Origin of the sequence: Marinobacter mobilis, from assembly GCF_900106945.1 — a bacterium.
GTDB lineage: Bacteria > Pseudomonadota > Gammaproteobacteria > Pseudomonadales > Oleiphilaceae > Marinobacter > Marinobacter mobilis.
Map to the genome: position 1 here is coordinate 223642 of NZ_FNNE01000002.1, position 55794 is coordinate 279435.

At 59.4% G+C, this 55794-nt stretch carries 53 protein-coding genes (1 of these 53 only partly in view); 30 read left to right on the forward strand and 23 right to left on the reverse strand.

Annotation, left to right across the window (positions count from 1 at the left end; translation table 11 throughout):
- Nucleotides 1–4 precede the first annotated feature (4 nt).
- The gene (locus BLV11_RS03590) at nucleotides 5–706 is read right to left on the reverse strand and encodes a pseudouridine synthase (RefSeq protein WP_091811586.1); all 702 of its coding nucleotides are present in this window, start codon (nucleotides 704–706) and stop codon (nucleotides 5–7) included.
- Nucleotides 707–808: 102 nt separating this feature from the next.
- On the opposite strand from BLV11_RS03590, the gene BLV11_RS03595 reads away from it, so the two are divergent.
- The gene (locus BLV11_RS03595; protein WP_091811587.1) at nucleotides 809–2398 is read left to right on the forward strand and encodes an ABC-F family ATPase; all 1590 of its coding nucleotides are present in this window, start codon (nucleotides 809–811) and stop codon (nucleotides 2396–2398) included.
- Nucleotides 2399–2526: 128 nt separating this feature from the next.
- Here the strand turns inward: BLV11_RS03595 and BLV11_RS03600 are convergent, their stop codons facing one another.
- The gene (locus BLV11_RS03600) at nucleotides 2527–2805 is read right to left on the reverse strand and encodes a peptidylprolyl isomerase (protein ID WP_091811588.1); all 279 of its coding nucleotides are present in this window, start codon (nucleotides 2803–2805) and stop codon (nucleotides 2527–2529) included.
- Between the two features lie 328 nt (nucleotides 2806–3133).
- On the opposite strand from BLV11_RS03600, the gene BLV11_RS03605 reads away from it, so the two are divergent.
- The 4 genes from BLV11_RS03605 (at nucleotide 3134) to lpoB (ending at nucleotide 8679) form a co-directional block, all read left to right on the forward strand.
- Nucleotides 3134–6055 carry a fibronectin type III domain-containing protein gene (locus BLV11_RS03605; protein WP_091811589.1) on the forward strand — a complete coding sequence of 974 codons (2922 nt, stop codon included), beginning with the start codon at nucleotides 3134–3136 and terminating at the stop codon, nucleotides 6053–6055.
- A gap of 80 nt (nucleotides 6056–6135) precedes the next feature.
- Nucleotides 6136–7647 carry a COG3014 family protein gene (locus tag BLV11_RS03610; RefSeq protein WP_245725903.1) on the forward strand — a complete coding sequence of 504 codons (1512 nt, stop codon included), beginning with the start codon at nucleotides 6136–6138 and terminating at the stop codon, nucleotides 7645–7647.
- A 22-nt stretch (nucleotides 7648–7669) separates the two neighbouring features.
- On the forward strand, nucleotides 7670–8068 hold the full coding sequence (locus BLV11_RS03615) for a DUF1425 domain-containing protein (RefSeq protein ID WP_245725904.1): 399 nt from the start codon (nucleotides 7670–7672) through the stop codon (nucleotides 8066–8068).
- Between the two features lie 11 nt (nucleotides 8069–8079).
- Nucleotides 8080–8679 (forward strand): penicillin-binding protein activator LpoB, encoded by a 600-nt coding sequence (gene lpoB, locus BLV11_RS03620; RefSeq protein ID WP_091811591.1) that lies wholly within the window; start codon nucleotides 8080–8082, stop codon nucleotides 8677–8679.
- Nucleotides 8680–8700: 21 nt separating this feature from the next.
- On the opposite strand, the gene BLV11_RS18195 is transcribed toward lpoB, so the two are convergent.
- Nucleotides 8701–10671: a Clp1/GlmU family protein gene (locus tag BLV11_RS18195; protein ID WP_175528271.1), complete on the reverse strand. Its 1971-nt coding sequence runs from the start codon at nucleotides 10669–10671 to the stop codon at nucleotides 8701–8703.
- 260 nt (nucleotides 10672–10931) lie between these two features.
- Between BLV11_RS18195 and BLV11_RS03630 the strand changes: the two genes are divergently transcribed.
- The gene (locus BLV11_RS03630; protein ID WP_091811592.1) at nucleotides 10932–11714 is read left to right on the forward strand and encodes a crotonase/enoyl-CoA hydratase family protein; all 783 of its coding nucleotides are present in this window, start codon (nucleotides 10932–10934) and stop codon (nucleotides 11712–11714) included.
- Here the strand turns inward: BLV11_RS03630 and BLV11_RS03635 are convergent.
- Entirely contained in the window at nucleotides 11704–12600 is an 897-nt protein-coding gene (locus BLV11_RS03635) for a haloalkane dehalogenase (protein WP_091811593.1), read from the reverse strand. The two genes, BLV11_RS03630 and BLV11_RS03635, sit on opposite strands and share 11 nt — an antisense overlap.
- An 85-nt stretch (nucleotides 12601–12685) precedes the next feature.
- On the opposite strand from BLV11_RS03635, the gene BLV11_RS03640 reads away from it, so the two are divergent.
- Nucleotides 12686–13234 (forward strand): DUF1415 domain-containing protein, encoded by a 549-nt coding sequence (locus BLV11_RS03640; protein ID WP_091811594.1) that lies wholly within the window; start codon nucleotides 12686–12688, stop codon nucleotides 13232–13234.
- Between the two features lie 22 nt (nucleotides 13235–13256).
- Here the strand turns inward: BLV11_RS03640 and BLV11_RS03645 are convergent, their stop codons facing one another.
- Nucleotides 13257–15344 carry a TerB family tellurite resistance protein gene (locus BLV11_RS03645; RefSeq protein ID WP_091811595.1) on the reverse strand — a complete coding sequence of 696 codons (2088 nt, stop codon included), beginning with the start codon at nucleotides 15342–15344 and terminating at the stop codon, nucleotides 13257–13259.
- Nucleotides 15345–15566: 222 nt separating this feature from the next.
- Between BLV11_RS03645 and BLV11_RS03650 the strand changes: the two genes are divergently transcribed.
- Together BLV11_RS03650 and BLV11_RS03655 are read left to right on the forward strand one after the other, a co-directional pair.
- Nucleotides 15567–16310, forward strand: a complete 744-nt coding sequence (locus tag BLV11_RS03650) for an SGNH/GDSL hydrolase family protein (RefSeq protein ID WP_091811596.1) — start codon at nucleotides 15567–15569, stop codon at nucleotides 16308–16310.
- Between the two features lie 63 nt (nucleotides 16311–16373).
- Nucleotides 16374–17414, forward strand: coding sequence for a hypothetical protein (locus BLV11_RS03655; RefSeq protein WP_139173206.1), 1041 nt, complete (start codon nucleotides 16374–16376; stop codon nucleotides 17412–17414).
- Between the two features lie 8 nt (nucleotides 17415–17422).
- Here BLV11_RS03655 and BLV11_RS03660 read toward each other — a convergent pair whose 3' ends face one another.
- Both BLV11_RS03660 and BLV11_RS03665 read right to left on the reverse strand, forming a co-directional pair.
- Nucleotides 17423–18460: a lipase secretion chaperone gene (locus BLV11_RS03660; protein ID WP_175528272.1), complete on the reverse strand. Its 1038-nt coding sequence runs from the start codon at nucleotides 18458–18460 to the stop codon at nucleotides 17423–17425.
- A 54-nt stretch (nucleotides 18461–18514) separates the two neighbouring features.
- On the reverse strand, nucleotides 18515–19477 hold the full coding sequence (locus tag BLV11_RS03665) for an esterase/lipase family protein (protein WP_091811599.1): 963 nt from the start codon (nucleotides 19475–19477) through the stop codon (nucleotides 18515–18517).
- Nucleotides 19478–19756: 279 nt separating this feature from the next.
- Between BLV11_RS03665 and BLV11_RS03670 the strand changes: the two genes are divergently transcribed.
- Together BLV11_RS03670 and BLV11_RS03675 are read left to right on the forward strand one after the other, a co-directional pair.
- Nucleotides 19757–20542, forward strand: a complete 786-nt coding sequence (locus BLV11_RS03670) for a helix-turn-helix domain-containing protein (protein WP_139173207.1) — start codon at nucleotides 19757–19759, stop codon at nucleotides 20540–20542.
- A 141-nt stretch (nucleotides 20543–20683) separates the two neighbouring features.
- Nucleotides 20684–21484 carry a substrate-binding periplasmic protein gene (locus BLV11_RS03675; RefSeq protein WP_175528273.1) on the forward strand — a complete coding sequence of 267 codons (801 nt, stop codon included), beginning with the start codon at nucleotides 20684–20686 and terminating at the stop codon, nucleotides 21482–21484.
- A 25-nt stretch (nucleotides 21485–21509) separates the two neighbouring features.
- Here BLV11_RS03675 and BLV11_RS18285 read toward each other — a convergent pair whose 3' ends face one another.
- From BLV11_RS18285 to BLV11_RS03700, 6 genes are all read right to left on the reverse strand, one after another.
- Nucleotides 21510–21680, reverse strand: coding sequence for a hypothetical protein (locus BLV11_RS18285; RefSeq protein ID WP_175528274.1), 171 nt, complete (start codon nucleotides 21678–21680; stop codon nucleotides 21510–21512).
- A gap of 167 nt (nucleotides 21681–21847) precedes the next feature.
- Nucleotides 21848–22678: a metal-dependent hydrolase gene (locus BLV11_RS03680; RefSeq protein WP_091811602.1), complete on the reverse strand. Its 831-nt coding sequence runs from the start codon at nucleotides 22676–22678 to the stop codon at nucleotides 21848–21850.
- A gap of 119 nt (nucleotides 22679–22797) precedes the next feature.
- A complete protein-coding gene (locus tag BLV11_RS03685) occupies nucleotides 22798–23685 on the reverse strand; it encodes a VanZ family protein (protein ID WP_245725905.1) in 888 nt (295 codons plus the stop codon).
- A 59-nt stretch (nucleotides 23686–23744) separates the two neighbouring features.
- A complete protein-coding gene (locus tag BLV11_RS03690) occupies nucleotides 23745–25334 on the reverse strand; it encodes a phospholipase D family protein (RefSeq protein WP_175528275.1) in 1590 nt (529 codons plus the stop codon).
- A gap of 134 nt (nucleotides 25335–25468) precedes the next feature.
- The gene (locus tag BLV11_RS03695; protein ID WP_175528276.1) at nucleotides 25469–26200 is read right to left on the reverse strand and encodes a substrate-binding periplasmic protein; all 732 of its coding nucleotides are present in this window, start codon (nucleotides 26198–26200) and stop codon (nucleotides 25469–25471) included.
- A gap of 111 nt (nucleotides 26201–26311) precedes the next feature.
- Complete coding sequence (locus BLV11_RS03700; protein ID WP_091811606.1) at nucleotides 26312–27922, reverse strand: L,D-transpeptidase family protein; 1611 nt, start codon at nucleotides 27920–27922, stop codon at nucleotides 26312–26314.
- 225 nt (nucleotides 27923–28147) lie between these two features.
- Between BLV11_RS03700 and BLV11_RS03705 the strand changes: the two genes are divergently transcribed.
- Nucleotides 28148–28804, forward strand: a complete 657-nt coding sequence (locus BLV11_RS03705) for a murein L,D-transpeptidase catalytic domain family protein (protein ID WP_091811607.1) — start codon at nucleotides 28148–28150, stop codon at nucleotides 28802–28804.
- Nucleotides 28805–28829: 25 nt separating this feature from the next.
- On the opposite strand, the gene BLV11_RS03710 is transcribed toward BLV11_RS03705, so the two are convergent.
- The 5 genes from BLV11_RS03710 to BLV11_RS03735 form a co-directional block, all read right to left on the reverse strand.
- Nucleotides 28830–29306, reverse strand: coding sequence for a pyrimidine dimer DNA glycosylase/endonuclease V (locus BLV11_RS03710; RefSeq protein WP_091811608.1), 477 nt, complete (start codon nucleotides 29304–29306; stop codon nucleotides 28830–28832).
- Between the two features lie 444 nt (nucleotides 29307–29750).
- The gene (locus BLV11_RS03720; RefSeq protein WP_091811610.1) at nucleotides 29751–30056 is read right to left on the reverse strand and encodes a DUF1330 domain-containing protein; all 306 of its coding nucleotides are present in this window, start codon (nucleotides 30054–30056) and stop codon (nucleotides 29751–29753) included.
- A gap of 389 nt (nucleotides 30057–30445) precedes the next feature.
- Nucleotides 30446–31852, reverse strand: coding sequence for a sodium-dependent transporter (locus tag BLV11_RS03725; protein ID WP_091811611.1), 1407 nt, complete (start codon nucleotides 31850–31852; stop codon nucleotides 30446–30448).
- A gap of 134 nt (nucleotides 31853–31986) precedes the next feature.
- On the reverse strand, nucleotides 31987–33087 hold the full coding sequence (locus BLV11_RS03730) for a Glu/Leu/Phe/Val family dehydrogenase (protein WP_091811612.1): 1101 nt from the start codon (nucleotides 33085–33087) through the stop codon (nucleotides 31987–31989).
- A gap of 131 nt (nucleotides 33088–33218) precedes the next feature.
- Entirely contained in the window at nucleotides 33219–36692 is a 3474-nt protein-coding gene (locus tag BLV11_RS03735; RefSeq protein ID WP_091811613.1) for an indolepyruvate ferredoxin oxidoreductase family protein, read from the reverse strand.
- Nucleotides 36693–37344: 652 nt separating this feature from the next.
- On the opposite strand from BLV11_RS03735, the gene BLV11_RS03740 reads away from it, so the two are divergent.
- The 7 genes from BLV11_RS03740 (at nucleotide 37345) to BLV11_RS03770 (ending at nucleotide 42386) form a co-directional block, all read left to right on the forward strand.
- Nucleotides 37345–38136, forward strand: a complete 792-nt coding sequence (locus tag BLV11_RS03740) for a sulfite exporter TauE/SafE family protein (protein ID WP_091811614.1) — start codon at nucleotides 37345–37347, stop codon at nucleotides 38134–38136.
- A gap of 138 nt (nucleotides 38137–38274) precedes the next feature.
- Entirely contained in the window at nucleotides 38275–38814 is a 540-nt protein-coding gene (locus BLV11_RS03745; protein ID WP_091811615.1) for a hypothetical protein, read from the forward strand.
- A gap of 63 nt (nucleotides 38815–38877) precedes the next feature.
- On the forward strand, nucleotides 38878–39558 hold the full coding sequence (locus BLV11_RS03750; protein ID WP_091811616.1) for an NAD(P)H-binding protein: 681 nt from the start codon (nucleotides 38878–38880) through the stop codon (nucleotides 39556–39558).
- 48 nt (nucleotides 39559–39606) lie between these two features.
- Nucleotides 39607–40356 carry an AzlC family ABC transporter permease gene (locus BLV11_RS03755; RefSeq protein ID WP_091811617.1) on the forward strand — a complete coding sequence of 250 codons (750 nt, stop codon included), beginning with the start codon at nucleotides 39607–39609 and terminating at the stop codon, nucleotides 40354–40356.
- Nucleotides 40353–40664 carry an AzlD family protein gene (locus BLV11_RS03760; RefSeq protein WP_091811618.1) on the forward strand — a complete coding sequence of 104 codons (312 nt, stop codon included), beginning with the start codon at nucleotides 40353–40355 and terminating at the stop codon, nucleotides 40662–40664. Before BLV11_RS03755 ends, BLV11_RS03760 begins: the two co-directional genes overlap by 4 nt.
- A gap of 76 nt (nucleotides 40665–40740) precedes the next feature.
- A complete protein-coding gene (locus BLV11_RS03765) occupies nucleotides 40741–42069 on the forward strand; it encodes a hypothetical protein (protein ID WP_091811619.1) in 1329 nt (442 codons plus the stop codon).
- 101 nt (nucleotides 42070–42170) lie between these two features.
- On the forward strand, nucleotides 42171–42386 hold the full coding sequence (locus BLV11_RS03770; RefSeq protein WP_091811620.1) for a dodecin: 216 nt from the start codon (nucleotides 42171–42173) through the stop codon (nucleotides 42384–42386).
- 40 nt (nucleotides 42387–42426) lie between these two features.
- Here the strand turns inward: BLV11_RS03770 and thpR are convergent, their stop codons facing one another.
- Both thpR and BLV11_RS03780 read right to left on the reverse strand, forming a co-directional pair.
- Nucleotides 42427–42969 carry an RNA 2',3'-cyclic phosphodiesterase gene (gene thpR / locus BLV11_RS03775; RefSeq protein WP_091811621.1) on the reverse strand — a complete coding sequence of 181 codons (543 nt, stop codon included), beginning with the start codon at nucleotides 42967–42969 and terminating at the stop codon, nucleotides 42427–42429.
- Nucleotides 42966–43646, reverse strand: a complete 681-nt coding sequence (locus BLV11_RS03780; RefSeq protein WP_091811622.1) for a hypothetical protein — start codon at nucleotides 43644–43646, stop codon at nucleotides 42966–42968. Before BLV11_RS03780 ends, thpR begins: the two co-directional genes overlap by 4 nt.
- 174 nt (nucleotides 43647–43820) lie before the next feature.
- Between BLV11_RS03780 and BLV11_RS03785 the strand changes: the two genes are divergently transcribed.
- Entirely contained in the window at nucleotides 43821–44672 is an 852-nt protein-coding gene (locus tag BLV11_RS03785; protein ID WP_091811623.1) for a CHAD domain-containing protein, read from the forward strand.
- Here BLV11_RS03785 and BLV11_RS03790 read toward each other — a convergent pair.
- Complete coding sequence (locus BLV11_RS03790; protein ID WP_245725906.1) at nucleotides 44669–45820, reverse strand: GNAT family N-acetyltransferase; 1152 nt, start codon at nucleotides 45818–45820, stop codon at nucleotides 44669–44671. The two genes, BLV11_RS03785 and BLV11_RS03790, sit on opposite strands and share 4 nt — an antisense overlap.
- A 206-nt stretch (nucleotides 45821–46026) precedes the next feature.
- Between BLV11_RS03790 and BLV11_RS03795 the strand changes: the two genes are divergently transcribed.
- The 5 genes from BLV11_RS03795 (at nucleotide 46027) to BLV11_RS03815 (ending at nucleotide 51576) form a co-directional block, all read left to right on the forward strand.
- Nucleotides 46027–46893 (forward strand): MBL fold metallo-hydrolase, encoded by an 867-nt coding sequence (locus BLV11_RS03795; RefSeq protein WP_091811625.1) that lies wholly within the window; start codon nucleotides 46027–46029, stop codon nucleotides 46891–46893.
- Between the two features lie 8 nt (nucleotides 46894–46901).
- A complete protein-coding gene (locus BLV11_RS03800) occupies nucleotides 46902–47321 on the forward strand; it encodes a protein tyrosine phosphatase family protein (protein WP_091811626.1) in 420 nt (139 codons plus the stop codon).
- A 58-nt stretch (nucleotides 47322–47379) separates the two neighbouring features.
- Nucleotides 47380–48642 (forward strand): NAD(P)/FAD-dependent oxidoreductase, encoded by a 1263-nt coding sequence (locus BLV11_RS03805; RefSeq protein ID WP_091811627.1) that lies wholly within the window; start codon nucleotides 47380–47382, stop codon nucleotides 48640–48642.
- 18 nt (nucleotides 48643–48660) lie between these two features.
- Nucleotides 48661–50430 (forward strand): SulP family inorganic anion transporter, encoded by a 1770-nt coding sequence (locus BLV11_RS03810; protein ID WP_091811628.1) that lies wholly within the window; start codon nucleotides 48661–48663, stop codon nucleotides 50428–50430.
- A 102-nt stretch (nucleotides 50431–50532) separates the two neighbouring features.
- The gene (locus BLV11_RS03815) at nucleotides 50533–51576 is read left to right on the forward strand and encodes an MBL fold metallo-hydrolase (protein WP_091811629.1); all 1044 of its coding nucleotides are present in this window, start codon (nucleotides 50533–50535) and stop codon (nucleotides 51574–51576) included.
- A 42-nt stretch (nucleotides 51577–51618) separates the two neighbouring features.
- Here BLV11_RS03815 and BLV11_RS03820 read toward each other — a convergent pair whose 3' ends face one another.
- Complete coding sequence (locus tag BLV11_RS03820; RefSeq protein WP_091811630.1) at nucleotides 51619–51969, reverse strand: Spy/CpxP family protein refolding chaperone; 351 nt, start codon at nucleotides 51967–51969, stop codon at nucleotides 51619–51621.
- A gap of 163 nt (nucleotides 51970–52132) precedes the next feature.
- On the opposite strand from BLV11_RS03820, the gene BLV11_RS03825 reads away from it, so the two are divergent.
- The gene (locus BLV11_RS03825; protein ID WP_091811833.1) at nucleotides 52133–52819 is read left to right on the forward strand and encodes a response regulator transcription factor; all 687 of its coding nucleotides are present in this window, start codon (nucleotides 52133–52135) and stop codon (nucleotides 52817–52819) included.
- Nucleotides 52816–54156, forward strand: a complete 1341-nt coding sequence (locus BLV11_RS03830) for a sensor histidine kinase (protein ID WP_091811631.1) — start codon at nucleotides 52816–52818, stop codon at nucleotides 54154–54156. Before BLV11_RS03825 ends, BLV11_RS03830 begins: the two co-directional genes overlap by 4 nt.
- Here the strand turns inward: BLV11_RS03830 and BLV11_RS03835 are convergent.
- Entirely contained in the window at nucleotides 54115–54348 is a 234-nt protein-coding gene (locus BLV11_RS03835; protein WP_091811632.1) for a hypothetical protein, read from the reverse strand. The genes BLV11_RS03830 and BLV11_RS03835 overlap by 42 nt on opposite strands.
- Before the next feature lie 44 nt (nucleotides 54349–54392).
- Between BLV11_RS03835 and BLV11_RS03840 the strand changes: the two genes are divergently transcribed.
- The 3 genes from BLV11_RS03840 to BLV11_RS03850 all read left to right on the forward strand — a co-directional run.
- A complete protein-coding gene (locus BLV11_RS03840; protein ID WP_091811633.1) occupies nucleotides 54393–54998 on the forward strand; it encodes a YigZ family protein in 606 nt (201 codons plus the stop codon).
- A 69-nt stretch (nucleotides 54999–55067) separates the two neighbouring features.
- Entirely contained in the window at nucleotides 55068–55598 is a 531-nt protein-coding gene (locus BLV11_RS03845) for a DUF4136 domain-containing protein (protein ID WP_091811634.1), read from the forward strand.
- Nucleotides 55599–55626: 28 nt separating this feature from the next.
- Nucleotides 55627–55794 carry the beginning of a translation initiation factor Sui1 gene (locus tag BLV11_RS03850; protein ID WP_091811635.1) on the forward strand. The gene runs 198 nt beyond the window's last position, so 168 of the gene's 366 nt are visible here — the first part of the coding sequence; it begins with the start codon at nucleotides 55627–55629; its stop codon lies off the right edge, out of view.

The following is a 55794-nucleotide window of genomic DNA, read 5'->3' on the forward strand; positions in this document are numbered from 1 at the left end:
AGTGTTAGAGCCGGGGGCTGATCGAGGCAATCTCGTGTTGGGTCAACGAGCGGCTACCGCCCGGGGCAAGGGTCGGGTCCAGATTGATGGCCCCCATCTGTTCCCGGTGCAGCCTGATTACCCTGTTCCCTACCGCGGCAAACATGCGCTTGATCTGGTGGTAGCGGCCTTCGTAGATCGTCAGCCTCACCTCATTGGGAGCCAGCAGCTCAAGATCCGCCGGTGAGGTGGTCAGGTTTTCCGGCTTGAGGTCGATACCCCGGGCAAAGCGATCCGGGGTGTCGGGACAGATCGGATAGGCGGTGGTGACCCGGTAGACCTTGGGTGATTTTCGTTGCGGATCCGTCAGCTGTCGTGACCATAGTCCGTCATTGGTGAGAATCAGCAATCCAGAGCTGGCGCGATCCAGGCGGCCACCGATATGCAGGTGAGGGCGGAGTTCGGGGGCAATCAGCTCCATCACGGTTGGATGCACCGGGTCGCTGGTGGCGCTGAGATACCCGGAAGGCTTGTGCAGCATCAGGTAGTGGGCCTGACGATGCTGGAGTACCTGGTCATCTAGGCTAACGGTATGAAACTGGTGAATTTCCTGTTTCAGGTTCCGGCAGACCTCGCCCTCGACACAAACCCGCCCGCTGGCCACCAGCAGGCGTGCGGTCTTATGGCTGTGTTCGGTATGTTTGCTGATAAAGCGTTCCAGTCTCATGGGTAGGGATTATCCGGCCTGTCATGAATTGTGTACACCCTGTACAATCGCGCCCTTTCTTTGCCGGTCTCCGGTTGCAGCTCTCATACGATAGGTTCTCCTTTGATTTCCACCGCCAATATCACCATGCAGTTCGGGGCCAGGCCCCTGTTTGAAAACGTCTCCGTCAAATTCGGCAACGGTCACCGTTACGGTTTGATCGGTGCCAACGGCTGTGGCAAGTCCACCTTCATGAAAATTCTTGGTGGCGATCTCGAGCCCTCGGCCGGCCAGGTGATGCGTGAGCAGAACAGTCGTCTGGGCAAGCTGCGGCAGGACCAGTTCGCCTATGAAGACTGCACCGTCATGGACACGGTGATCATGGGGCATGAAGAGCTCTGGCAGGTCAAGGTTGAGCGGGACAGGATCTATTCTCTGGCGGAAATGAGCGAAGAAGACGGCATGGCCGTGGCTGACCTGGAAGTCCAGTTTGCAGAAATGGACGGCTATACCGCCGAATCCCGTGCCGGTGAACTGTTGCTGGGGCTCGGCATCCCGCTGGAACAGCACAGCGGATTGATGAGTGCGCTGGCGCCGGGCTGGAAGATTCGGGTGCTGCTGGCGCAGGCGCTGTTTTCTGATCCTGATGTACTGTTGCTGGACGAACCGACCAACCACCTGGACATCAATACGATTCGGTGGCTTGAGGATATTCTGGTCGCTCGTAACTCCACCATGGTGATCATTTCCCACGACCGTCATTTCCTCAACAGTGTCTGCACCCATATGGCGGATCTGGATTATGGCGAGCTCCGGCTGTTCCCGGGCAACTACGACGAGTACATGACGGCGGCCACCCAGGCCCGTGAGCGCATGTTGGCAGACAACGCCAAGAAGAAGGCGCAGATTGCCGAATTGCAGACGTTTGTCAGCCGCTTCTCCGCTAACGCTTCCAAGGCCAAGCAGGCCACCTCAAGGGCAAAGCTGATCGACAAGATCCAGTTGGAAGAAGTGAAGCCGTCCAGCCGGGTCAGCCCGTTTATCCGTTTCGAGCAGGTCAAGAAACTGCACCGTCAGGCGGTGACGCTGAAGGATCTTGGCAAGGGCTTCGATGACATGACGCTGTTCAGCAAGCTGAACCTGCAGATTGAGGCCGGTGAGCGGGTAGCCATTATCGGCCCTAACGGTATCGGCAAGACCACGCTGCTCCAGTGCATGGCCGGTAAGCTGGCCCCGGACGAAGGTGAAGTGAAGTGGACCGACAGTGCCGATGTGGGTTATTTCGCCCAGGACCACAAGGACGATTTTGACAGCGATGACACGCTTTCGGAATGGATGGCGCAATGGACCACTGGCGGGGAGCAGCTGGTGCGCGGCACCCTGGGGCGGATGTTGTTCTCCGGCGATGATATCGGCAAATCCGTGCGGGTGATTTCGGGGGGAGAGCAGGGGCGGATGTTGTTCGGCAAGCTGATCCTGCAGAAGCCGAACGTGTTGTTGATGGATGAACCCACCAACCACCTGGACATGGAGTCCATTGAAGCGTTGAACCTGGCGCTTGAGAACTATCCCGGCACGCTGATTTTTGTCAGCCACGACCGGGAGTTTGTGTCATCACTGGCCACCCGGATTGTCGAGCTGAGTGCTGATGGTATTACCGATTTCAGTGGCAGCTATGATGATTACCTGCGCAGCCAGGGCCATATAGCCTGAGGCGGGTGTTCTGAAGAGCCCAAAGAAAAAGCCCGGAAGATACCAATCTGACCGGGCTTTTTCATGCCTGCCGTTAACTGTAACGGCAAGCTCTGGGGGCAAGGATCGTTCGCCGATCCTGCGCCCGATCAGCTACGGCTGGTCACTTCCAGCAGGTGGTAGCCAAACTGGGTCTTGACCGGGCCGAGTACTTTACCGACTTCACCGGTGAAGACCGCCTTGTCGAATTCCGGCACCATCTGGCCCGGGCCAAAGGAGCCCAGATCACCGCCGTTGCGACCGGACGGGCAGGAAGAGTGCTGGCGGGCGACTTCGGCGAAGTCCTGACCGCCTTCGATGGCCTTCTTCAGTTCTTCACATTTGGCTTCACTGTCGACCAGGATGTGGCGTGCGGTTGCCTGTGTCATGGTGTTGTCCTGTTCTGATTGATGTGTTGGCATGGGGGATGAGTTCCCGCTGAACCCAGAATGCTGCCTTCCACGGGGGGCGCTGGCAAGTACTTTATTGCCTGAGCGTGGGGGGATGATCGTGGCGGTTTGGGCAGGGCTGGCCCATACTGGTACAAAAATTAGCCGTTTTTGATTGCGACAGGGTATCGGAACTGGATCGGGCCGGCAGAGCAGCCATGTTTGGTGCTTCGGTCATCCACCAAAGACTCCGGCGATTTCTGAATCGTTAGCGGGCTTTTGCCGGGGGCGTCTCAGCGTCCGTGGCTGCAAAAGCCAGGGAGATTTCATGATGCCAGCCCTCTCGGTTGTTCCTGCCCGTACGTTTATTCATTGTCTGTTTCACCTCATGTTATTGCTGGCTCTGGTTGCCGGAGGAACGGGGTTGTCGGCGGCCCAGTTGCTGGTGTCCACGACGGCTGACCGTAGCAATCCAGTGACGCTGGAGGCGGCACCGGTCGAGGGCGTGATCTATATCTTTGTCGGCGCCGCACCCGATGCTGATCAGGTCCGATTCTATGTCGATGGCTCCCTGGTGCAAACGGAAAACACGATCCCCTGGGATTTTGCCGGAACCACGCCTGAGGACCTTGCCGCACCGTTTGATACCCGCACCATTGCAGATGGCCAGTATCAGGTCAGCGCAACGGTGTTTTCGAGCACCGGCAGCGAGACATTGAGTGCCGCGCTGCACGTCGCGAATGAGCCTCCTCCCGAGTCGGGGGGGGATGCCCGCCAGCTGCACCTGGGCTGGGAGAGTGATCCGGCCACCTCACTTTCAGTCACCTGGTTTGGTGGCGCCTCCCTGTTTACTCCACAGCTCCGCTATCGTCTCAGCGGAGACAGCAACTGGCAGTCACTCTCCGGGGAGGTGAGAACCGAAGCGGATGCTGGCCGCTATCTGATTGCCCACATGACGGGGTTATTGCCGGCGACAGCCTATGAATTTCAGGTCACATTGGGCACGGATGTCTGGAGCCGAACTTACCGCGGCCGAACCCAGCCTGCGAAGGGGCCTGCGAATCTGAGTGCGGTGTATGTCGCCGATACCGGGCTGATTGGCCGCGACGACGGTCTCACCACCGGTACCGCCGCGGTGATTACCGAGATTGCCATGCTGGAGCCGGGGCTGGTGCTGCTGGGGGGTGATTACGTTTACTTCGACACCGACAAGCGGTTCGGGACGTTGGAACGCAGCATCGGCGTGTGGTTCGAGCAAATGGCTCCGGTGGCCGAAACAGCACCAATGATGCCGACCTGGGGCAATCACGAAGTGCGCCTGCAGGAGACTGTTGAAACCTGGCTTCCGTTCTTTGCCACGCCTGACGGCTGGAACAACCGCCGTATGTATAGCTTTGATGTCGGTGACGTCCATTTTGTATCGGTCTACGGCTTTCATGAATCCCAGCAGATGACACAGGATGCGATAGACTGGCTTGCCGCAGACCTGGAGCAGGCAAGCCAGGCCGGGCAGCGTTGGCTCGTTCCGTATTTTCACGCGGCACCGTTCTCAGAGGGTACCAATCATCCGTCGGCGCTGACCTTGCGCCAGCAACTGGGGCCGTTGTTTGAAGCTGCCGGAGTCAAGGTGGTGCTGACCTCCCATGATCAGTCCTATGAACGAACCTTCCCGCTGACCGGGGTGCCCTCCAGTATTTCATCGACCTCATCGAACAATCACTGCTATAGCCAGGCGGATGGTGTCAGTTGGCTCAAGGTCTCACCGGGCGGCAAGCTCAGTAATATCTCCAGGGACTTCTCCCCCTGGCGGTCACCGGAAGCCCCCTACTGGACGGCAGCCCGGGATAATACCCGTCACCATTTCGCTCACCTGATCGTCACCGCAGACGGGGAGCTTACTGTCGATATCTATGGCGTGGCCGGTGACGCCTATGACGCTGGCGTACCGGTTCGGCGCAGTGACCGAGTGCGTTACACCTCGCTTGGCTGCGCTCCGGAATTACGGGCGGAACCGGGCCAGCTCACCTTTGCGCTGGATCCGCAGGGCAGCGACAGTCAGGAGGTCCTGATTACGTCGACTGGCAATGCCGTGGCCTTCGAGCTGAGTCAGCTGCCTGACTGGCTCTCGGTGTCGCCATTGTCGGGGGTAACACCGGCAACCGTGACGTTCACCGCCAATGCGCAAAACCAGCCGCTTGGGTCTCAACGGGCGGTGCTGGAAATATCGGAGGGTGCGGCCAATGCCGCCTGGCTGCCTGTTGACCTGACCGTCGGCGCCGCCAGTTATGGCCTCTGGCTGGCAGATAATCCCCAGAGGCTGTCGCCCCAGCCACTGGATGATCAGGTGTTGCAGGGCGATGTGTACGTGTTTACCCAGCCGGATGACAGCGTGGCCCGGGTAAGGTTCTACCTGGATGATCCCGGTGCCAGCGGCAGTGCCCTCAAAACCGAGAATGTCGCACCGTTCGACCTGGGGGGCACGTCAGGCGATGATACGGCCTTACCTTTCGACACCCTCTCGCTGGCCGATGGGCGTCATAGCCTGACCGCTCGGCTTGACCTGGATAGCGGGGGACAGATCCTGGTGACCAGTGAAGTTCAGGTCCAGAATCAGGCTGCCCGGCTGGCCCTGTCTGCAGGCACCGTATCGATGACGGTTAATTCCCCGGACAGCTATGCCGAGACCACCGTGTTGGCCGAAATGACCGACGGTCAGACCCCCGGTTATAGCAGTGAGAGTGATTCAGGCTGGTTGACGGTATCTCCGGGTTCCGGCCAATTACCCCAGTCGCTGGTGCTGGCGGCCAATACCCAGGGGCTGACTCCGGGCAGCTATCAGGGCCTGGCCACCGTCACCGCAGCGACGGGTGAGCAGGATTCGGTGGTGGTTAATCTGGCGTTCGATGTGGCCCAGCAATACCGGATTGAGGTGAGCGACTTCCCGGACCGACGTGATCCCGGGGAGTTGAATGGTGCGGCGCTGAGCGCGGGCAATGTTTACGTGTTTGTGCCGGATTCAGCAGATATACGCAAGGTTGAGTTCTTCCTGGACGATCCCGGTTTCGATGGCAGCCCCATCAAGGTGGAAAACCGGGCCCCCTGGGACTTTGCCGGTACCGAAACCAAGCCACCGCGGGACGCGATTGGCTATGACCTCAGTGGCCTCTCCGGTGACCATGTGATATCAGCACGGCTGCGCTTGGCCGATGGCGAGGTGGCGGTACACGCCGCTTTCACGGTCGTCCCCTGATACTGACCTGCCTGCTCCGTTCGCCCGTGATTTACGGTAGGATGAGCGCTCTGGTGTCGTAGAGGTCGAAGGATAGATGCGTGAGTGCGGGTAGGCGTGACGGGGGAGTCTGGCTGGGAATAGCAGCCCTGGTGTTGCTGGTGACCGGCTGTTCGTCATTTAGTCAGCGTGATCAGATGGCCCGTTTCAATGCCGCCTATGCGAGCGGCGAGTATGTGCTCGCGGCGGAAGCCATGGATTATGACGCCGATGAGTTCGACGACCCTGGGACATCCGGTCGTTCTGAGTCCGGTTCCGATGTACTTGAGTCGCTTCACCAGGGCGAGGCTCTGCGGCTGGCAGGAGACTATGCTCGCTCGGTTGCCGCTTATGACCGGGCTGAGGCTGGCATGAAGTACCTCGATACCGAAGGCAATCTGATCGCGGTCTGGGACAACCTTTCGTCCATCCTCCTTAACGATGCCAGCCTTAACTACCGTGCGTTGATGTCCGAGGCGATTCTGGTCAATACCTACAAGGGACTCGATTTCCTGGCTCTGGCTGATGCTGCGGATGCCCGGGTAGAGTTCAACCGGGCGGATGACCGTACCCGGCGAGCGGTGGACTTTTTCTCTGAGGAGATCCGCGATCGGCAGCAAGATCTCCAGCAGGACCCGGCCAATGCCCGGATGGTTTACCGCACGCTGGACAGCCGCGACCTGCAGCAAGCGCTGGATGAGCGCTACGGCAATCCCTCGCAGTGGCAGGTGTTTGCCGATTACATGGTCCCGGCCAGTACTTACCTCCATGGCCTGTTTTTCCTGGCCGCCGGTACCGGGGGCGCTGATACTGACAAGGCGCTGACCTCACTGCGGCGGGTCGCCGGGATGGTACCCGGAAACGAGGTGTTGTCCCGGGATGTGGCGCTGGCGGAAGCCCTTGCTTCCGGGCGGCAATCGCGTCAGCAGCTTTCGCCACAGGTCTGGGTGGTCTATGAAAATGGCCTGGGACCGGTGCTTGAGGAGGTTCGTTTCGACATACCCCTGCCGGTATCGCACAACGACTATGGCCAGATTGTCTTCGCGGTTGTTGCTTTACCCCGTTACCGGGACCGTTCCGCGGTGCCTGGCCACCTGGTGGTTGCAGGCGCCGATGAAAAGCCCGCAGTGACTGAACCCATGGCATCCATGGGGCGGGTAATCCAGACCGAGCTGCAGGCCCGATTCCCGGGTGTCTTGATGCGGGCGGTGTCTGCGGCCGTCCTGAAAGGCATGATTCAGGTTGAGGCGGCCGAATCCATGGGGGCACTCGGTCAGTTCGGGGCAATCCTCTATACTGTGTCAACCACTCAGGCTGACTTGCGGAGCTGGCAGGCGCTGCCTGATCATTGGCAGGTGGCCCGGATTGAACGCCCTGCCGATGGCCAGCTTACGCTGACTGACAGTCGTCAGGGTGTACTGGGAACACTGGAGCTACCGCAATGGCCATTTACTCTGGTCTATATCAAGCGGCCAACCGCAGGCAGCGCAGCCACTGCGATGGTGCTGGATCTGCAGGGTGAACATGCCGGCCAATACCTGACGCTGCCCGCGGGCTCTGGGACAGAGAAGTAATGACGTGAACAGGGAGAAATGAATGTTCAGATCAATGTTTGTGGTTACTGTGATCGCGATTGCCGGAGCGATCGCAGCCTGCGCACCGGTACAACCCGAGCGGGAGTATGTGCAACGTGATGACCTCAAGGTCGATCCGGAAGTCCGTCAGTTTCTGGTGGTCAGGGAACTCCTGCAGTCCAGAGTTGAGCAGCCGGGCGGCGGCAGTCTGCTGCAGATCCAGTTCTCGGTGGAAGCGTATGAGGACGCGGATCTGGAGTGGGCGGTCACCTGGTTTGATGATGCCGGCATGCGGGTCCCCTCGGTCGGGGAAGGTTACCAGCCAGCCCATGTCCTGATGGGGCAGACCCGCTTCTTTGGCGCCATTGCACCCCATGAGCGGGTGACCAGTTATCAGTTACATCTCCGGGAAGACCGTTAAGGAACCTGTCCATGAAAAAATTGCTCACCCTGACCCTTTGTTCCACCCTTCTGGCGGCCTGTGCCGCACCCGCCCGTTACGTAGACCCTGCCGCCGATGATGGTGCGGTGACCATGACCATGGATTACCGGGATTTTGAGCGGGCCGCTGATGATGCCGTCCAGGATCTTCTGGCCAGTGGCGTCGTGGATAATCCCAGTGGTGAACGTTACGTCATGGTGGTCAGCCGGATCACCAATGACACCATGCAGCGGATTGATACCGACCAGCTGGTAAAGAAAATCCGGGTGGCACTGCTTCGCTCCGGCAAGGTGGTTACGACCACCGCAGTGGGTATCGACGGTGCCGAGGATGAAATGAACATGGCGGCGAGGGAGCTGCGGGCGTCGGATGAGTTTGATCAATCCACCGTGCAGGAGAAGGGCACGCTGCAGGCCCCGGATCTGAGTCTCTCCGGCAAGATCATCCAACGCAACCACCGGGTCGAAGATGAGCAGCAGGTAGAGTATTACTTCCAGCTCAGCCTCACCGACCTGCGCCAGGGGTTCGCGGTCTGGGAAAACGAAACGCCCATCATCAAACGGGGTCCGAACGACTCGGTGAGCTGGTAAACGCCGGACTCGGACACCGGGTCAGCCGCTGGCGGGCTGGTGTTGGGGAATCAGAACCCGATGAGTGTACTGTTGCAGCTCCCGGTACACGTCATCGCGACGTTTTTCATAGCGGTGGGAGAAGTGGAAGGCCACCAGCTGGCGAACCCGGGCCCGGTTGGCGATGAGAGCACAGGCTTCTGTTGTGAGGTGATGGGTACGATCGGCCTGGGCCTGGTCTTCAACCAGAAATGAGGACTCACAGAACAAAGTATGAGCGTTTCTGGCCAGGCGGGTCAGGCGCTTGATGTTTTCCTCGCTGGCACCGAAGTCCGTGGCATAGGCCAGTTTCTCCCCCGGTTCCACCAGCAGCAGCGTCTGAACCAGCTCCTCCACGGTCAGTGACTGCCCATTTTCCAGAGCAATGCGTTCGGTCCAGCGGGCACCGAAATAGCCTTGCTTTAGCTGCTGTAACCAAGGGCCCGGGGTCAACCCGAACTGTGCCAGCCTGTCCTTGCGCACCCTGATCTGGCTTTGTGGCTCGTAGGCGTACGCCAATACCGGCGTGCCGTGGTCCAGCTCGGTGGCTCGAACCACAAAGCCGGGTTCCCGCACGATCATGCCATCGTCGACGGGCTGGTCGGCCAGCCGCTCAGGCCCGCGGCTTGCAGCGGTCAGGCGCCAGCGACGCAGGTGATCGCCAGACCATTCGTGGATCTCGAAACAGGGACCGCGATCGTCCACCCGGTCCCAGAGAATCCCATTCATCATGCCCCAGATGTGCTGGAGCAAGCCCGGTGGGCCGAAGACCCGGCAGGGCGGAAAGTGTCCGATACGGCTTCGCAGAAACCAGACAAATCCGCCGATATGATCGGCGTGGGCATGGGTAAGGAACAGGTCGGATACCTGATGAGCGGCTCGCAGAGGCATGCGGCCGGTGTCGCCAAGGTCGAACAGAAGGCTGCGGTTGTGGTGGAGCAGCCGCAGCTGGAGCAGGGGATCGCCCATGACCCCGTTAACCAGTGACGCCACCGCATGGCCAACCCGCAGGGCGATCTGGGGATCCTCGGCCACACCGGTCAGTGCCCCCAGCTCTGCCCGCACCTCCACGGCTGGTGGTCGGACCGGTTGGTCCGCAGGCGGGCCTTGCCGGCTGGGGCGGCTCACCGTTTGCAGCTGTCCGTCCCGAAATGCCGCATCCCTCACAAGCAGGCGGTCCGCGCCTGTGGCCGGGGCAGCGATGGTGGCCGTCAGGATGCCGTCAGCGAGTGTCAGGGCCTGGCCCAGGGAGAGTAACTGCCCGTCCCGATACAATGCGAGCTGGCGTCCCTGCCAGTCGTTAGGCACGTCAGGAGGTGTGCCGGTGAGCGCCAGGCTGTCGAGCCGGGCTGACCAGGTTTGGCCATGGGCGAGATAGTCCTGCCATTGCTGGCTCAGCTGTTGCCGGCGTTCGGCTCGCGACTGGCCAGACGTGCTGTCCGGAACCCGCAGGAGTATCAGTTCCAAAGGCGGCGCAGCGGGGATCTGGCCTGCCGCGGACAGATCATCGCCCTCGGGGAAAAGCAGTACATCCGCGTTGGCCGACTCAATCAGGGCGGGTAGGAGTTCAGCGGCAGCGATCCCGTGAGTCAGACCCGGGGTATCCAGTATCAGGGTGTAATCGTCGGTGCCGAGAAGTGATGGAATCCGGGCCAGAAGTTGGCGCACGCCCATCAACAGTGGCAGGCGGAACCGGCCGGCGTCCAGCGAACACAGCGGGTTTACGGCCAACACCCGCCATTGGTCGCCATCGAACTGACCGAGACTCAGGGTGCCGGGAAGACCGAAAACTGACCGTTCCGGGGCGCAATTCAGGCAAACAGCCCGCTGGCCCCGTGCCTGTAATGCGGCCATCAGTGAGTGTATCAGGATGGATTTTGAGGCGCCGTCCCGGCCCAGCAGGACTGCCCGCCAGTGCTTGGGGAACCGGTGGTCGATGAACGCTTCTGCAGTTGACGGATCGCTGCCAGACATAGGGCTGCTCTCATCATGGGCCGTTTCTGGAGGGCGTCTGATCCATTGCGGTGAACGGGTCATTCATCACTTCACACAAACGCGTTTTGGGGGCTGTGCATGATTATTACTATGCGCTACTGTTTTGAGTAAGCAAACCTTTGGTAGCACCCTAAGCAGGTCCGGTCACGGAAACCTGCTCCTACTCTACGAAAGGCAGGCCGCGCCGACGGGGATTACAGTCGGGATTTCAGAACAACAAGAATCTCAGGACATTGCCCATGATGAACCCCCTTGTAACCGTTGAACCTGTGGGTCCGGTTTGTGTCATTACCATCAATCGTCCGGAAAAACGTAACGCCGTCGACCGTCACACTGCGGATGCCCTGCGGCAGGCGTTTGAAACCTTTGACGCGGATGATGCCCTCAAGGTGGCGGTGCTGGCTGGCGCCGGAGGGCATTTCTGTGCCGGTGCCGATCTCGAAGCGGTGGCGGATCCGGCACGTCGCAATCAGGTTGAGCCGGATGGTTCCGGCCCCGGCCCTCTGGGGCCAACCCGTATGCTGCTGACCAAGCCGGTGATTGCTGCGGTATCCGGCTATGCGGTTGCCGGCGGTCTGGAACTGGCGCTTTGGTGTGATCTGCGGGTGGCGGAGCGCTCTGCTGTGTTCGGCGTGTTCTGCCGCCGCTGGGGCGTACCGTTGATTGATGGTGGTACTGTGCGTCTGCCCCGCCTTATCGGTCAGAGCCGTGCCATGGACATGATCCTGACCGGGCGACCGGTCTATGCCGAAGAGGCGCTGCGGATGGGCCTTGCCAATCGAGTGGTGACGGACGGTGACGCCCGCGCCGAGGCAATTCGTCTGGCCATGGATCTGGCGGAGTTTCCCCAGCGGTGTCTGCGGGCAGATCGACTCTCGGTTCATCAGCAGTGGGATTATGATTTGCCCAAGGCTTTGGAAAACGAGGGTGCCGGTGGGCACCCTGTGGTGTTGGCAGAGGCGCTGGCCGGCGCTGACCGTTTCGCTCAGGGGGCAGGCCGGCACGGCTCATTCAAGAAGTGACAGCCTGACCCAGAACCCCCAGTATCGCCTGGGCAAACTGCACCGGCGAGTCCTCCTGCAGGAAATGGCCTCCGGTCAGGGTAATATGCGGCAGCCCTTCCGCTCCCGGGATCCGTTCCTGCATATAGCGATCGCCACCACGGGTGATCGGGTCGCCGTTGCTGAAGGTGGTCAGAAAAGGCTTTTCCCAGCGTTCCATTACCTTCCACGCCCTCCGGTTGGCATCGCTGGCGGGGTCGTCTGGAGTCACCGGCACCAGGCGGGGGAAAGCGCGGGTGCCGGCCTTGTACTTGCGGTTAGGGAAGGGCGCGTCATACGCCCTGAGTTCGTCGGGGCCCAGTTTGCGAAAACAGCCCGAATTGATAATGCGTCCTATGGGGAACCAGGGGCTGTGCAGCGCAAAGTTCTTCCACAGGTGAAATGCCGTCGGCACTTTCTGGTCGCCGGTGGGGAGCATGCCGTTGCCGACCACGATGGCGCGGAAGCGTGCGTCATTCTCGGCGGCCAGTCGCAGCCCAAGCAGTGAGCCCCAGTCCTGGCAGACCAGGGTGATGTTGGTCAGCTCCAGCTGGTCGATCAGCAATTGCAGCCAGTCCATGTGGCGCTGGTAACTGTAGTCGCCGATGTTGCCGGGTTTGTCCGATTTTCCAAAGCCGATCAGGTCCGGAGCGATGACCCTGTGGCCGGCCGCAGCGCATATCGGGATCATATGACGATAAAGGTAGGACCATGAGGGCTCGCCATGCAGCATCAGGATCGGGGCGGCATTTCGGGGGCCTTCGTCCACGTAATGCATTCGAAGCCCGCCGACGTCGGCGTAGTTAGGGGCGAAGGGATAATCCAGCAGGCGTTTGAAACGGTGCTCCGGGGTACGCAGTACTTCCATAGGGGAATCCCTCAACGGTGAGATTGGAATTATTGTAGACTCTGCACGTTAGCAGAAATTTCTCCGGCCATCAGGACAGTCCCGTTTGAACCAGCAGCCCTATATTGACGCCACCCGCAACTGGCTTGAGTCAGTCGTGATCGACCTGAACCTGTGCCCCTTTGCCAAGCGCGAGCTGGTCAAGGCGCGAATTCGCTTCGCCGTGACGGATGCGGTCACCGACGATTCATTGCTGCTGGCGCTGCACGATGAACTCCAGGTTCTGGATACTGATGAATCGGTGGCCACTACCCTGCTGATACACCCTCAGGCATTGCAGGATTTTCATCACTATAATGACTTTCTGGCGGAAGCGGATGGCCTGTTGGCCCATCTGGGCTATGAGGGCACCTACCAGATCGCCAGTTTCCATCCCGACTACCAGTTTGGCGGTACCGAACCGGACGATGTCGAGAATTACACCAACCGCTCGCCATACCCTATGCTGCATCTGCTGCGGGAAGACAGTCTGGCGGAGGTCATCGACAGCTATCCTGACACTGACACCATCCCCCGCGATAACGTGGAGCGGGTAACCGCGCTGGGGAGTGAGCACATGCGCGCGCTGCTGAAGCGTTGTCTGTCCGAAAGTTAGTGTTTCGCCCAGGACACTGTGGCTAGACGTGCTTCAGCAGGAAGTCGTCGCACTGCACCGCACCACAGGCCTCCATCTCGGTTTTCATGTCCAGATTCAGGGTGCCAATGATGCGCCGAAGAATCTGTTGCTCCGCCTCGCGGAAGACACCATCTGCATGGGCAATGGCGGAAGCGGTCTGGATCATCAGCTCGGCGATGATTAGGCGATTTCTTAAGGGCTGAAGCTCAATCAGTGCGACCCCTTCTGAAGACTCCAGGTTTTCGCTGCGCCAGTGCTGGATCGTCGCAGCCATGCCGTTGATGCCTTCATCAACCCCGAAATCCAGTACACCTTTCTCCGACAGCTTGATCAGGCAGTTCCGGAAGATCTCCCGTTCCGGTTCATCCAGCACGCCATCAGCCAGTGCCACCGCGGCGGCGCTGGTCGTCAGTGCCTTTTTCAGAATTCCCGGGTCGAGTTTGCCGGCTTCAACCCGCAGCTGATGGTCATTGCGTTCAATAAAGCGCAGCACCCGTTGCAGGGGGGAACGGTAACGATTATTGCGATACCACTGGGGAATCAACGCTCCGATAATGGCCCCCGAGAAAGCCCCTTGGGTGAGAGCCAGCCACAGACTGGCCAGACTTTTGTCTTGAAGATCTGGCAGCTTGGTTCCGGAAAACGGATACAGACCGTGCATGGCGGCGTGGGAAAGGTAGGATGCCAACAGCAGGATCAACGCCATGATGGCGGCATCCTGAAGCCGGCGGCGGGGGCGCAGGGCATTACCCAGATCACAGAGCCAGCCTACACCGAAGGCGATGGCAAAGGAGCTGAACAGGTAAGGGTAGGACCAGGACAGGGCGATCAGCAGCTTGTCGAAACTCTGGTCGTGGCCAATGCCTTCGAAGGTATAACGGGTCAGGCGCAGGGCTGAAATGATGAACAGGCTGGCTGCCACGGCAAGAACCCCGGAGCAGGCATAGCCCAGCCAGGGGCGGTGTCGGGTGGCTTCAATGTCGGCGAACTGCCAGCGACTCTTGGGGTAAATGCCGGCGAATGCCGACAGGCCATAGTTGGCGGCCATCAGTAAGGCGAAGAAGATGATTTCGCCGATCAGCGCGAACGAAAGGTCGCCGGATGGCAGGTAGCGAACCGTGGAAATGCTGACGAACAACAGCAGAATCAGGATCGATAACTGCAGCAGCTGCACCGCACTGAGAGCGTCCGAATCGTACCTTGCCGGCTCGAACCCCAGGCTTTCAATCGCCCGGTAGCGGGCCGTACGGCTGCGTTCCACATCCAGTACAGCATGGGCGGTGAGCCGGCAGAGTTTCATGAACAGATCGCGACCGTCGATCATCAGGGTTTCTGCCATTTCCCGCTGCAATTCTGATGTTGTGCTGGCGGCGTTCTCCAGGCGGCGGTAGTAGGCCGCAATGCGCGAGCTGTACGTGGCGAAGCCCACCAGCAACTCTTCAATCTCCGATTCCCGGCTCTTGAAGAAGCGCTGGTAGCGGTAGTCATGGGCGTCATGCCACTGGCGTACATCCAGCAGCAGCGAACACAAACGTGCCCAGGCGTAGGCCGGGGCGCCATGGTCCTTGAGGAATCGCTCGGGCAACTCGATGTTGTAGGTTCTGGCCTCCCACTCGATATGGGCGGCTTTTGCCGGATGCACGTAGTAAGGCGCACGGTACATGCGGTGAGCCAGCTTGACCGCATGGCCGGGGATTTCCGCCAGGTCCCAGAACAGCCTGAGCAGATGGCGGTCAATGCTTTTCAGTATGGGAAAGTTGGGGAGCAGTGCGGTGAAAATCAGGGCGGTGGTGATCGGGCTCTGGATCAGTTCACTGACGGTGACCTCGCCATGACTTTCCGTAGGTTGTGCCTGGTTGAGTGCCAGCAGCTTGACGACTATTTCAGGGGAGATCCAGGCCATCACCGTGACCAGCCAATAGAGCGCGACCAGGGTCATGGCATAAAGGCAGAAACAGGCAAGAAACCTTGGCCGGGTGGTGGTGCTGCGATTGGACACCGGGGTGTTGTAGCGACCGTACGCATGAAATGCGATAAAGATTGCCCCGATTGCCATCTCGAGGGCTTCTGTCGAGGAAAAGAGGTCCATGGCAGCGGCCCTCCCTGTCGCTTTCTTAAGAGCATAGTTGCCCCTGCGAAAGCCCGCCACTCCAACGGGTTTCGAGGAAGTGAGGAATTACTGCTGAGCAATAGCTGATGATGTGTTGTGTCTGGCTATTTGTTAACCAGTTATCAGTTCCCTTCTGATTGCTTTGATTAAATGCAAGACGCAGTTCTTGAGTAAATAATCAACAATAAACAGGGAACGACGATGAAAACAATAACCTCATATATCAAACCGCTGCTGGCCCTGGTGCTGGCTGCAGCATTGACCGGATGTGGTGGTGCCGGTGGCCTGCTGAGTAATCCCCGGGTGGTCGATGCCGATAATGACCAGGTCATCACCATCGGAGACTCGATCTTTGCGCTTTCTGGCGAATTGCAGGACTTCCTTGAACAGGACGCCGGCCAGACCTTTCGCCGATACACCCTGTCAGGTGCTGAACTTGCCGGAGGCGCCGTGGCGACCTCCATCGTCGATCAGTACCAGATTGCCCGGTCGGATAATCCGGCCATCGACACCGTGGTTATGGATGGCGGTGGCAACGACATCCTGATCCCGGCAATCATGTTTGACCCCTACGACTGCAAGACCCAGTGGTATGAGTTCGGTCAGCTCAGTCGCAGCTGCAAAGACCTGATCAACGATATCTATGTCGATGGCGTTAACCTGCTGAACGACATGCATGCGGATGGCGTCGATCACGTGATCTACCTGGGTTACTACTACACCAAGAATGGTTTGTTCCTGCTGGACAGCATGGAAGAGGCCGTGGACTACGGCGATACCCGGCTCGCCCAGGCCTGCCAGTACTCGGCAGTGAACTGCCAGTTCATAGATCCGCGTTCCGCCATCAACGATGGCGATATCATTGCCGACGGCATTCACCCGAATACCACCGGTTCCCGAAAACTGGCCAACCTGATCTGGCCGCGACTCCAGCCGTTGCTGTAGACGTTCCCCATGGCCGGGTGCCTGTCACCCGGCTACTCATGACATTCAACGAAGCCTGGCGATATGACATTCCAGTGGATAGTAGTGGTTCTGGTCTTTTTGGTGACCGGAGCCGGTGCATTGTATGGCTTCTCTCCGGATAGCCGTTTCGAAGAGGGAGCCCTGACAGCCGCCGACATGACCCCAGACAGACAGGCCCATGACCGGCAACGTTCGGAGCGGGGTGGTTTGCTGGTGCCTGACTGGTCAGGCCGGGTGATCGACGAGCTGGCGGTCGACTGGTTGGAGCGTTACGGCGAAACCATTCAAGACCCCGCCGTTCAGGCCCGCTTTGCCGGGTTACGTAAGGACGTATTGCTGGCGTATCCCGACCAGGGTGAGGGGATCTTTTTGCGGGCCTTGTGGCTGGCGTTCCCGTCCTTCGCCCAGGAGATTCTTACCCTACTGGCGAGGCTCGAGGAATATCAGCAATGGCTGCTGGACAATGACCTGCAACTCCGGGACATGCCGGTTCTGACCCGTGAAGGCGCCAAATGGCAAAAGCGCCTGCAGTTATTCGGCCCGGATGCTGAGTTGATCTGGGCCGATGAAAAGCTCGTGTGGGCTGAGCGCAAGCAGGCGGTCCAGCAGACCATGGAGGCACTCAACCAGGCCAGCGAGTATTCCCTGGACGAGACCCTGTTCCAGTTGCAGGCAGCCATTGCAGAGAACTACGGCAGCAGCTGGCAGGGACTGGTGATGGACAATGGCGTGGTGGCTAACGTGTTTTTCGGGTTTGAGTCGGTTCAGTCCCGGTTGCGGGCCCTGCCACAGGACCAGCGTCAGCAGCAGATTAACCGTGTACGCTCCAGTCTCGGCTATTCCGATGAGCAGGTCAGGCGTCTGGCGGAGCGTGATCAGCGCAGAAACCAGCGCTGGGAAAATGGCCTTGCCTACATGGAGGCGCGGGCCGCGCTAACGCAGTCCCTCACCGGGAATGAGCTAGCGACGGCCCTGTCCGATCTGCAGACGGACTACTTCAGGCACGAGGCGGTTACCATTGCGCAGGAAGAGGCAGACGGATTCTTCCGCTACCGGCGCCCACGCTACTTCGGACGCAACTGATGAACCTCCTACAGCTCAGTGGAAAGTGCCCGTACCCGGGTGATTTCCGGCCCTGAGAAGCGACGGGTAAGCACTTCATCAATCGCGGCCTGCTGATCGCTGGCGCTCAGGCCTGACTGGAGGATCCGGTTTCGTTCCTGAATAAACGTATTCAGCCGCTGCTGCCAGTTAATCCGCTGCTGATCCAGTTCGGCCAGTCTTGCTGCAGCATCATTACCCAAAGTCTGGGCTCTTGCCTGATACACATCGGCGTCGGTGGCACCGTCCGCTCGCATTTGGCGAACCTGTTGGTAAAGCTCCCCGTGGCGAGTAACCCGTTGGCGTACCTCCCGGATGGGCTGAGGTAACTGATGGTCGAGGCTGGCCAGGGCGCTGGCCCGTTCCCGGTCCGTGAGGCTGGTGTCCTGCGAAATGCGCAGGTAGCCCAGCATGTATCGGTCCTGGGCTTCTTCCAGGCCAAAAAATGCCTGCGCCTCAGCGCTGGAAAAGTTGCCTTGGCGGAGCCCTTCCAGAGTTTCCTGTCGCTGTTGCAGAACCACCAGATCGAAGCCTGACGGTGACCTTACGGGTTGGGCCTCACGGGCCAAGGCGTCGAGTTGTATGCGGTAGTTGAGGTAGCGGTCAAGCAAGGCCCGCGCCTGACTCAGGGCAGGCTCGTCAAGATGACTTGACAGGGTCTGTTCCAGCCTCGCCAGTACCTGTGGCAGGGGTTCATCCTCAAGTCCGGACAGGAAAAAATCGAACAGGGTACGGGTGGCGTGGGTGGGGATCAGGTCGCCTTCGTCGTTGACCTCAAAACGAATCTCCGGCATGGCATCGGCCAGGTGAGAGGGCAGCGGTGGTAATGGCGACGCTGCTTGAGCCGGTTCAATCCGGGAATGATCGCCCCGGGCCGGCGGCATGAGCGCAGTGTTAACCAGGGGTGCACTGACAGGGCCATCTGCAGGAGGCTGTCCGGGTCCAGAAGAAGGTGACATCAGTGACAGAGTGGCAACGCAGGCCAGTACCAAGCTGCTTGCCACGGCTATGGGGACGGTATGTTTCATCGTTGGCATCCGCAGAGGACGTTCCCGGGCCATCGGTGATGGCCCGGGTGTCGGTCAGAGACCCGCCTGCTTGAGGCGGTTGGCGTGGTTGCGGAACAGGGTTTCCGGGCTGGTTTCAAACAACGAGACCAGACCCAGAACCTGATTGTTCACATCGATATGGTTCATGGTGTAGTTGTCCTTGATCACGTCGCCGAAGTGGCTGGAACAGCGGCCGGTAACACCGTCATTGGCTTCGTTGATCGCAAGGCCGGTGATGGCAAAGAGGGCATCCGAGGGGTCAACCACACTGGTAATCGTCGAAGTGCCACTCCAGGAATACAGGCGAATGTTCTGGCCGTTGATGGTCACCTGGCTGGCGCCTTCGCCACAGGCACTGGCCGGAAGTCCGGCAGGGAACTGAGTGTTGAAAGCTGCGGCGCCGGGCTGGTTGAACTCACCCAGCATGGCGTAGATGTTGGAGTCATCGCCGTCGTAGCCAGACAACAGGTTGACCAGATCGCCGATGGCATTGGCGAGGATCTCGAATGTCACGCCCTGTAGGGTGCCCTCTGGTGCCACCCCGGTCACGATGTCTGCCAGCGGGGAACCCTGGTGCGGTGTATGGGCTGTGCTTACCGAGGCGACCAGATCAGGCCGAACGTTCATGACGTAGCGGGACGTCATACCGCCCTGGCTGTGGCCGATCAGATTGAAGCGGGTAATGCGGCCTCCGGAAGCGGCCCGGATCTCGTCCAGTTGGGCGATCAGGCTCTCACCCCGCATGACGGAGCTTTCAAAGGCGTTGATCTCCGGCACAAAGACCGTAGCTCCCTCCGCTTCCAGAGCGGCGGGAATGCGGTACCAGTAATCAACACCAGCAATGCTGTCGAATGCGAAGATGCCGGGAACCAGTACGATCGGGTGCCGGGTTTTGGCCTCGTTCCAGTCAAACAGGGAGCTGAGCCAACCGGCCTGTGCCGGGACAGAGGCCGCAGCGCCAATCAAACAGAGTACTGCCAGATACAGTTTCTTCATGGTCTTTCCTTATATGTTGTTGTTATTCAATGAGGTACTGCTGTTGTTTTTATGCTCTGGTTAATCTGGCCGGACTGTACAGGCTGTCCGGCCTTCATGAGGGTTACCTTAATCAGGGTTGTTTGGGGGCAGCTTGTAAGATTTGATGAACTGTTGCAGGTGGTACTCAAAACGCGGGGCCGGTCACGAATTGGTCAGATCAGGCAAGTAATGGTCAGGCGTTAGCCATAGAATCAATGGGGCGACAAAGCAGTCAACAACGACAACAGGTAACCTGCCTTGAACGCTCAACCATTACCTCACGTGCTCTACCTTTGGGCACGTCGTACCTTGTACATTGCTCAGCCTGGTCAGCCGATAGAGTTTGAGCCTGCGGCGGCGCAGCTGGTGGTCAGTCTGGGAGCCCCTTTCCGTTACCGGGCGCCAGACACGCGCCGTAGTCATGCCTGTCGTAGCCTGTTGCTGGCGCCGGGAACCCGCATGACCCTTACGCTGGCCAATGCAGGCATCGCAACCTGCTATCTGGATGCCCTGGGGCAGGATTTCGGACTGCTGGCGGCACAAATGTCGTTGCAGATGCCCGGCGTGTATTGCGCTGCCCCGCGAGAGGCCGAATTTCAGGCTTGCTTTGCCGAACTCTGGCAGTCTCCGGCGACGTCAGCGGAGGCCTATCACCGCCTGGAACAACTGATCAACCCCGGCGGTGCCCGCTACCCCGGCGTCGACCCCAGGGTCGATGCGGCGGTTTCACTGATACGCGATTCCGTGGCCGAAAACCTGTCGGTGGAGCTATTGGCGGAGGCCGTCAATCTGTCGGTGCCCCGGCTGGTTCAGCTGTTCAGAAGCCAGGTTGGTGTGCCGATACGCCGGTACCGGCAATGGCATCGTCTGTTCGTCACCGCACAGGGGATCGCTCGCGGTCTTTCTCTCACCGATGCGGCCATTGGGGCCGGATTTACCGATTCTGCCCACTTTTCCCATACCTTCCGGACCATACTCGGGCTGCGGCCGTCCGATATTTTTTCGGCACCGGGACAGCTTCGGCTCATTGTTGCGGACAGCTAATCCAGCAGGTTTTACAGGAATTTTCATAGTGGGCCTATTTTGGCCCCCAAATGAATTCATAATTCCCTGTGGCTGGCGATTCATTTTGGTGTTGTACATGTCATGGAGGCCAGATCTGAGCATCGTCTAAAGGAGTGTCGTGTGCGTTATTCATTTCTGAGTATTCTTACCAGCGCTTGCCTGCTTGTTGTCTCTGCCTTGGCTGCCAGCCCCGGAGTTGCCGACGAAATCTCTCAGAATCTGACTCTGACGGCGGCGTTGGCGGAGGCCGACTATCCGCCGTTTTATTTTCGTGATGATAACCAACTGGTCGGGTTCTCCATTGAGGTGCTCGATCACGTCGCCAAAACCGTCGGTGTTCGTGTTCAATACCAGCGGCTGTCGTGGCCGAGGGTCTTGCAGTCCCTGAATGATGGTCGGGTCGACATGGTGACAACCTTTTCCAATACCGCCGAGCGGGCCCCTCTGGTGGTCTATACCGGTATTCCCCATGCCGTTGAACGCAATCACCTGTTTGCCAGGAACGACTCGGATGTGAGTTACGACGGCAATATCGACAGTCTGGCGGGGTACCGAATCGGAGCCATCACCGGGTATTCCTATGGCGACGACTTTGATCACGCCAGTTACCTGGCGGTGGAGCGGGTGCTGGATGAGCCCACACTGGTAAGGATGGTATTGGGAAACCGTTTTGATCTGGCGGTTGGCAATCCGTTCGCGATTCGGCTGGAAGCCACTAAGTTGGGGGCTGCGGAGCACCTCCGCTTTCTTGATCCGCCCGTCAACCGCAGCCCCATCTATATGGCGTTTAGCCGCAAGCACCCCCTGGCTTTGGATCTGGCTGCGGCCTTCACAGCAGCCATCCTGCAGTTCAAGGCCACCGAAACCTACCAGGGGTTGTTGGATAAATACGACCTGCGAGGTGCGGGATTCAGCGAATAAGCGGTGTACTTGAAGACACCGGGTGCTAGCTCGGCTTGGCCGCCAGTGCCAGCTCAAGTTGCGCGTGCACTTTGGCTTCGCGTTTGATCAGTTGTTGCCGGATTCGCTCGTGAGGGCGATAGGTGTATAGGTCGACATAGGTTTTGGCGATTTCGCTCAGTACCGGGTGTGCCAACTTGAACTGTTCGTCGAACATGATCTGCCTCCTGACCCCGGAATCGGGGAATGCCAGAACAAAGAGTCATTGCATGACTCTCTTTCAGCCTACGCCTGTCCGCGAAAATTTTGAAATAACGATTGGAGGGGAAACCGGGAAACCGGGATAGCAAATGGCATATCCCGGCTTTTGACAGGGGAAGGGGGTTAGCCGCTGAAGCCGACCCGCTTGCGCCATTGGTGCAGCAGGAAGTTGGTGTCGTGATCCCAGGGATGGAATTTGGGCTTGAAGTAGTCCAGGTATTCCGGAACGATCTGGGTGAACATGCCTTTCGGGCCCCAAAGCCGGTTCAGGCCCTTGACCCAGGACTTGAGGTTGCCAAGCTCCTTGTCTTCACGCATCAGTTCCACAATAAAGGCGTGGATGGCGATCATGATCAGGGTGGTGGCCAGGGCCATCACGCCCATCCGGATGGCGTAATTGGCGATGCCTTTACCATAGACCTTTTCAAAGGTATCGAAAGCAACCGCCTTGTGCTCATTTTCCTCGATGCAGTGCCACGCCCACAGGTCACGCATGCTGGGATCGATCAGCTCGACAAGGTCTTCACGACGGAGCAGCTGCGCAGACAGGATGCCGGTGAAGTGCTCCAGGGCGACGGTGGCGGCCAGGTGCACACGCTGGTTGTTCAACAGGGGCAGGTTGGCCGCTGACAGGAACCTGCGGGTCCAGCCTTCCAGTTTAGGGATATCGAAGCCCTGGTTGATCGCACCGGCATTGAAGTTTCCGTGCTCTTTGGCGTGCATGGCTTCCTGGCCGATGAAGGCGCCAATGTCTTTCTGCAGCTGGGGATCTTCAACCTTTTCCCGTACCGCCCTGACGCTGGCCACGAAGAATCGCTCGCCGTCCGGGAACAGGGCAGACAGCGCGTTGAACACGTGGGTCATGAACGGGTCACTCTCAACCCAGTGACGGGGAACCTCGGAGAATTCAAAATCCTGTCGACGAACTGGAAAAGACGAAGTGACTGCAGACATGATGACCTCTGATCGTTTTGTTGTCCTGAGGTCGACTCTACGGCCCCCCACGCGGGAATGAACGTGCTTTTGGGGACAGAAGTTTAGCATCTGGCCCAAAAAGGTCGGCGGTGACGGCGCTAGGGCAAATCCAGGCTCATATCCAGCAGATAAACCACCCGTGGGGCGGGCAGGCGAACGGCAAAGAGCCCGAGTCGGCGGATATCGTTCATCTCCATCTCCCGCCCGGCAGGTGCATGCCGGACCTGGTCCAGGTCGATGGTGAAGCGGTTATAGCCGGGCTCCAGGTGGAGCCGTTGGTTGAAACGGTCATCAAAGGCATTGTCACCGCGGTCATGGCGACGGTCATTGATGCGGAGGGTCATGGCCAGGGGGGTCGTTGACGGGTTCAGCAGGCTCAGTTCCAGCCGTTCATACCCGCGCCAGTCCGCGGCCAGGTTGTCCAGTGACGCGCCGGAGTACTGTTCCGTACCCAGATTGATTCTGAGGGCGTGGCTGCCGGTCTGAGCCAGATCCCTGTCCCGGCTGACGTTACCAGACCAGTAACGCTGGGGCTGCTGGCTGGAAAAATCATACAGGACCGGCAATTGTTGCTGGATCAGCACCTGTTGAGTGGCAACCTGGACCACCAGAGCCAGTTCAAAAAGTACCAGCGCCAGGGGCAGCGCCCGGGGCAGCCACATCCGTAGCCGGCCGACTCCGGGCTGGCACGGCTCCGCCCGCATTTGCCAGGCCAGGGCAAGCCAGGCTCCGGCCAGGTTTCGTAGCATGTCGTGCCAGTCAGCCTCCCGCTGAAGGCCGTCTTGGGCCGCTTCCACCAGCGCCCCGACGATCAGCACGGCGACGGTGACCAGTCCCCATGCCCGCCATGTGGGGCGGGTCTGGCTGGGGTAGAGCCAAGTGACTAGCAGCCAGAAGAATGCGATGTGGCCAAGATTCCAGATGGCTTTGACCAGAGGGCTGGAGGCCCAGTCCGGACCACCGGTAAAAAACAGGGGTAACAACACCAGCAGTAGAACCGGGGGCAGCCAGCGGCTGGCGCGGCACCGGCATCGGGTGAGCCCGCTCAGAGAAGCGACTCCACCGGAAGCAGCCCAATAAACCAGGCCTGGAAGCGTCGCCAGAGGCCTGCTTCAGGTTCCTTTCCTTCGCTGACGACCGTTGGTGGAGAATGACCGGTATCCAGCCAGATCAGCTCAGCTCTGTTTCCGAACAAGCCGCTGGTCTCCACCAGCTGCAGGCGCCAGGCATAGTCGGGCAGCAGTTTCAAAAAGCCCTCTGCGGCGTTACCGGCCATCTCGGAGCTGTCGATGACCGCACCGATTTCGGTGTTGAGATTGACCGACCTGGGGTCCAGATTCATCGACCCTACAAAGATCTTGCGGCGGTCGAACACCATCGTCTTGGCATGAAGGCTGGCCCTCGATGAACCGAACGGCTGAGAGGAACGGTCCTCATGGAGGCTAGGGCGGGGGCGGAGCTCCCAGAGTTCGGTACCGGCTTCCAGCAGGGCCTCGCGATAATGGGCGTAGCCGGCATGAACGGCGGCCACGTCGTTGGCGGCCAGGGAATTGGTGAGAACCAGAACCCGGGCACCCTGAGTGCGCCAATCCGCGAATCTGCCGACCAGGGCGTCGCCGGGAATGAAGTAGGGTGAGATGATCAGCGCCTCGTTGTCCAGATCCTGCAACAGTTTCACAAGCTCTGGCGCCATGTGACTGGCGTCGTCATCCGGGTCGGTCAGCAGCTTGTCAGGATGGTCGTAGACCACGTCAGATCGTGCCCAGTGCAGTTCGAGTTGCTGCTGACGTAATTCGTCGATGATACCGAGGGATGTTAGCCGAGCCAGGTAGGCTTGCGCTTTCTCCGACTCACTGCTGCTTGTCAGCGCCTGGCGGGTTGCTGTCAGGCTGGGGAGCTCTTCCTGCCAGAGGGTTGCGATGGGTACCGCCAGGGCATGGTTCCAGTAGGTGTCAAAACTCGCGGAGATCTTGCGTGCGAAGGGGCCAACGCCAAGCACGTCCAGATCGGCAAAGCCGGTGATCGGATCGGCGGCGAAGTAGGTGTCACCGATATTGCGGCCTCCGATAATCGCCGCCTGGTTATCCACGGTAAAGGTCTTATTGTGCATCCTCCGTGACTTTTCCGAGAAGTCGGTGAGCATGTCGAGGTAGGGCACCGTGCGGGAGGAAAAGGGGTTGAACAGGCGCACCGAAACATTTGGGTGACTCGCCATGGATGCCAGTAACGGCTCCTGGCCACCGTGACCAAAGTCATCCAGCAACAGCCGTACCCGGACGCCACGGTCGGCGGCCCGAATCAGGTAATGACTGAACAGCTGTGAGGTGACGTCGTCATGGTACAGGTAGGTTTGAACATCAATGGAGGCTTCTGCCGCTTCCATCAAAAGCAGGCGGACAGCAAAGGCATCGAGGCCATTGTTCAGCAACCGGAATCCGGATTTCTGATCGTGGTCAGTGGAGCTCCGCTCAATAGCCGTGCCCAGAAAAGTGTGGCCGGTGTCCGTCATGGCATAGGAGGCCGGGGCCAGCTGTTGCGGGGGCTGGCTGCTGCAGGCTGTGCCGAGCAACAGGGCAAGCAGGCTCAGATACGGCAACACCCGAAGAGCGGTTGTCGGGCGACGGTGTCGGTGCATTTGAAGGTCCATCCTCTGCCGGTGGGGGGCTGCTGTTTGAGGGCGGTTGGCCCTGGTTCTGGGGGCCGCTTTCCCAGTCCCAAGTGTACGTGTTATCGAGCCCCGGGTCAGCGGGCAACAAGAGCGACTCATGCTCAGGGTATCAGCTGCAGTGGCATGTCCTTGAGAATGGCTTCGTAAGTGCCATCGGCTTTCAGGTTCAGTATGGCGTCGTCGAACAGCTGTCTCAGGGTCTGCCCTGATTCGGTGGCCTGGAACCGGAACGCCAGCTCATTCACCTCGAACTGCGCGCCATGGTGGAGTTCGCCTGCCAGCCCCATTTGGAAAAGTTGGCGCTCACCGTCAGAAACGTACTCGATGGTCGCATCGATTCTCTGGTATGTCAGCATGTTGAAATTCTGTTCCAGAGAGTTGGTGTAGACTGCGGTGATGTAGGGGTGGCTTAGCAGTTCCTCCGGATAGTAGCGGCCGCGGATCAGACCCACGTTTTTTCCGGACAGCTCGGCAATGCTGTCAATCACCGGCTCGGTGGTTCGGGTGTACACCACAAAACCAAAGGTGGTTGCCACGGGTATGCCGGTGATGCCGGGCTGGGAGGGGTCTCCGACGATTTCAGGGAACAGAACATCAGCGGTGCCATCGGCAAACATTTTGTTGGCCCGGGCCCAGGCATCAATCAGGTGCACTTCGCATTTTTCGCCAAATTTGGTGAGGTCGCGAACGATTGTGAGGGCTAACTGCATGTTGGCGTCGGTGAGTGTCGGGTTCGGGGTTGGGCCAACCACCACCCGACAGGTGCCGGGCTGGCCAAGGACAGGCGGAATCGACGAACACAGAAAAACCACCATCACGGCAACGATGGGCATAAGGGCCCTGGCCCGGTGTAGTGAGGTTGTTTGGGAGTTCCCCATGGCACGCCCTCTGGAATCACGCTGGCATTCATAACCAGTTTAGCCGTTCCAAGGGCAACGGGAGGCTTAGTCCTGAGACAGTCCCGCCAGCAGCTCCGGATCGTCCCGGTAAGGGTCGGGGCGGTATCTGAGCACGCCGTCGGGGTCGGCCTCGACGGTCCAGTAAGCAAGCAGCACCGGCACGCTTCTGGGCAGATGCACATTCTGTGAGGCTCCACTGGCGCGCACCTGTTCCACTGCCTGCCAGGCTTGAGGGGAAGAGGCTTCAAACAGGGCCTGGGCCAGCGTCATGGCATCTTCCACCCGCACACAGCCAGAGCTGTAGAACCGGTTGTTGGTATTAAACAGCCAGGCGGTCGGTGTGTCGTGCAGATAGACCGCAAAAGGGTTGGAAAAACGGATGACCACTTCCCCCAAGGCATTATTGGGGCCGGGGGCTTGGCGCAGAAGAATGCCTCTGGGGTTACTCCAGTTGACCTCTGACATGGCCAGTTCTTCGCCCCGGTTGTTGTAAATGCTGATGTTGCGCTGATTGAGGTAGTCCGGGTTACGGCGAATCCGTGGCAGCTGGTCCCGAACGAAAATGGAGGTGGGAATGGTCCAGCTCGGGTTGACTGTAATGTGCGTGATCACCGACTTCAGCTTGGGGGTCTGACGCAGTGGGCGTCCGACTTGAGCCCGGCCGGACCAGGCCAGCTCTCCCTTTCGATAGAATTCGAGCTTTGCCGCAGCGATGTCCACCAGCAGTAAGGTCTCTTCCATATCTGCAGCGAGCCTTCGCAGCCGCTCCAGATTGGCGCGGATCTGCTCCAGGCGCTCAGCGGGCTGGATATTGAGTTGCTCCAATGTCTGTGCACCCACCTTGCCGTCAACATCCAGGTAGTGTCTGCGTTGGAATTCCTCGATGGCGAGGCTGAGCGACGCATCGAACAGGTTGTTGGTCTCCGGCCCGGTGTCAGCGTCAGACGAGGTGTCGCCGGTCTCGGGCAGATAATGCTCGGCAGAAAGTCGCTGCCGGAGCAAGCCCACCCGAGAGGACTGCATACCAACTTCCAGGGTGTCGCCGCCGGGAATCACTGGCCAGCTTTCCGGCAGATGTTCCCTGGCGGTGATGTAGGCGTCGCGCAGGTGAGCGTAACGGTCCAGCTCAGGGCGGGCCTGCTCGAAGGCCAGGGCAAGGTTGTCCTGGCCCAGGCTTGCCAGTGCATTCAGCTCCGTCCCACGACGACGTTCGCCGAGCATCGGGGCGTACCAGATCTGCTCCGTTTCTTGTGTTTCCTGACGGCCAAAGCGCAGGTCTGCCAGGGCGCTCAGGTAGGCGTAACTGGCCAGATCGGCATCACAGGGGAGGACAACGCCCCAGGTCGCATGAAATTGGCGAATCGCCTCCAGCACCGGCAGGAAATAGTGATCGGGCTCAAGGCCATCGTCTTCAAGGGTTTGTAACTGTGCCATCAGCGCCCTCAGGCGCTGGTCAGACTGCCAGAAGTCATCGCCCACGGTGTTATCGAACGCGGTCAGGGCTTCGCCTAACGCGCTGTCATGCGGAGGCAGAGGCTGGCAGTCGTCGGGCTCCATGCGGAAGTTTGCCTGGACCATTATGGGCATGAAACCGACGAGCATCAGCAGGGCGGCCAGCAGGGTGCGATTGTGGTGATTTGTATAAAAAACGTACATATTGATGGCCGTCTCAGAATTATTTGCTAGAATCCGGCAAATTTACTGGCAATGCTACTGGGTTCCCGCTCGCTGTTCGTACCGTTGTTCATGGTTCGTTGAAGTCGCCCACTCGCTAAAGACTTATCGTACCCCAATGAGGCTGACTCAATGTTACAAACCCGCCGCCCCCGTATACCCACGCTTCTGGCAAGTGTATGGCTGACGTTTGTTTCGACGGCGTGCATGGCTGATGGCCTCTCTACCAACCTTTATAGCAAACTCTCTCAGGCCGCACCGAACCTGAATCCGGCTGTGCTCCAGAAGGCGCTTGCTGCCTCCAGCTGCGCCGTTGCCAATGGCGTGGCAAGCCCTGAGCGTCTGGCGGTCATCGACTTTTCCCTGCCGTCCAGCCAGCGTCGCCTGTGGCTGTTTGACCTCACCCGGGGCAACCTGATTCTCCGCGACCTGGTGGCCCACGGGAAAAACTCCGGTATGGAAAGCGCTACCGCTTTTTCCAACAATAACGGCAGTTACCAATCGAGCATAGGGCTTTTCCGGGCCAGTGAGAGCTATCTGGGCCGCCACGGCTATTCCCTGAGGTTGGATGGGCTGGAACCCGGGGTGAATGACCTCGCTCGGGAACGGGCGATCGTTATCCATGGCGCCGATTACGTGGACACTTCCTGGGTGGAAGAGTTCGGCCGCATCGGGCGCAGTCACGGCTGCCCGGCGGTGAGTCAGGGTGTTGTGAGGGAAGTGGTGGATAGCCTCAAAGGCGGGCAGCTGGTATTCAGTTACTACCCGGACCAGCAATGGCTGGCGTCTTCAGCCTTCCTGAATTGTGATGCCGGCTCCCAGGTGGCGGGACTGATGGCTGCAGGCGAAGCCGCCGGAGGCTGAGCGACAGGGTATGGCCTCGTGCGGGTCATTTTGCCGCAGCCGTTACCCAGGCCGGCACCTCGCGCTTGGTCCATTTTGCAAACTTCAGTTTTTCACCGATGTAGAAGTTCCGGTAGGCCTGCACAGCATCCCCGCTGACCTTGTAGGGATCTGGCATGGCCTGGGGGAAGGGCGTGAGCCCGTTGCGGGCATACCGGAATGGCTCAATGGCAGGCAGCACCGAAATCGACTTGTGGTCCTGTGTCTTGTCGAACCGGTAACGGTACTCGGTATTCAGCGCCACTGTTAGCTGTTGCAGCCACTCAAAGTTGTCATAGGACTCCTCAACCCACAGCACACAGGGGTGCTTAACGTGAGTCGAGCGGTACGGCGTGCTAAATCCCTTCTTGTTCAGCGCCGTGCAGAGAAGCTGCACGCTCTCCAGTATCATTTTAATGGCGTGCTGGTCGCAGTGGTATTCGGCGCATGTCTGGATGTCGTCATCAAGCACAAAAATATTCATGGTGACTGACTCCGTGGCTTTACCTGGGGCCGCCATGACTTGCCTGGCCGGCCATTCGATGAATGGTTAGGTGTTTTTTACCCATCCGATACTGAGAACAAAACGGCTCCCGCGTCTGACTGGCGCAACCGAGTGCTCAGAAATGTCTGACCGGAAAAATTTGATGCGGGCGGTCTCAAAGATCGGGTTGCTGCAGCGAAACTCTCCACCAGAGGTTGGCTGCTTCAGCACGATATTGAACCGGAAGTGTTCTCCGCTTGTCACCTGATCAACATGAGGCGGTATGCCTTGCCCCTCACGGAATCGAAGCAGATACACATCGAAGGGGTTAGGCCAGAAGCCACCCCCCATAAGCATCTTGTCGTATCCGGTATTTTGTCGGCCTTTCTCCCAGCGGAAAAGACGGCAAAGATAAGTCTTGAGGCTCACGTTTCGGATTCCGGGCTACGTGTTTTTTTCGTGCTCAGCAATAACGGTGATGCTGTCTACGGAGCTGTTAAAGTGTTTGTTTTTCACTTCGATATATTCGGGGTTGGAAAAGAACTCTTCCATGCGCTCTTTACTGGGAAACTCTATGGTAAACACCCGGTTTATAGCATCCGTTGTCTTGGAGCGTAGTACCTCGGCGACCTTGAAGTCGAAACCAAACGAGCCACCAAAGGTCGTCAGTATGGGGAGCATTCCTTCCCTATAGTTCTGATATTCAGCCTCGTCCGTGACGTTAAGTCCCATGACTTTTTCAAATGACATGCTACCTCCTTGTATGAAAATTTAACCCTGTCGTTGAGTCGTGGCCTGCAACATTCGTAGCCCGAAACGCACTCCGATGCCTGGCGCTATGAAAGCAAACACCCTCTGCCATACCAGACAGCTGCCGCCATCGTTCCACATCAATCTATTCAGAATGTCCATCGATGGCAAGGACTTAGGGCTTGGTTTCCCATTTTCGGTGCGCAAAAGAACGTCGCCAGAAACACGATCCCCGGCTACCGGAGACATCGTCAGTGTAAGGGCTCGCGAACCCGGACGGGATCAAGTTAGTGCGCGGACTAAGGGGGAGTACAGGCAGAAAGTGCGAAGTGAATACATGGAACGGCAGGGCAAAAACAGGGGCGGATCATGATCCGCCCCAAGCCCGGTTAACCCAGGTTGTAGATAAACACCACCAGAACGGCGATGGGGGTAAAGAATCGCAGCGTGTTGTACCACAGCTTGAAGCCGGACTCAGACAGCGACAGCTCGTTTTCCAGCGCCTGTTTGGACATGAACCAACCCGCAAACACGGCAACCAGCAGGCCGCCCAGTGGCAACAGAATGTTGGCGGTGAGGTAATCGAGCAGGTCGAAGATGGTCTTGCCTTCGAACATGGCAAACATACCCAGCGGCGTTACGTCCGACCACAGATTCAGGGACAGGATCGAGGCGATGCCCAGCAACCAGCAGGCCAGGCCGGCAGCGAGGGTGCTGATGGTGCGGTTCATGCCTTTTTGCTCTTCCAGCCACTCCACCAGCGGTTCCAGCAGGGAAATGCCCGAGGTCCAGGCTGCAAAGATCAGCAGTACGAAGAACAGGGTACCGAACAGGCTGCCCATGGGCATCTGGCCGAAGGCCAACGGCAGGGTCTGGAAGATCAGGCCAGGGCCCGCGCCGGGTTCCATGCCGTTGGCGAAGACGATGGGGAAGATCGCCAGGCCGGCCAGCAGGGCCACCACGGTGTCCATGACGGAAACGGCGATAGAGGTCTTGGCGATGGAAATACCCTTCGGCAGGTAGGAACCGTAAGCCATCATGATGGCCATACCGAGGCTCAGGGTAAAGAAGGCGTGGCCCAGGGCCGTCAGCACACCAGCGGTGGTCAGCTTGGAGAAGTCAGGCTGGAACAGGAAGCTCACGGCTTCGCCGAAATGTCCGGTGGTCATGGCATAGCCTACGACCAGTAACAGCAGTACAAACAGGCCGGGCATCAGGATGCTGACGGCCCGCTCAAGTCCGGCGCGCACGCCCCGTGCAACCACCACCATCACCAGGGCCATGAAGACCGTGTGCCACAGTAGCAGGGTGCCGGGATCGCTGAGCAGGCCAGAGAAGATGGCCGCGATGGAGTCGGCAGACTGGCCGGTCAGTTCACCACTGGCGGCTGTGCCCACGTAAGAGACGGCCCAGCCACCAATGACAGAATAGAAAGACAGGATCAGGAAGGCAGCCAGCACACCGATCACCCCGACGATGCGCCAGGCCGGGTGGAGCTTGTCGCGCTCGGCGATCAGTCGCAGGCTGTTGACCGGGCTGCGACCACCACGGCGGCCAATCAGCACTTCCGCCATCATGATGGGAATACCGACGGCGGCGATACACAAGAGGTAAACCAGAACAAAGGCGCCACCACCGTTTTCGCCGGTGATGTAGGGGAATTTCCAGATATTACCAAGGCCTACGGCAGAACCGGTGGCGGCGAGAATGAAGGCCAGTCGTGAAGACCAGAGGCCGCGCTTGGCGGAGGATCCTTCCAGAGTGCCTGTTGCGGTGGCAGATGTTGAATAGGACATTGCTGTCTCCTGCTTACATGTTTTTGTTTTTGAGGGACAAAAATCTCCTGCGGAGGCTGCACAGCGAGTGCGTAGCCTCCAGAGAGGATTGACCCAAGGGGTTACCGCTCAGTGCATGGACTCAATTCACTTCATCAGCCGGCCTTGGCGAACTGATGGGTGTCTTGCTCCTTTTGGGCGGAGATGTGTTCAAAGCGTTCTTCGGCCAGTTCATTGGCGATGATGCCGGTGGGGCGTTGGTCGCGGTCGGAACGGGTGAAGATTTCTTCGAGGGTTTCGCCAATGCTTTCTACATGGGTGCGAACTTTGTTGGCGTCATGATCGGTGCGCTCGTGGAACACGTCGATGATGCCACCAGCGTTGATGACAAAATCAGGGGTGTAGAGAATGCCCTGCTTCATCAGAACCTCGTCGTGATATGGGTGGGCCAGCTGGTTATTGGCCGCACCGGCAATCACTTTGGCCTGGATCTTCGGAATGCTGTTGTCATTGAGTACCGCACCCAGGGCGCAGGGGGCGATAACGTCCACCGGCAGGCTCAGGATCTCGTCGGCCCCGACCGGGGTGGCTCCGAACTCTTCCACCGCCCGGTCCATCTGGTCCTGGTGGATGTCGTAGACCCACAGCTGGGCGCCCGCTTCGTGCAGGTGGCGAGCCAGGCGGTAGCCGACGTTGCCGATACCCTGAACGGCCACTGTCAGGCCCGTCAGGTCGGTGCGGCCGAGCTTGTGTTTGACGGCCGCCTTGAGCCCGATAAAGGTGCCGTAAGCCGTGGCCGGTGACGGGTCACCGTTGCTGGGCTTGCCATCGAACCCGGGGTGGGAGGAAATGCCGGCAACGTGCTTGGTCTGGCGGCCCATCACTTTCAGGTCAGCAACGCTGGTGCCAGAGTCTTCCGCAGCAATGTAGAGACCGTTGAGCTGCTCAATGAAACGGCCCATGGCCTCCATCAGTTCTTCTGTCTTGAATTTGCGCGGGTCGCCGATGATCACCGACTTGCCGCCGCCGAGGTCCAGGTTGGCCAGGGCGGACTTGTAGGTCATGCCACGAGACAGCCTCAATACGTCACGGAGTGCTTCTTCGTCGGTGGCGTAGGGGAACATCCGGCAGCCGCCGAGGGCTGGGCCGCGGGAGGTGTTGTGGACGGCGATGATGGCCTTGAGGCCGGTTTTGGGATCGCAGAAGAACGAGACGTGCTCGTGATTGTCGAACTCGGGGTGACTGAATACGTTCATGGCGTTTCACCTTTGCTGTGTGGCCGCTGATACCCTTATGGGGCCGATCAGTGCCGGGTTTTATTGAGCCCGCCCGGGATCACCGGTTGGGCTCGCTCTTGTTAGTTTAGTTCGTTACCTGGCGTCAGGGTTCACATCGCCGCACTGGCAATCCGGTTGTGCTCGGTGGATGCGGGATTGAGCTCAGTGCGCAGCTGCTTGCGTTCCTTGCGGGCTGCTTCGTACGCCGCTTCCTTCACCGGGCCAAAACCGCGGATCCTGCCGGGCAGAGCCGCCAGACTGCGGGCCGCATCCAGGTGGTCGCGGCTCAGGTGTTTGAGCAGCCACTGAACATCGGATTCGTACTCGCGGATCAGCGCCCTTTCCAGGCGGCGGTCGGCGCTGTAGCCGAACACGTCCAGCGGGGTGCCGCGCAGAGACTTGAAGCGGGCCAGGATGTGAAACACTTTCTCCATCCAGGGGCCGAATTTCATCTTGCGGGGGCGTTGGCCATTCTTGGCGCGGCTCACCATGGGGGGCGCCAGGTTGAATTCCAGCTCGAAGTCTCCCTCGAACTGTTCGGCCAGCTGCTTGCGCAGGCTGCCATTGCTGAACAGCCGGGCCACTTCGTATTCGTCCTTGTAGGCCAGCACCTTGGCGTAGTTTTCAGCCACCGCGCGAACCAGCATGGGGGCCTTGCCGACCCGGGCGTCTACGGTTTTTTCGACCCTGCGTACCAGGGCCTCGTAACGCCTGGCGTAAGCTTCGTTCTGGTAGTCGGTGAGGTGGCGCTTGTTGCGCTCGATCAGCTGATCGGTGGTTTCCATGATCTGCACCGGGGTGCCCTTCGGCTGAGGGAAGGCGAGGGCTTTGACTGCGTCGAGATCGTGGGCGGCACGGCGGCCCCATAGGAATGCCTGCCTGTTTTTCTCCACCGCGACGTTGTTCAGTTCAATCGCCCGTTCGATCGATTCGGCCCGCAGTGGCAGCAGCCCCTGCTGGTAAGCGAAGCCGACAGTGAACAGGTTAACTGCCATGCCATCGCCCATCAGCGCCTTGGCCAGACCGCCGGCATCGAGGAACCAGCTGCCATCGGCGCGGGAGGCTTCACGAATGGTCTGTTCCATCGCGTCGCCAGGGTATTCCAGATCGGCATTGCGGGTGAACGCGGCCGGCATGGCGGCCTCAGTGTTGACCACACTGCGGGAAAAACGGTTATCGAGCTTGGCGAGGGCATCGTCGCTGGCTGCGACCATCAGATCAAAGGCCATCATCAGGTCGGCTTCACCGGCGGGAATCCGCACCGCATGAATGTCCTCCTGACGATTGCCGATGCGGATATGGCTGACCACGGCGCCAAACTTCTGTGCCAGACCGGCCTGATCCAGCACCGACACGCCTTTGCCCTCAAGGTGGGCCGCCATGCCGATCAGGGCACTGACGGTGACCACACCGGTACCGCCAACGCCGGTCAGAAGAATGCCGTAAGGATCGTGTTCGCCAACAAATGTCGGTTCTGGCAGATCAGCAAAAGCGGTCGCCTGGTCTACCCCCGGGGTCTTTTTGAGCTTGCCGCCCTTGACGGTGACGAAGCTCGGGCAGAAGCCGCTTACACAGCTGAAGTCTTTGTTACAGGCAGACTGGTCTATGGTGCGCTTGCGGCCCTGGTCGGTTTCCTTGGGCAGGATGGACAGGCAGTTCGACTGGATACCGCAATCACCGCAGCCTTCGCAGATGTCGGAGTGGATCATGACCCGCTGGTCCGGGTCGGCCAGGGTGCCGCGCTTGCGGCGACGGCGCTTTTCCGCCGCACAGGTCTGGTCGTAGATCAGAACTGAACAGCCCTCGATCTCGCGCATTTCCCGTTGCAGGGCATCCAGGTCATCGCGATGGTGGAAGGTGGTGCGATCGGCGAAATCTGCCCGAGACGGGTACTTGTCGATGTCGTCACTGACCACGGCGATGCGGCGGACACCTTCACCGTAGAGCTGGTGAGAGATCTGCTGAACGGTGAGGGTGCCGTCGACAGGCTGGCCACCGGTCATGGCCACCGCGTCGTTGTACAGAACTTTATAGGTGATGTTGGCACCGGAGGCGATGGCGGCGCGGATGGCCAGCAGGCCGGAATGGAAGTAGGTGCCGTCACCGAGATTCTGAAACACATGCTTCTGGTGGGTGAACGGCGCCTGGCCCAGCCAGGTCACCCCTTCGCCGCCCATCTGGGTGAAGGTGTCGGTGCCGCGATCCATCCAGGTCGCCATGTAGTGACAGCCGATGCCGCCCAGTGCGCGGCTCCCTTCGGGAACCCGGGTCGAGGTATTGTGGGGGCAGCCGGAACAGAAGTGCGGGGTGCGCTCAAGGCGTTCCTTGGGCTGGGCCAGGCTGGTTTCCTTTTCAGTCAGGAAATCGAGGCGCTGGCGCAGGGTATCGTTGCAGTAACGGTCCTTGAGGCGGCTGGCGATGGCGCGGGCGACCATGGCCGGGGTCAGCTCGGAGATGGACGGCAGCAGCTCGTTGCCCTGGTCATCGCGCTTGCCGATGATGTTGGGGCGGCTCTGGTCCTGCCAGCCGTAGAGTTGGGTGCGAATCTGATCTTCGATCAGGCCGCGCTTCTCCTCCACCACCAGAATTTCTTCCAGCCCCTGGGCGAATTCAAAGATGCCTTCTGGTTCCAGTGGCCAGGTCATGGCTACCTTGTAGACCGTAAGGCCGATGGCTTCGCACTCGGCATGCCCGAGCCCCAGGTCAGCCAGCGCCTGGATAACATCCAGATAGGACTTGCCGGTGGTGACAATGCCAAAACGCGGCTGGCTGGCGGTGACCACGGTTTTGTCGAGGCGATTGGCACGGCAGAAGGCCTTGGCCGCCTCAAGTTTGTAGCGGTGCAGGCGCTCTTCCTGTTCCAGGGGCTTGTCTGGCCAGCGGGCGTTGAGACCGCCTTCCGGCAATGTGAGGTTATCCGGAATCCGGATGTTGATCCGGCTCAGGTTGAGGTCGGCGGAGATGGACGAGTCCATGACTTCAGCCAGCGCCTTGAAACCGATCCAGCAACCACTGTATCGGGACATTGCCCAGCCATACAGGCCGAGATCGAGCATTTCCTGAACGCCACTGGGATTAAGCACTGGCATGGAAGCGTCCATGAAGGCGTAATCGCTCTGGTGGGGCAGGGTTGAAGATTTGCAGGCATGGTCATCGCCGGCAACGGCAAGAACGCCACCGTACTGGGAGCTACCGGCGGCGTTGGCGTGCTTGAACACGTCACCGGTGCGGTCAACTCCGGGGCCTTTGCCGTACCAGAGGGCGAAAACGCCATCGTATTTGGCGCCTTCGAAAATGTTCACTTGCTGGGAGCCCCACACGGCGGTAGCACCCAGGTCTTCGTTCACGCCCGGTAGAAAGTGGACGTGTTTTTCCTTGAGGTAATCCTTGGCTTTCCACAACACCTGGTCAAATCCACCCAGAGGGGATCCGCGATAGCCGGAGATAAAACCGGCGGTGTTGAGATCGTTGAGTTGATCCAGCTGAGCCTGGAGCAGAGGAAGTCGCGCCAGGGCCTGGCTGCCTGTCATGTAAACCGGGCCGGAATCACGTTCCCAGACATCGTTGAGGCTGACATCACGCATAACTTGTTACCTTATCCCAGTCCAGGACTGGTCACTTTTTCCAGTTAAAACCATGCAGCGGCTGACGGCAGTACTGTCTGTGCCGACATGCTTGGAAGCTTGAGTTCAGGAACGCAATCAGACCCTGGCGGGCAAACAACGGATACAGGTCCGGTTTGCGTGGCCGGGGAGGGAAGAACTCACTGGAATCGTGGGGGTAACGCTGATGTGATGATGACTGTGCAGGATGCACAGTTGAGCTGGAGAAACAGCTGCGTAAGACATGTTGAAATCCTCTCCACCAGCCGGATCACGGCGGTAGTCATCGTATTGTTGTTGTGGTGGTTCGGCTTTTGGCCGAACGCTTGATTTCAGAGTTCGTTCACCCTCGTGAGGGACGAACAAGGGCTCAAACTAGATGCTTTTTCTAAACACGTCAACGAAAAATTTTGGATCAGATCATCGTATCTCTCGTCAGACGTCTGGCGCTTAGCCGCTGCCCCGGGCCGCCTGGCGGCGGCCAGGTCCCGGTTTTCAGAGGACTATGAGTTTCGGTTCTTGCGTATTCGTCGGGCAGGAGAACGTCATGATGGCGACGATCGCGTTGGGCTGCGTTAGACTGCCGCACTTTCCAGCGTGTCCATGCTGATTCACTTCGCTGACCAGGAGACTTATGGCTGACCTTTCGCTGCTGCAGTACGCGCTGATCGGGCTGATCTTTATCTGGAGCGGGTTTGTCCGGTCCGGGCTTGGCTTCGGCGGTGCCGTACTCTCCTTGCCTTTCTTGCTGCTGGTGCATAATGATCCGCTGGTGTACCTGCCGATTATTTCGGTGCACCTTCTGGTCTTCTCCTCGCTGACTATTGCCCTCAACAACCGCAAGCGGACAGCTCCGGGCACGACCAGAACCGGCGACGCCCCGGTAAGTTCTGTGGACTGGCGCTACCTGTGGCGGATCCTCGGGATCATGATCGTGCCCAAGCTGATTGGCGTATTCGGGCTGATTACCCTGCCGGCCCACATCATGAGTCTGATCATTTTCGGCATCGTGGCGCTGTATTCGCTTTCCTATATATTCAACCGGCCGTTTCGCAGCAACAGCAGGACAGTAGACACCCTTTTCCTGATGCTGGGTGGCTACATCAGTGGCACCTCGCTGATTGGGGCGCCGCTGATCATAGCGGTGGTGGCCCAGCATGTGGCCCGGGCGCAACTGAGGGATACCCTGTTCGCACTCTGGTTCATCCTGGTGACCATCAAGATGGCGGCCTTTGTCTGGGCGGGTGTCGACCTGCAACTGATTCACCACCTCTGGCTGCTGCCCTGTGCCACCATCGGTCATGTCATTGGTCTGAAGTTTCATGACCGTATGCTGAAGGCTGAAACGCGGGTGTTTTTCCGGGTGCTCGGTTCGGTATTGCTGCTGATCAGTTGCATTGGCCTGGGTCAGCTGCTGCTGGCCTGAGTCGCTGTTACTCCGTTTGACGCTAAGCCCTGAGGGGTTATCCCCAATCGGTCTTGGTGGGCGGTCGATGTGGTGTCTGGTCGTTTTATAATCAGCTCTGGGGCGCTATAGATATCGTCCCGAAACGGAGGTGTGGTTATGAAACGACTCTTCTATCTGGTTGATCACATTGATCATGTGCAGGACATATCCGATGACCTGCACGCCCGTGGTGTCAGCGACTGGCGCTTTCATGTTGTCAGCAAGGACGAGGCAGGGCTGTATACCCACCGGCTCCATCGTGCCAGCGTTTTTGATCGAACCGATCTGGCTCGCTATGTCGAGCGGGGCATGCTCATCGGATTGGTGCTTGGACTTTCATTCATCCTGCCGATGGCACTCTATTCGGGTCTCGGCTGGCCAACCATCGCTTGGGTCGGCCTGTCTGTGTTTGCGGTCATGGCTGGTGGCTGGCTTGGCGGTTTTGGTGGTATTTCTGCCGAGAATTACCGGATCCGCCGATTCCACGATGCGATTGAGGCCGGGAAATACCTGGTCATGGTGGACGTACCGAAGAAGTTTACCGAAGAAGTGGAACAGGAGATGCTGGAACACCACCCCGAAGCCCTGCTGAAGGCCGAGGGCAGCAGTTTCAACAACCCCTTTGCCAGCGCGGACGGTCGGGTTCATCTGGTCTGAGCCTTAATCGGCAGTGACCAGCTGTGCTATGTTGGTGGCGCTCACAACAGGAATTCATGATCCATGAACGTATTGTTACTTGGCGCCACCGGTCTTACCGGGAGTCACTGCCTGCCGGGGTTGTTGGCAACGCCTGAAATTGAACAGGTGCATGCCCTCACTCGCCGGCCGTTAACGCTGCAGCATCCGAAACTCATCGCTGCCGAGGCGGATTTTGATCACCTGGAGGCGTCTGCCCATCATTTCGAGGTGGATGTCGTCGTTTGCTGTCTAGGTACGACCCTCCGTCAGGCCGGCTCCCGGGATCGCTTCTACCGGGTCGACCACGATTACTGCCTGGAAGCGGCCCGGATCGGCAAGGCACGGGGCGCAAAGGCTTTTCTGCTGATGTCAGCGGTAGGGGCCTCGCCGTCGTCCACGGTTTTCTACAATCGGGTTAAGGGCGAGCTCGAACGGGACATCACCGCCCTGCATTACCCGCTGTTGTCGATCTATCACCCTGGCTTGCTGCTCGGTAACCGGCAGGAACATCGCACTGGCGAGGCGGCCATGGCCCGGGTGATGCCGGTGCTCAACCTGGGGTTGATCGGCCCGCTTAGCCGTTACCGTGGTATTGAGTCGGAGATGGTCGCGCATGCCATGGTCAACGAGGTGAGGGAACTGAACCTCGCCGGGCTGTCGTCTGCGCAAGTGGAATTCCGTCACTACGAAGACATCCTTGCGCTGGCGATGGCGTCCCCATAACGGCAACTACCTATTCGCAGGAGCGCTTAATTTCCTTAGCGTTGGACGATGAATCCCAGCACGCCAACGTATCAATTACAGCCCGGTAAAGTCCGGGCTGAGTTTTTTCGCCTTCTTCCCATCTCGCTGTTTGTGGTGGCCTTTGGTGCTGCCTTTGGTTTGGCTGCCGTTCAGGCAGGCCTGACTCCGTCGCAGTCAATCCTGATGAGTACCACGGTTTTTGCCGGAGCCTCGCAGTTTGCGGCTCTCGATATGTGGGGCACCCAGGTGTCGGTTCTGCCGCTGATCGTGGTGGTGTTCGCGATCAACTCCCGCCACCTGCTGATGGGCGCTTCGCTCTACCCGATGCTGCGGGAACTGCCGGCCGGCCAGCGTTACGGCATCCTGCTGGTCCTGACCGATGCCAATTGGGCGGTGGCGGCTCAGGAGTACCAGAGCGGCCGTCGTAACCTGGAAGTGATTCTGGGTGGTGGTCTGGTGCTGTGGCTGGCCTGGCTGGCGGGCACCCTGCTCGGTGTGTATTTCGGCGGCCTTTTGCAAGATCCCAAGGCGCTGGGGCTGGATATGGTCTTGGGCTGCTTTCTGCTGGCCATGGCACTGGGAGGTAAAAAGTCACCCCGGGTACTGGTTGCCTGGACGGTCGCAGCGATTGCATCGATGTTTGCCTACCGCTGGCTACCGCCGAATACCCATGTGGTGGTGGGCGCGCTGGCGGGCGGTGCGGTCGGGTACTTCTGGCTTGATGAAGTTAACGGTGAAGTAAAAGGGGAAGCCTCAGAGGAGGGCTCGCGGGCATGACCATCGAAACCTCTGTTGCCGGTACCCTCGCGCTGATTGGCATTATGGCTGCCGTTACCCTGGTGACCCGCTTTGGTGGCGTATTCCTGATGTCGTTCGTACGCATCAGCCCGCGTATCGAGAGTTTTATCAACACCATGGCCAGCTCAGTGCTGATTGCCATCATTGTCCCGATGGCTTGGGAAGGTGATGCCGGTGCCCGTCTGGCCCTGTTGGTAACGGCTGCACTGGTGTTGCTGATTCGCAAGCCGCTACCGGCAATTGCGGCAGGCATTGCCGCCGCTGCGGTGGTGCGCTATCTGACCTGATGGCCAGGTAGTGGTGTTCAAGAAATAATCAGGTAAGCCGATAACCGGAGCAGACCGTTTTTAAGTGGAAGGCTCCATGATCACCAGCAGTCAGATTTCCTTCGTTCAGAACAGCCGTCGCCAGGCCAGCGCTTTTGACACTAGCCAGCTACGCATCCAGCAGAGTGCCGCCCCCGAGGGCGGACGCACCGAATTACTGTTACAGCGTGAAGCGATGTATCACTACCAGTCCAGTGAGCAGCTGGCTTGGACCTCCAGCAGTCAGGTTTCCTCGGATCAGGGCCGCCAGCAGTTTGCCGCGGCCAGCCTGGCACAGTCGTCCTCGGATCTGGTACTGGCGGGCCAGGAGGCCATTCGTATCAGTCGGGCGGCCCTGGGTGGCGAGGTTGGAGTGTCTGACCGGGGTTCGCTGAGCATCACGGCCGGGCGTTATTCCTTCTACTCCATGACCGAGTCCCGCAGTGTGACCGCGATGGGCACCATCGAGCTGGGCGATGGCGCAACGGTGGATTTCACCCTCGCCCTGCGCCAGCAGCAGAGTCACCAGTACGAATACTCGGAAAGCCTGAAGATTGTCGAGCGCCCCGCCACTGACCCGCTGGTGATCAATTTCGGTACCGCCAGTGCGTCGCTCAGCGATGCGCTGTTTGAATTTGATCTCGACAGCGACGGTGACCAGGAACGGCTTGCCCGCCTCGGCAGTGGCAGCGGCTATCTGGTGCTGGACCGGAACGGCAATGGTCAGGTGGACGACGGATCCGAGTTGTTCGGTCCGCAGTCAGGTTCCGGCTTCGCTGACCTGGCGCGTTACGACGACGATGGCAATCGCTGGATCGACGCGGATGATCCAGTCTTCGGGGACCTGAAAGTGTGGGTGCAGACCGAAGACGGAGGTGAGGAACTGCGCTCGCTGGCTGACGTTGGTGTCCGTGCGCTGTATGTTGACGCTGCCAGCGACAGCTTCACCCTGACCAACAGTCAGGGCGTCCCGCTGGGGCAGATCAAGGCCACCGGGCTCTACCTGACGACTGACGGCGAAGTCAGAACCCTGGAAGAACTCGACCTCAACGATCAACAGCCGGCCGATGTGCCCCCGGCCCAGCAGTCACTGGGCTTCTCCAGCGGCACTGGCACCCCCGGTAACAGTCGCGATGACCGCATTGCCAGCATCCGGCAGGCGCTGGACAAACTGAATGAGATTCGCCAGCAGCAACGGGATTATCTGGAGCGGGCACAGCAGTCGGCTGAAGCCGGAGTCGAAGACGGCGTTCTGGACAACTATGGCGAAAATCCCCTTGATCAGTATATGAACCTGATCGACCGCATTCGGCTTGAACTGCTGGCGCGCATTGCCGAACGCCAGCAGGCCGCAGCCCGCTATCAGCAAACCTCCACGGCACAGTAGTGGCGAGGTTCCGGGCCCGCACCTGTGCAGATCCCACGGTGTGGGCTAGGCTCAAAGGGTAACCCTTGAGTCCGAGCGCCAGGCGCTCTACGGAGGTTTCCATGTCCAATCATCATACTTACAAGAAAGTGGAAGTGGTCGGCTCATCCAGGAACAGTATCGAGGAGGCCATTGGTAACGCGCTGGAGTCCTGCAGTAAGAGCATTCGCAACATGGAATGGTTTGAGGTGCTGGAAACTCGGGGCCATGTAGTCGATGGCAAGGTGGCCCATTACCAGGTGGTGATGAAGGTGGGGTTCCGAATCGAGGGCAGCTAGTGTTCCGTAAAGGGCACAAGTCCTTGCCACCGGATTCTTGTCAGCGGGCTTCGCCGGAGCGGGCAATTATCTCGTAGCGCGACCCGCCAACCCCGGGGGTGCTGGAAAACAGGGCCAGTTGACGTACGTCAAAGGGCGCACAGTGGAAGTCCCGGAACGCCTTAACGTAACGGGCAATGTCTTCCCGCTGTGCTCCGCTGGCCATGCGGGCGAGGGTCACGTGGGGGCGGTAGTGGCGATTGTCCAGCGTGACGCCAAGGGCGGTAAGTGCGGCCTTGTCCTGGTTATGCAGGTCGATGAGGGGGGCCTCAGGCTCGACCCCCAACCACACTGCGCGAGTGCGAAAATGGCCGGCTCCGGTCAGCACCACGCTGAAGGGCGCAAATTGGGTATCGCGTACCCGGGCGGCGATTTCTTCCGCGAGGGCCGGGGAGACGGCGCCAATAAAGTTCACCGTCAGGTGTAATTGCCCGAAGGTTTGCCAGCGGGCCCCGGGCAGGTGACATTGGCAATCCGGGATGGCCTGACGGATCGTCTCAGGCAGTTCGATACCGGTAAATAATCGCAGTTTGTCTGATTTCACCGGGGCGACGGCTCCGTTGTTCTGATCATTCTTCTCCGGATCACTTCAATTAACTGGTTCAAAAGTTCACGGCATTCGCCATCATAGAGCATACGAAACTTCTGCTGCAGCTGTTCCCGTTCGCCCCCTTCCTGGTTGCCGGTTTCGCTTCGCAGGTCCTGATACTGACACCCGGCAAGATGGGCCTTGATCTCCTGATCGATCAAGCGGGTGGCGAGATCGTCAGCATGGGCGTAGCAGAAGGGGCGGACCGTATTCAGAACGGTGCGGGCTTCGAGCGCGGCGTTGCGGGCCTGAAGCCGGCTGTCGGAAGCCGCTTCACCGGTTTCGGCGGCCCGCAGGAAGGTACCGAGCTTTTCGTGGAGATCGCAGATCAGCGGCCAGAGCTTCTCATAGGCGGCTTGTTCGATGGCCAGACGCTCCGGATCCGGAGGCGTCGTCTCGCTGACTGGTCTGGATGAGCCATTGAAGTGTTCCACCCGTAATTCATCCATCTCCCGCCAGAGGATGTCCAGCCGTTGGCGGGTGTAATCCAGATCGTCCTGGCAGCGGTTACGGTAGCGCCGGCTGGTGATCAGAGTGAGTAAGGCCAGCACCAGCGCGGCCCCGGCCAGCACCAAAACAAGGGTGCTTTCGGGCAGGGGAGTCAGGTTGGCAAGCAGGCGCTCTGCGTCCATGGCGTATTGCCCTTGGCTGGGTCCGGTACTGGTGTTGCGAAGTTTGTACGATGCGAACTTTTTAAAGTGTAGACCAGTCCCCGCAGCCGTGGCCGCCGACTGTTCCTCCAGCTAGTCTATGATCAGAAGGTTGCGCTGTTGTGTTGACCCTGTGAGTTGGTTTGCGAGGTGGCCATGCGTTATCGCCTGCGGCCCGGGCGCCCCCTGGATTCTGAGTTCCGTAACCTGTATCGCTCGCTCAATGAAACTCTGGCGTTGGCCTTGTTGATGGCCTGCCGTGAGCCGGAACGTGGGGTGCACCAGGCCCGAAGAAGCTGCAAGGAAGTACGGGCGTTGCTGCGTTTGTTTGGTGGAGATGCCTCCCATCAGCGTTTCTATCGCTCGCTCGCGGCGGGTTTGTCCGGGCAGCGCGATGCGGTGGTGATGGTGAAGACCTGGCAGGGGCTGGTGAATGAGATTGCGGATTTTCAGGGCAGTGAGTTTGTTCCAGTGACCCGTTTTCTGAGCACGCCAGAAGGTGTCGCTGAAGCGAGACCTGGCGACCAGTCGATGTATCTGGAACTGGCTCAGAGCGCCGAAGCGCAGTGTGCCCGGGGTCCGGGTTGTGGCATTCCCAACGGCTTATCCGCACTGGAGCGGATCTACCGGCGGGCCCGCAAAGCGTGGCATAAAGCCAGCGATTCCGGTGACCGGGAAGATTTTCATGACTTCCGCAAACGCAGCAAGGAGCTCTACTACAGCCTGCGCTTCCTCAAACCGTTGCTCCCAAAACCGTCACAGCGGCTGGTCGGGCAGCTGAAGAAGCTCACCGAGGTTCAGGGGCTGGCGAATGATGTGGCGGTGCTCGAAGAGCACCTGTCTGCCCATGCTGACCAGATTCGACTGACTCAGGTCGGTTGGCGTTGTCTGAACCGCGTGTTGGCGAACAAGGAGCAGGCATTACAAGCAAAAGCCTTTCGACTGGCAAAACCCATTCTGGCTGTACGACCCTGCCAGTTTACCGGCCGTCTGAATCTGCCGGTCTAATCAGTGGCGCCCTTGTGGAACGGAAGCAACGTCATTGCTTCGTTACGGTAGCCACGAACCTGGTCGGCTTCTTCCCTGCAGAAATTCCCGATGGCCTGGCGAAAATCCGGATGGGCAACGCCATGCCAGGAATGTGTGAGGGTGGGCTCAAATCCCCGGATCAGCTTGTGTTCGCCCTGCGCGCCGGCGTCAAAGCGGGCCAGGCCGAGGGCAATGGCCAGTTCGATGCCTTGGTAATAGCAGGTTTCGAAATGCAAGTGGTTGTATTCCTCCAGGCATCCCCAGTAACGCCCATACAGGGTGTCGGCGCCGATCAGGAAAAGGGCTCCGGCAATCCAGTCTCCGTCTTTCTCCGCCATGATCAGGTGTAGCTGCTCCGGCTGTTCCCGTTGCAGGGCACGGAAAAAACTGAGGTTGAGATAGGGCCGCTGGCCGCGCTTGAAGTAGGTCGCCTGGTAATACTGGTAAAAGGTGGACAAGGCCGCTCCTGACAGGTCGGTGCCGGGGTAGTGTTCAAAGCGAATGCCCTGCTCGCTGACCTGACGTCGCTCCCGGCGAATGGACTTGCGCTTGCGGGAGGTCAGCGTGGCCAGAAAATCATCGAACTGGTGATAGCCGCGGTTGTGCCAGTGAAACTGACAACCCAGCCGGTGAAGGCTGCCGGGGCTGTCCAGCAACGACTGGTCGGCCTGGTCGGGAAACAGCAGGTGCCAGGAGTGGGCGCCAAGTCGGCTGATCAGCAGGTCGAGGGCGTGCTGAATCATGGCTGGGGTCATCCTCTGCCGTTGCTGCGGATCCAGCAGCAGTCGTGGACCCTGGGCCGGGGTAAACGGCACGGCAATGAGCAACTTGGGGTAATACGGCAGACCATGGCGTTGGTAGGCATCAGCCCAGCCCCAGTCGAACACATATTCCCCCATTGAGTGGTTTTTCAGGTAGGCCGGGGCAACACCGGCCAGAACACCGTCCAGCTTGATCAACAGGTGGCAGGGCTGCCAGCCGCTGGCCTGGGTGGTGCATCCGCTATGCTCCAGAGCCGCGAAGAAACGATGGCGAAGAAATGGGTTACCGGCGCTGCTGAACCGGTCCCAGGCTGCTTCGGGGATATCGTCAATGGTGGTAACGGTTTCGAGCGTTAGTTCGGGCATGGCGTCCATCACGAAGGTCGGGCTGCTGTCCCGGGCGGGACACTAGCCGTAACCATACCGGCAAAGCATCCGGCATTCATCCACCGCTGATGGATCGGGCTGCAGGGGCGATAACAATTCATATTCAAAAAAGATCTATGCTTATAACTCAAAATGTGGTTTATTGAAGATCACAAAATAGCCACCCCTGGTATGGAGGAACGACGATGCTGAAACCAGTCGTCACTTGCTTCTTCGATGAACCTACCAACACCTTCAGTTACGTGGTGAAGGATCCCGGCAGCCGCTCTTGCGCGATCGTGGATTCGGTTCTGGATTTTGATTACGCCTCCGGGCGGACTGACGTCCGGTCGGCCGACGAGATTATCAGCTTCGTTCGTGAGCAGGGTCTGACGGTCGAGTGGATACTGGAAACTCACGTCCACGCTGACCACCTGTCAGCGGCGCCCTATCTGAAAAACAAGGTCAGTGGCCAGACCGGCATCGGCGAGAAGATCATCGAGGTGCAGGAGATTTTTGGCAAGGCGTTCAACGCCGGTACCGAGTTTGCCCGCGATGGCAGTCAGTTCGACCGTCTGTTCCGGGAGGGAGATACCTTCCAGGTGGGCGCTCTTGAAGGGCGCATCCTGCATACCCCGGGGCATACCCCCGCATGCCTGACCTATGTGATTGGCGATGCGGCCTTTGTTGGCGACACGCTGTTTGCGCCGGATGCCGGAACGGCCCGCTGTGATTTTCCGGGTGGCAGTGCCCACATCCTGTATCAGTCGATTCAGAAGGTGCTGGCATTGCCTTCAGAGACCCGTATTTTCCTGTGCCATGACTACAAGGCACCGGGGCGGGACGAGTATCTGCACGAGACCACCGTGGCCGAACAGCGTGAGCGCAACATTCATGTTCACACCGGCATGAGCGAGGATGATTTTGTCAGGCTGCGCACCGACCGGGACGCCACGCTGGCCATGCCACGCCTGATTCTGCCCTCCGTGCAGGTCAACATGCGGGCGGGCGAGATGCCGCCGGAGGACAACAACGGTCAGGTTTACCTGAAAATCCCAGTCAACCTGTTCTAGGGGGCAACATGAACATTCATTACCTCGAACCGGCGTTTGCAATCGCTGATGCCCTGACAACCGATGAATTGGTTGAGGTGAAAGCACAGGGTTTTCGTTCCGTGATCTGTAACCGGCTGCCCGGAGAGGATGGTTTCCAGGGGGCTGGCGCCTTTGCTGCGGCCGCTGCCGAGTTGGGGCTGTCGTGGGTGTGTATTCCGGTTGCCCCGGGCGAGTATTCCGAGGCCGATGTCGAAGCGTTCGGGCAGGCCCTGGAGCAGCTGTCCTCTCCCATACTGGCGTTCTGCAGAACCGGACGTCGTGCCGTGCACCTGTGGGCCCAGGCCCGGGCCAAGGCGCCCCAGTGCAATATTGCGCAGCTGCTCAAGGCGGCCCATGACGCCGGACACGATCCTCAGCCCATACAGGACATGCTGGGCCAGAAATAGCGAGACTGAGTGTGAGTCACGGGGCAGGAGCCCTGGCAACTCCGGAGGCAAGATTCAAATGCAGAGTCACTACCATAAAACCGAGTTCCCGGTCAGGCACCACGATGTGGTTATCATTGGCGGCGGTTCCGGAGGCGTGGCGACGGCGGCCAGCCTGCTGAAACGGCAGGCAGACCTGGACATCGCAATTCTGGATCCGAAGACCACCCACGACTATCAGCCAGGCTGGACCATGGTGGGCGGAGGTGTTTTCTCCGCCGAGAGTACCCGTCGGCGAACGGAAACGGTGATTCCCGACCGTTGTCACTGGTACCGGCAGGCAGCTGAGCGGGTCGACCCGGATGAACAGCTGGTGACGCTGGCGGATGGCTGCCGTGTGGGCTATCAGCGCCTGGTTGTTGCGCCAGGACTGCTGCTGAACTGGGACGCCATCGAGGGGCTGTCCGGGACACTTGGCCAGAATGGGGTCACCTCCAACTACCGTTACGATCTCGCCCCCTATACGTGGTCTCTGGTTCAGCAGATGAAGCAGGGCAAGGCGTTGTTCTGCCAGCCGCCCATGCCGATCAAGTGTGCAGGTGCGCCCCAGAAGGCCATGTATCTGTCGGCTGATCACTGGCGGCGGGCGGGTGTGCTTGATTCGATGGATATCTCATTCCACTCGGCAGGCGGAGTATTGTTCGGCGTTGAGGACTATGTGCCTGAGCTCCAGAAATACGTCGCGATGTATGGCATCGACGTTAACTACATGGAGCAGCTGGTCGCGGTCGATGGCGCCGCGAAGATCGCCCGCTTTGTCAAAACCATCGGCGATCATAGGGAAACCGTGGAGCACTCTTTTGACATGCTCCACGTCGTTCCTCCGCAGGTAGCCCCTGACTTCATTGCCCGCTCCGGTCTGGCCAACGCTGATGGCTGGCTCGACCTGAATGCGGAAACCCTGCAGCACAACCGCTACCCGACGATCTTCGGGGTAGGGGATGCTATCGGCACCACCAATGCCAAGACCATGGCGGCAGCGAGAAAACAGGTGCCGGTCGTGGCGGAAAACTTGCTTGCCTCTCTCGATGGCTCGCCGTTGCGTGCCGCCTACCTCGGGTATGGTTCCTGCCCTCTGACGGTAGAGCGGGGGCGGATTGTGCTCGCCGAGTTTGGCTATGGTGGCAAACTGCAGCCAACCTTCCCACAATGGTTGAATGACGGCACCAAGGCGACCCGAATGGCCTGGTGGCTGAAAGCAAAGCAGCTTCCCTGGATCTACTGGAATGGCATGCTCAAGGGGCGGGAATGGCTGGCCAGACCAGCGGTTCGGCAGGACTAGGCTCATGGAGCGGAATTGATGATAGATCGGATTGCTAGGTTCCTGCCCGTGGCCCGCTGGCTGAAGGGCTACAACGGCGGAACATTTGTCAGTGATAGCCTGGCGGCGGTCATCGTTACCCTGATGCTCGTACCCCAGGCGCTGGCCTATGCCCTGCTCGCTGGCCTCCCTGCTGAAGTGGGGTTGTACGCCAGTATGATCCCGCTGGTGGTGTATGCCATTTTTGGCACCAGTGCGACCCTTGCGGTCGGGCCCGTGGCCGTGGCGTCGCTGATGACGGCGTCGGCTCTGGGAGGCATTGCCGAAGCGGGCTCGCCGGAATACGTTGGTGCCGCCCTCGTGCTGGCGGCCCTGTCGGGGCTGATCCTGTTTGCCATGGGGGTTCTCCGGCTCGGTTTTCTTGCCAACTTTCTCAGCCATCCGGTGATCTCGGGCTTCGTGACGGCATCGGGCATCCTGATCGCCGCTAGCCAGATTGGCCATATCCTCGGAATCAACGGAGGTGGCCAAAACCTGCTGGAAATGGGGCAGGGGCTCTGGCAGCAATTGGGGGCTATCAATCCGGTGACGGTGATGATCGGGGGCGGCGCTCTGCTGTTCCTCTACGTGTGCCGGCGTTTTCTCAAAGGTGGACTCATGGCGGTCGGCCTGTCAGAGCGGTTGGCAGATCTGGCCACTAAGGCCGCGCCGGTGTCAGCCGTGATTGTGACTACAGCGGCGGCCTGGTTCTGGGATCTCGGTGCCACCGGGGTCAAGCTGGTGGGAGAGGTGCCCAGTGGCCTGCCCAGCATCAGCCTACCGTCCCTGGACCCGGCCATCTGGAGCACCCTGTTGCCGGCCGCGGTGCTGATCAGTCTGGTGGGATTTGTCGAATCCGTGTCCGTCGCCCAGACCCTCGCGGCGAAGCGGCGCCAGCGGATTGATCCCAATGCCGAGCTGATCGCCCTGGGGCTGGCCAATGTTGGTGCGGGGGTTGGTGGCGGTTCACCGGTGTCCGGTGGCTTTTCCCGCTCGGTGGTGAATTTTGAGGCGGGTGCACAAACCCCGATCGCTGGCGCCCTCACGGCTCTGGGCATTGCGATCGCCACGTTGACGCTGACGGGTTTGCTGGCGTTTCTGCCCAAGGCGACTCTGGCGGCGACCATTATTATTGCGGTCAGTACGTTGATTGATTTCTCTGCGATCCGCCGGACCCTGAATTATTCCAGGGCCGACGGTGCCGCCATGCTGGCCACCATCATACTGACGCTGGGGCATGGTGTTGAACTGGGTATTCTGGTCGGGGTCGGCATGTCGCTGGGCCTCTACCTTTACCGAACCAGTCGGCCCCACAGTGCCGTGGTGGGACTGATCCCGGGCACCGAGCATTTCCGTAACGTGAGTCGCCACGATGTCCGTACCGACGATGCGACGATTATCCTGAGGGTGGATGAGAGCCTTTACTTCGCCAACGCCCGGTACCTGGAAGACCGGGTGCTGGAACTGGTGTCTGCGCGGCCACGGCTGAAAAACCTGGTGCTTGCGTGTCAGGCGGTGAACGACATTGACGCCTCCGCACTGGAGAGCCTGGAAGCCATTGACAGCCGTCTGAAGGAAGCTGGCATCACCCTGCATCTGGCGGAAGTTAAAGGGCCGGTTATGGATCGTCTGCGTAAAACCGGGTTCTGCCACGAACTTCGCGGGCAGATTTTCCTGAGCACCTTTGAGGCCTGGACGTCCTTGGTCAAGGCACCACCGGTGATAACCGGCATTCCGAAAGAGCCGGCACGTATTTCCCGGGGCCGCTAACCGGGATTGTCCTGACCAGGGTCAGATCACCCCCGGGCGATCCTGTGCCAGACTGGTAGACAGTCTCCTGAAAACTTGGCGAACGTGAGTGAGGGTAGCCCGATGATTTTTCGTCAGCTATTTGATGATGTGTCGTCCACTTATACCTATGTTCTGGCGGACGAAGTCTGCAAGCAGGCGCTGGTTATCGACCCGGTGTTTTCCCGGGCCAGACGTGACCTTGCCTTGCTGGACGAGCTGGGCCTTGAGCTGGCCCTGGTTGTCGATACCCACGCCCACGCCGACCACATCACCGCCGCCTGGCTGTTGAAGCAGAAAACCGGCTGCCGGATTGCCTCAGCCAAGGCGATCGGGGCGAAGTATGTGGATGATTATCTGGAGGATGGCCAGCTCTTCGGGGTCGACGGCGTGCGGATGAAAGCCATCGCAACGCCCGGTCATACGGACGGGTGTATGAGCTATGTTCTGGAGGATCAGTCCATGGTGTTTACTGGCGATGCCCTGTTAATCCGGGGGTGTGGCCGCAGCGACTTTCAGCAGGGTAATGCCCATAAGCTGTTTGAGTCGATCACCCAGCGACTGTTTGCGCTGCCGGACGACTGTCTGGTCTATCCGGCCCACGATTATAACGGCCGCAACGTCAGTTCCATCGGTGAGGAAAAAGCGTTTAATGCCCGTGTCGGGGCTGGTGCTAATGAAACTGACTTTGTCGAATACATGATGGCAATGAAGCTGCCGCACCCGAAGTTGATCGATGAAGCTGTACCCGCAAACCTCCGCAGTGGTTGCCCGCAAGATGGCAAGCTGCCAGAGGAGCCCGACTGGGCCGATATTCACCTGTCTTATGCGGGCGTTCCCGAGGTTGATCACGAATGGCTTGAGCACCACATGGGCGAGGTCACCGTGCTGGATGTCCGGCTGGATGAGGAAATCAAAGAGACTCCCGCAGCCGGTGTTCTCATTGATGTGCAGATTCCCCTGGACCAGCTCCGTGATCGGGTGGCCGAATTGCCCACCGACAAACCCATTGTTGCGCTTTGCCGTTCGGGGCGCCGGTCGGCCATGGCGGTGAACATCCTGCGGGAGAAAGGGTTCGACAGAGTCGCCAGCCTGAGTCGCGGTCTGTTGTCGGTTTCGGGGCATTAATGGCGCCCGGTCAGGCCGACCTGGCGCCATCAGACGTCCTGATTACTTGTCTTCCAGTTCCTCGCAGCGCTCCATCAAGCGCGCACGACGCTCCTCATGGCGTTGCTGCCATTCCTGCTTCTGCTCCTGGTGGATTTCGTCCCAGGTCTGGCGCTGCTCATCGGTGAGTGCCAGGCGGTCAGCCATTTCCGCCCAGCGGGCTTCCCTGCGTTCGTGGCGTTCTTCCCGGTCGAACCGTGGGTCACCGGACTGCAGGCGCTCACACATTTGCTCCGGTGACAGGCGGGGATGGTCACCCTGGCCGTGACGGTCGGCATAGGCAGCCGGCGCGGCCAGAATGGCAGAACACAGCAGGGCCGGGGCCAGGAAACGGGTCAGCTTGTTTGATGTCATGATTTAACTCCAGTGATTGTGTGTCGATTCCAGAACCAGTCTAGTTGCCGTTTTGTCAGCGGTTGTCAGGGCTGTGTAAAGGTTGTGCAAAGGCGCAGCCCGCGTGGGCGGGCATGTTCTGCCCCCGTGCTAGAATCCTTTCAGGCGGATAGTGGGGGACTACGTGCAAAACCGGGTGCTGTTGATTGAAGACGACGATGAGCTGAGGACATTACTTGCACGCTACCTCAGCGGGCAGGGGTTCACGGTTCGGGAAGCCGCCAATGGTCAGGACGGTCTGTCGCTGGCGGAAGATCATCTGTGTGATGTGGTGGTGCTGGACATCATGCTGCCTGACATCAATGGCCTGGAGGTGCTTCGGCAGCTCAGGGCGCGAACTCACTTGCCAGTGGTCCTGCTGACCGCCCGCGGTGATGAAACTGACCGAATCGTTGGCTTTGAGGTCGGCGCCGATGATTATATTCCCAAGCCCTGTAACCCCCGTGAGCTGGTGGCTCGTTTGCAGGCCCTGTTACGAAGGGTCAATTGGGATCAGAAAGTGGAGCGCGCTGAGGCACGGCAGGTCGGTGATCTGACCATCGAGGCTGACCGGCGCCGGGTGTTGCTGCAGGGGGTCCCGCTTGAACTGACCGCAACCGAATATGAAGTGCTTCAGGTGCTGCTGGCCCATGCCGGCAGTGTGGTTCGCAAGAACGACCTGATGCAGTGGGCGCTTGGCCGACGGCTGGCCAGCCACGATCGTACCCTGGACATGCACATCAGCAATCTGCGTCGCAAACTGGGGGATGACCGTCAGTACCGTATCGAAACCGTCAGGGGGCTTGGTTACAGCTATCGGGTGGCGGTATGAGTCAACGCAGACGGCTGTTTCCGCTGTTCTGGCGGATCTTTCTGATGATCTGGCTGGCCATGGCGGTCACCGTGGTGACCAGCAACCTGGTTACCCGTGAACTGATCGAGCGGGAACGGTCCGGTATTGAACGCCAGAAAGAACTGCGTCAGGTGGGGGAGGAAGCGATCAGGATCCGTGAGCATCAGGGCCACAGCGACATGCGCCGCTATCTGTTTCAGCAGGGGCAGGCACTGGATCTGCGGATTGTGTTGCTTGACGGAGAGGCGGAAGAACGTATTCCCGATGAGATTCGCAAGAGGATCGATCAGGGCTGGCATCATCAGCGCCCTGCGGTACTGGAGTTTGGGGATGAGTATCGGCTGGTGGCCTGGCCAAGGGCCGGGGCGGCCGGGTGGCTGGATCCCAGGTTGTTCCGGTTGGTTGAGTGGGGGCTGGCGATGGTACTGGTGTCGCTGGCCTGTTGGTGGGTGGCGCGTCTGATCGCGCGGCCTCTGCGTCATATGGAACGCACCGCCCGGTCGATTGCGGGGGGCAACCGTTCATTGCGGGTTGGTCGAAGGATCGCCGACCGTCTGGATGAAATCGGCGCCCTGGCCACGGCATTCAACGACATGACCGATCAGCTTTGCCATCTGCTCGAACGTCAGAAACATCTGCTCCGTGATATTTCCCATGATCTCAGGACGCCCCTGATGCGTCAGCGCGTAGCCATTGAGCTGGCGTCAGAGAATGGTGCTGACCCGGAGTTGATGGCAAGTATCCTGCGACAGAATGAACGCCTGGAAGGCATGACGGCGCAGATCCTGTCGCTCTATCAGGTGCTCGAACAAGGGGTGGAATTCGAGCGGGAAGGTATTCCGCCGGTGCAGTTGTTGCAGGAAGTGCTAGCCGATGCAGCGGACTATGCCGAACAACAGGGGGTGGATTGCCATCTGGATGCCTCGGCCGGCAGTACCCGTGTTCTGGTGCTGGTGGACGGTCTTTTTCTGCGGCGGGCACTGGATAATGTGCTTCAGAATGCCCTTGACCATACACCGCCAGGCGGGGTGGTGGCGTGTTCGGTAGCTGTGGCCGGTGACGCGGTCGTAATTTCAGTCCACGATCAGGGGGCGGGGGTCTCGAAGGAGAGTCTGTCGCACCTGTTTGAGCCATTTTATCGAGCCGATAAGGCTCGCTCTGGCCAGGGCTGGGGGCTCGGGTTGGCCATCGCGCGGGCCATAGTGGAGGCCCATGATGGTACCATTGGTGCCCAAAACGGCGCGGATCAGTCGCCGGGGGACGCGGGCCGGGGGTTAATCGTGACGATCACCTTGCCGCTGTTTGCCGGAGTCTGAGGCGGAGGCCTCCGTCACCGCGGATTCTTCAGGTGCTTCGGGTTCTTCAGGATCTTGCGGCAGCAGTTGATTCGCCTTTGAAAAATCAATACCTTCCTGCAGCTCGCCTTCGCTGAAGCGGAATCCGCAGCCGGCTTTTTTAAGCTTTGCGGCCGGGGCGGTTCCGGCGGGGGAGGATGTATTCGTCGACATCGTTGGCTCCTTGTCCGGCCATCGGTACGTCAGGACTATTCGACATGGCCAAAGATTATCCCATACCCGCCGGTTTCCTGGAATGCGAAACCGAGGTGAAGAAAAGCCGTTTCATTGCCCGGGTTGCTCCGGTCTCAAATCGGGATGATGTGCGTGGCTACGTCGATCAGGCTCATCTGGACCATCCTGATGCCCGCCATGTCTGCTGGGCCTATCAGATCGGTCGGCCCGGCGCTGCGGCCGAGGCCGCAATGAATGACGCCGGAGAGCCGTCAGGCACCGCGGGCAAACCCATTCTCAATGTCATCCAGCATAAGGATATGGGGGATGTGCTGGTCATCGTGATCCGCTATTTTGGGGGTATCAAACTGGGCGCCGGCGGGCTGGTCCGGGCTTATGCCGGTGCTGCCGAGTCAGTATTGTCCCAGGTCGGCCGGGTAATCCAGCCGGCGCTGGAAGATCTGGATGTTGACATGGGGTTTGCCGATGAACAATCCCTGCGGCACTGGTGCCAACAGCACAGCGCCCAGGTGGATGAGGTGGGTTATGGAGCCTCTGTCAGCGCCACGGTGCGAGTACCTGTGGATGCCCTGGACTTGTTCACGGCATTCTGTGATGCCCATAAAATACGGTACAGTAAGAAGCAGTAAGGGCTGGAATCACCGGTGTCTTTGCCGGTCAGACTTTATAGGCAAACTGGTCAGTGTGGAGTAGAAACTATGCGTATCACTCATTTCGCCCTCGTCGCTTGCCTGATGCTGAGCGGCTGCGCAGCAAACGTTGTGACTGATTACGATGCCTCAGCGGACTTTGACCGTTACCGTAGCTGGGCGTTTGCTTCAGGGCAGCAGCACGAAGGCTTTCTGTCCCTCGACAGTGCGCGGGTAGAGCAGGCCCTGGAGCGGGAGCTGGCGGCCAAACAACTGACGGTACAGACCTCGGATCAGGCTGATCTGCTGGTGTCGTATCAGGTGGTCCAGCAGGAGCGGCTGGAGACCTATGGCCTTTCCTACGGTCTGGGCTTCGGTCGCGGTAACTTTGGTTGGGGAATCTCCACCGCGCCGCCGGTACGTGAGGTGACCGAAGGCAAGCTGGTGGTAAATCTGGCCGATCGCGAAACCGGCAAAGTGGTTTGGCAGGCGATCAGCAAACGTTACCTCAATGAAAATCAGAGCCCGGAAACCCGCAGTGAGCTGATCGACGAATCGGTCACTGATATGTTTGCGGAGTATCCTCCGGCCCTGAACTGAGCCATCAATTTCCACGTCTGGATGTGCAATGAAAAAACAGTCACTCAAGGACCTTGGCGGTCTGGTGTATTCAACCGATCAGGGCCGGATGTGCCCTGAATGCCGTCACCCGGTTGAGCAATGTCAGTGCAGGACGGCGGCTCGCCCGGTAGGTGATGGTGTGGTTCGTGTCAGCCGGGAAACCAAGGGTCGTAAA

What these genes read in the sequence shown, in the direction of transcription:
- BLV11_RS03590 (WP_091811586.1), bottom strand. Translation starts at nt 706, where the DNA reads ATGAGACTGGAACGCTTTATCAGCAAACATACCGAACACAGCCATAAG.
- BLV11_RS03600 (WP_091811588.1), bottom strand. Translation starts at nt 2,805, where the DNA reads ATGACACAGGCAACCGCACGCCACATCCTGGTCGACAGTGAAGCCAAA.
- BLV11_RS03605 (WP_091811589.1), top strand. Translation starts at nt 3,134, where the DNA reads ATGATGCCAGCCCTCTCGGTTGTTCCTGCCCGTACGTTTATTCATTGT.
- BLV11_RS03615 (WP_245725904.1), top strand. Translation starts at nt 7,670, where the DNA reads ATGTTCAGATCAATGTTTGTGGTTACTGTGATCGCGATTGCCGGAGCG.
- lpoB (WP_091811591.1), top strand. Translation starts at nt 8,080, where the DNA reads ATGAAAAAATTGCTCACCCTGACCCTTTGTTCCACCCTTCTGGCGGCC.
- BLV11_RS18195 (WP_175528271.1), bottom strand. Translation starts at nt 10,671, where the DNA reads ATGTCTGGCAGCGATCCGTCAACTGCAGAAGCGTTCATCGACCACCGG.
- BLV11_RS03630 (WP_091811592.1), top strand. Translation starts at nt 10,932, where the DNA reads ATGATGAACCCCCTTGTAACCGTTGAACCTGTGGGTCCGGTTTGTGTC.
- BLV11_RS03635 (WP_091811593.1), bottom strand. Translation starts at nt 12,600, where the DNA reads ATGGAAGTACTGCGTACCCCGGAGCACCGTTTCAAACGCCTGCTGGAT.
- BLV11_RS03645 (WP_091811595.1), bottom strand. Translation starts at nt 15,344, where the DNA reads ATGGACCTCTTTTCCTCGACAGAAGCCCTCGAGATGGCAATCGGGGCA.
- BLV11_RS03650 (WP_091811596.1), top strand. Translation starts at nt 15,567, where the DNA reads ATGAAAACAATAACCTCATATATCAAACCGCTGCTGGCCCTGGTGCTG.
- BLV11_RS03655 (WP_139173206.1), top strand. Translation starts at nt 16,374, where the DNA reads ATGACATTCCAGTGGATAGTAGTGGTTCTGGTCTTTTTGGTGACCGGA.
- BLV11_RS03660 (WP_175528272.1), bottom strand. Translation starts at nt 18,460, where the DNA reads ATGAAACATACCGTCCCCATAGCCGTGGCAAGCAGCTTGGTACTGGCC.
- BLV11_RS03665 (WP_091811599.1), bottom strand. Translation starts at nt 19,477, where the DNA reads ATGAAGAAACTGTATCTGGCAGTACTCTGTTTGATTGGCGCTGCGGCC.
- BLV11_RS18285 (WP_175528274.1), bottom strand. Translation starts at nt 21,680, where the DNA reads ATGTTCGACGAACAGTTCAAGTTGGCACACCCGGTACTGAGCGAAATC.
- BLV11_RS03680 (WP_091811602.1), bottom strand. Translation starts at nt 22,678, where the DNA reads ATGTCTGCAGTCACTTCGTCTTTTCCAGTTCGTCGACAGGATTTTGAA.
- BLV11_RS03690 (WP_175528275.1), bottom strand. Translation starts at nt 25,334, where the DNA reads ATGCACCGACACCGTCGCCCGACAACCGCTCTTCGGGTGTTGCCGTAT.
- BLV11_RS03695 (WP_175528276.1), bottom strand. Translation starts at nt 26,200, where the DNA reads ATGCCCATCGTTGCCGTGATGGTGGTTTTTCTGTGTTCGTCGATTCCG.
- BLV11_RS03700 (WP_091811606.1), bottom strand. Translation starts at nt 27,922, where the DNA reads ATGTACGTTTTTTATACAAATCACCACAATCGCACCCTGCTGGCCGCC.
- BLV11_RS03705 (WP_091811607.1), top strand. Translation starts at nt 28,148, where the DNA reads ATGGCTGATGGCCTCTCTACCAACCTTTATAGCAAACTCTCTCAGGCC.
- BLV11_RS03710 (WP_091811608.1), bottom strand. Translation starts at nt 29,306, where the DNA reads ATGAATATTTTTGTGCTTGATGACGACATCCAGACATGCGCCGAATAC.
- BLV11_RS03720 (WP_091811610.1), bottom strand. Translation starts at nt 30,056, where the DNA reads ATGTCATTTGAAAAAGTCATGGGACTTAACGTCACGGACGAGGCTGAA.
- BLV11_RS03725 (WP_091811611.1), bottom strand. Translation starts at nt 31,852, where the DNA reads ATGTCCTATTCAACATCTGCCACCGCAACAGGCACTCTGGAAGGATCC.
- BLV11_RS03730 (WP_091811612.1), bottom strand. Translation starts at nt 33,087, where the DNA reads ATGAACGTATTCAGTCACCCCGAGTTCGACAATCACGAGCACGTCTCG.
- BLV11_RS03735 (WP_091811613.1), bottom strand. Translation starts at nt 36,692, where the DNA reads ATGCGTGATGTCAGCCTCAACGATGTCTGGGAACGTGATTCCGGCCCG.
- BLV11_RS03740 (WP_091811614.1), top strand. Translation starts at nt 37,345, where the DNA reads ATGGCTGACCTTTCGCTGCTGCAGTACGCGCTGATCGGGCTGATCTTT.
- BLV11_RS03745 (WP_091811615.1), top strand. Translation starts at nt 38,275, where the DNA reads ATGAAACGACTCTTCTATCTGGTTGATCACATTGATCATGTGCAGGAC.
- BLV11_RS03750 (WP_091811616.1), top strand. Translation starts at nt 38,878, where the DNA reads ATGAACGTATTGTTACTTGGCGCCACCGGTCTTACCGGGAGTCACTGC.
- BLV11_RS03755 (WP_091811617.1), top strand. Translation starts at nt 39,607, where the DNA reads ATGAATCCCAGCACGCCAACGTATCAATTACAGCCCGGTAAAGTCCGG.
- BLV11_RS03760 (WP_091811618.1), top strand. Translation starts at nt 40,353, where the DNA reads ATGACCATCGAAACCTCTGTTGCCGGTACCCTCGCGCTGATTGGCATT.
- BLV11_RS03765 (WP_091811619.1), top strand. Translation starts at nt 40,741, where the DNA reads ATGATCACCAGCAGTCAGATTTCCTTCGTTCAGAACAGCCGTCGCCAG.
- BLV11_RS03770 (WP_091811620.1), top strand. Translation starts at nt 42,171, where the DNA reads ATGTCCAATCATCATACTTACAAGAAAGTGGAAGTGGTCGGCTCATCC.
- BLV11_RS03780 (WP_091811622.1), bottom strand. Translation starts at nt 43,646, where the DNA reads ATGGACGCAGAGCGCCTGCTTGCCAACCTGACTCCCCTGCCCGAAAGC.
- BLV11_RS03785 (WP_091811623.1), top strand. Translation starts at nt 43,821, where the DNA reads ATGCGTTATCGCCTGCGGCCCGGGCGCCCCCTGGATTCTGAGTTCCGT.
- BLV11_RS03790 (WP_245725906.1), bottom strand. Translation starts at nt 45,820, where the DNA reads ATGCCCGAACTAACGCTCGAAACCGTTACCACCATTGACGATATCCCC.
- BLV11_RS03795 (WP_091811625.1), top strand. Translation starts at nt 46,027, where the DNA reads ATGCTGAAACCAGTCGTCACTTGCTTCTTCGATGAACCTACCAACACC.
- BLV11_RS03800 (WP_091811626.1), top strand. Translation starts at nt 46,902, where the DNA reads ATGAACATTCATTACCTCGAACCGGCGTTTGCAATCGCTGATGCCCTG.
- BLV11_RS03805 (WP_091811627.1), top strand. Translation starts at nt 47,380, where the DNA reads ATGCAGAGTCACTACCATAAAACCGAGTTCCCGGTCAGGCACCACGAT.
- BLV11_RS03810 (WP_091811628.1), top strand. Translation starts at nt 48,661, where the DNA reads ATGATAGATCGGATTGCTAGGTTCCTGCCCGTGGCCCGCTGGCTGAAG.
- BLV11_RS03815 (WP_091811629.1), top strand. Translation starts at nt 50,533, where the DNA reads ATGATTTTTCGTCAGCTATTTGATGATGTGTCGTCCACTTATACCTAT.
- BLV11_RS03820 (WP_091811630.1), bottom strand. Translation starts at nt 51,969, where the DNA reads ATGACATCAAACAAGCTGACCCGTTTCCTGGCCCCGGCCCTGCTGTGT.
- BLV11_RS03830 (WP_091811631.1), top strand. Translation starts at nt 52,816, where the DNA reads ATGAGTCAACGCAGACGGCTGTTTCCGCTGTTCTGGCGGATCTTTCTG.
- BLV11_RS03835 (WP_091811632.1), bottom strand. Translation starts at nt 54,348, where the DNA reads ATGTCGACGAATACATCCTCCCCCGCCGGAACCGCCCCGGCCGCAAAG.
- BLV11_RS03840 (WP_091811633.1), top strand. Translation starts at nt 54,393, where the DNA reads ATGGCCAAAGATTATCCCATACCCGCCGGTTTCCTGGAATGCGAAACC.
- BLV11_RS03845 (WP_091811634.1), top strand. Translation starts at nt 55,068, where the DNA reads ATGCGTATCACTCATTTCGCCCTCGTCGCTTGCCTGATGCTGAGCGGC.